Source organism: uncultured Dysosmobacter sp., assembly GCF_947631635.1.
Lineage (GTDB): Bacteria > Bacillota > Clostridia > Oscillospirales > Oscillospiraceae > Oscillibacter.
Genome location: NZ_CANRMB010000021.1, coordinates 1 through 55823, shown reverse-complemented (window position 1 = coordinate 55823; position 55823 = coordinate 1). Strand labels below are relative to the sequence as shown.

Annotated in this window: 52 protein-coding genes, 1 tRNA gene and 2 pseudogenes; 38 read left to right on the top strand and 17 right to left on the bottom strand. The window is 56.9% G+C overall.

The window, feature by feature from the left end:
* The 4 genes and pseudogenes from Q0Z71_RS11315 to Q0Z71_RS11300 form a co-directional block, all read right to left on the bottom strand.
* A pseudogene (locus tag Q0Z71_RS11315) lies at nucleotides 1–1001 on the bottom strand (collagen-like protein); the annotation flags it as partial.
* 1427 nt (nucleotides 1002–2428) lie between these two features.
* Nucleotides 2429–2962, bottom strand: coding sequence for a DUF308 domain-containing protein (locus Q0Z71_RS11310; RefSeq protein ID WP_298022538.1), 534 nt, complete (start codon nucleotides 2960–2962; stop codon nucleotides 2429–2431).
* Between the two features lie 47 nt (nucleotides 2963–3009).
* Nucleotides 3010–3882, bottom strand: coding sequence for a DegV family protein (locus Q0Z71_RS11305; RefSeq protein WP_298022535.1), 873 nt, complete (start codon nucleotides 3880–3882; stop codon nucleotides 3010–3012).
* Nucleotides 3883–3885: 3 nt separating this feature from the next.
* Entirely contained in the window at nucleotides 3886–5250 is a 1365-nt protein-coding gene (locus tag Q0Z71_RS11300) for a radical SAM protein (RefSeq protein WP_298022531.1), read from the bottom strand.
* 401 nt (nucleotides 5251–5651) lie between these two features.
* Here Q0Z71_RS11300 and Q0Z71_RS11295 point away from each other — a divergent pair, with 401 nt between their 5' ends.
* The 3 genes from Q0Z71_RS11295 (at nucleotide 5652) to Q0Z71_RS11285 (ending at nucleotide 8595) form a co-directional block, all read left to right on the top strand.
* Nucleotides 5652–6515, top strand: coding sequence for a hypothetical protein (locus Q0Z71_RS11295; RefSeq protein ID WP_298022528.1), 864 nt, complete (start codon nucleotides 5652–5654; stop codon nucleotides 6513–6515).
* Nucleotides 6512–7363: a patatin family protein gene (locus tag Q0Z71_RS11290; RefSeq protein WP_298022525.1), complete on the top strand. Its 852-nt coding sequence runs from the start codon at nucleotides 6512–6514 to the stop codon at nucleotides 7361–7363. Before Q0Z71_RS11295 ends, Q0Z71_RS11290 begins: the two co-directional genes overlap by 4 nt.
* Before the next feature lie 71 nt (nucleotides 7364–7434).
* A complete protein-coding gene (locus Q0Z71_RS11285; RefSeq protein ID WP_298022520.1) occupies nucleotides 7435–8595 on the top strand; it encodes an AI-2E family transporter in 1161 nt (386 codons plus the stop codon).
* Between the two features lie 83 nt (nucleotides 8596–8678).
* Here the strand turns inward: Q0Z71_RS11285 and Q0Z71_RS11280 are convergent, their stop codons facing one another.
* Genes Q0Z71_RS11280 through Q0Z71_RS11270 form a run of 3 tightly spaced genes read right to left on the bottom strand, consistent with a single transcriptional unit; the run spans nucleotide 8679 to nucleotide 11357 of the window.
* On the bottom strand, nucleotides 8679–10193 hold the full coding sequence (locus Q0Z71_RS11280) for a beta-glucuronidase (RefSeq protein WP_298022516.1): 1515 nt from the start codon (nucleotides 10191–10193) through the stop codon (nucleotides 8679–8681).
* An 18-nt stretch (nucleotides 10194–10211) separates the two neighbouring features.
* Nucleotides 10212–10781, bottom strand: a complete 570-nt coding sequence (locus tag Q0Z71_RS11275; RefSeq protein WP_298022513.1) for a TetR/AcrR family transcriptional regulator C-terminal domain-containing protein — start codon at nucleotides 10779–10781, stop codon at nucleotides 10212–10214.
* A gap of 18 nt (nucleotides 10782–10799) precedes the next feature.
* Nucleotides 10800–11357 (bottom strand): manganese efflux pump MntP family protein, encoded by a 558-nt coding sequence (locus Q0Z71_RS11270; protein WP_298022510.1) that lies wholly within the window; start codon nucleotides 11355–11357, stop codon nucleotides 10800–10802.
* Between the two features lie 344 nt (nucleotides 11358–11701).
* On the opposite strand from Q0Z71_RS11270, the gene Q0Z71_RS11265 reads away from it, so the two are divergent.
* A complete protein-coding gene (locus Q0Z71_RS11265; protein WP_298022507.1) occupies nucleotides 11702–14320 on the top strand; it encodes a calcium-translocating P-type ATPase, PMCA-type in 2619 nt (872 codons plus the stop codon).
* A 448-nt stretch (nucleotides 14321–14768) separates the two neighbouring features.
* Here the strand turns inward: Q0Z71_RS11265 and Q0Z71_RS11260 are convergent, their stop codons facing one another.
* Nucleotides 14769–15998 carry a hypothetical protein gene (locus Q0Z71_RS11260; protein ID WP_298022504.1) on the bottom strand — a complete coding sequence of 410 codons (1230 nt, stop codon included), beginning with the start codon at nucleotides 15996–15998 and terminating at the stop codon, nucleotides 14769–14771.
* A gap of 112 nt (nucleotides 15999–16110) precedes the next feature.
* On the opposite strand from Q0Z71_RS11260, the gene Q0Z71_RS11255 reads away from it, so the two are divergent.
* The 10 genes and pseudogenes from Q0Z71_RS11255 to Q0Z71_RS11210 all read left to right on the top strand — a co-directional run.
* A complete protein-coding gene (locus Q0Z71_RS11255; RefSeq protein ID WP_298022501.1) occupies nucleotides 16111–16326 on the top strand; it encodes an AlpA family transcriptional regulator in 216 nt (71 codons plus the stop codon).
* On the top strand, nucleotides 16323–17045 hold the full coding sequence (locus tag Q0Z71_RS11250) for a helix-turn-helix domain-containing protein (RefSeq protein ID WP_298022498.1): 723 nt from the start codon (nucleotides 16323–16325) through the stop codon (nucleotides 17043–17045). Before Q0Z71_RS11255 ends, Q0Z71_RS11250 begins: the two co-directional genes overlap by 4 nt.
* Before the next feature lie 327 nt (nucleotides 17046–17372).
* Nucleotides 17373–17780: a hypothetical protein gene (locus tag Q0Z71_RS11245; protein WP_298022495.1), complete on the top strand. Its 408-nt coding sequence runs from the start codon at nucleotides 17373–17375 to the stop codon at nucleotides 17778–17780.
* 143 nt (nucleotides 17781–17923) lie between these two features.
* A complete protein-coding gene (locus tag Q0Z71_RS11240; protein WP_298022492.1) occupies nucleotides 17924–18223 on the top strand; it encodes a DUF6809 family protein in 300 nt (99 codons plus the stop codon).
* Complete coding sequence (locus tag Q0Z71_RS11235) at nucleotides 18223–19416, top strand: site-specific integrase (protein WP_298022490.1); 1194 nt, start codon at nucleotides 18223–18225, stop codon at nucleotides 19414–19416. The genes Q0Z71_RS11240 and Q0Z71_RS11235 overlap by 1 nt, the downstream gene beginning before the upstream one ends.
* Entirely contained in the window at nucleotides 19374–20801 is a 1428-nt protein-coding gene (locus Q0Z71_RS11230) for a site-specific integrase (RefSeq protein WP_298022486.1), read from the top strand. Before Q0Z71_RS11235 ends, Q0Z71_RS11230 begins: the two co-directional genes overlap by 43 nt.
* A gap of 318 nt (nucleotides 20802–21119) precedes the next feature.
* On the top strand, nucleotides 21120–21419 hold the full coding sequence (locus tag Q0Z71_RS11225; RefSeq protein ID WP_298022483.1) for a DUF6809 family protein: 300 nt from the start codon (nucleotides 21120–21122) through the stop codon (nucleotides 21417–21419).
* A complete protein-coding gene (locus Q0Z71_RS11220; protein ID WP_298022480.1) occupies nucleotides 21419–21952 on the top strand; it encodes an N-terminal phage integrase SAM-like domain-containing protein in 534 nt (177 codons plus the stop codon). The genes Q0Z71_RS11225 and Q0Z71_RS11220 overlap by 1 nt, the downstream gene beginning before the upstream one ends.
* 27 nt (nucleotides 21953–21979) lie before the next feature.
* Nucleotides 21980–22222 (top strand): hypothetical protein, encoded by a 243-nt coding sequence (locus Q0Z71_RS11215; RefSeq protein WP_298022478.1) that lies wholly within the window; start codon nucleotides 21980–21982, stop codon nucleotides 22220–22222.
* Between the two features lie 78 nt (nucleotides 22223–22300).
* Nucleotides 22301–22477, top strand: a pseudogene (locus Q0Z71_RS11210) (site-specific integrase); the annotation flags it as partial.
* 173 nt (nucleotides 22478–22650) lie between these two features.
* Here the strand turns inward: Q0Z71_RS11210 and Q0Z71_RS11205 are convergent.
* Complete coding sequence (locus tag Q0Z71_RS11205; RefSeq protein WP_298022475.1) at nucleotides 22651–24036, bottom strand: PLP-dependent aminotransferase family protein; 1386 nt, start codon at nucleotides 24034–24036, stop codon at nucleotides 22651–22653.
* 304 nt (nucleotides 24037–24340) lie between these two features.
* On the opposite strand from Q0Z71_RS11205, the gene Q0Z71_RS11200 reads away from it, so the two are divergent.
* From Q0Z71_RS11200 to Q0Z71_RS11180, 5 genes are all read left to right on the top strand, one after another.
* Complete coding sequence (locus Q0Z71_RS11200) at nucleotides 24341–25030, top strand: aspartate/glutamate racemase family protein (protein ID WP_298022474.1); 690 nt, start codon at nucleotides 24341–24343, stop codon at nucleotides 25028–25030.
* A 43-nt stretch (nucleotides 25031–25073) separates the two neighbouring features.
* The gene (locus Q0Z71_RS11195; RefSeq protein ID WP_298022472.1) at nucleotides 25074–25823 is read left to right on the top strand and encodes a hypothetical protein; all 750 of its coding nucleotides are present in this window, start codon (nucleotides 25074–25076) and stop codon (nucleotides 25821–25823) included.
* Nucleotides 25820–26470: an AbgT family transporter gene (locus Q0Z71_RS11190; protein ID WP_298022470.1), complete on the top strand. Its 651-nt coding sequence runs from the start codon at nucleotides 25820–25822 to the stop codon at nucleotides 26468–26470. The genes Q0Z71_RS11195 and Q0Z71_RS11190 overlap by 4 nt, the downstream gene beginning before the upstream one ends.
* An 18-nt stretch (nucleotides 26471–26488) precedes the next feature.
* Nucleotides 26489–27679, top strand: a complete 1191-nt coding sequence (locus tag Q0Z71_RS11185; RefSeq protein WP_298022468.1) for a M20/M25/M40 family metallo-hydrolase — start codon at nucleotides 26489–26491, stop codon at nucleotides 27677–27679.
* Nucleotides 27680–27780: 101 nt separating this feature from the next.
* Entirely contained in the window at nucleotides 27781–28689 is a 909-nt protein-coding gene (locus Q0Z71_RS11180; protein WP_298022466.1) for an AEC family transporter, read from the top strand.
* Between the two features lie 307 nt (nucleotides 28690–28996).
* Here Q0Z71_RS11180 and Q0Z71_RS11175 read toward each other — a convergent pair.
* A tRNA-Arg gene (locus Q0Z71_RS11175) sits at nucleotides 28997–29073 on the bottom strand.
* Nucleotides 29074–29223: 150 nt separating this feature from the next.
* Here Q0Z71_RS11175 and Q0Z71_RS11170 point away from each other — a divergent pair.
* From Q0Z71_RS11170 to Q0Z71_RS11120, 11 genes are all read left to right on the top strand, one after another.
* A complete protein-coding gene (locus Q0Z71_RS11170; protein WP_298022463.1) occupies nucleotides 29224–29847 on the top strand; it encodes a hypothetical protein in 624 nt (207 codons plus the stop codon).
* 461 nt (nucleotides 29848–30308) lie between these two features.
* Nucleotides 30309–30623, top strand: coding sequence for a hypothetical protein (locus tag Q0Z71_RS11165; RefSeq protein WP_298022460.1), 315 nt, complete (start codon nucleotides 30309–30311; stop codon nucleotides 30621–30623).
* A gap of 16 nt (nucleotides 30624–30639) precedes the next feature.
* Entirely contained in the window at nucleotides 30640–32571 is a 1932-nt protein-coding gene (locus Q0Z71_RS11160) for a V-type ATP synthase subunit I (RefSeq protein ID WP_298022457.1), read from the top strand.
* Between the two features lie 16 nt (nucleotides 32572–32587).
* Entirely contained in the window at nucleotides 32588–33079 is a 492-nt protein-coding gene (locus tag Q0Z71_RS11155; protein WP_298022454.1) for a V-type ATP synthase subunit K, read from the top strand.
* Nucleotides 33080–33101: 22 nt separating this feature from the next.
* The gene (locus Q0Z71_RS11150) at nucleotides 33102–33692 is read left to right on the top strand and encodes a V-type ATP synthase subunit E (protein ID WP_298022451.1); all 591 of its coding nucleotides are present in this window, start codon (nucleotides 33102–33104) and stop codon (nucleotides 33690–33692) included.
* Between the two features lie 99 nt (nucleotides 33693–33791).
* Nucleotides 33792–34796, top strand: coding sequence for a V-type ATPase subunit (locus tag Q0Z71_RS11145; RefSeq protein ID WP_298022448.1), 1005 nt, complete (start codon nucleotides 33792–33794; stop codon nucleotides 34794–34796).
* A 12-nt stretch (nucleotides 34797–34808) separates the two neighbouring features.
* Nucleotides 34809–35126, top strand: coding sequence for a V-type ATP synthase subunit F (locus tag Q0Z71_RS11140; protein ID WP_298022445.1), 318 nt, complete (start codon nucleotides 34809–34811; stop codon nucleotides 35124–35126).
* A gap of 159 nt (nucleotides 35127–35285) precedes the next feature.
* A complete protein-coding gene (locus Q0Z71_RS11135; protein ID WP_298022442.1) occupies nucleotides 35286–37055 on the top strand; it encodes a V-type ATP synthase subunit A in 1770 nt (589 codons plus the stop codon).
* Nucleotides 37055–38440, top strand: coding sequence for a V-type ATP synthase subunit B (locus Q0Z71_RS11130; protein ID WP_298022440.1), 1386 nt, complete (start codon nucleotides 37055–37057; stop codon nucleotides 38438–38440). Before Q0Z71_RS11135 ends, Q0Z71_RS11130 begins: the two co-directional genes overlap by 1 nt.
* 13 nt (nucleotides 38441–38453) lie before the next feature.
* Entirely contained in the window at nucleotides 38454–39158 is a 705-nt protein-coding gene (locus tag Q0Z71_RS11125; protein WP_298022438.1) for a V-type ATP synthase subunit D, read from the top strand.
* 166 nt (nucleotides 39159–39324) lie between these two features.
* Nucleotides 39325–40530 (top strand): FprA family A-type flavoprotein, encoded by a 1206-nt coding sequence (locus Q0Z71_RS11120; protein WP_298022435.1) that lies wholly within the window; start codon nucleotides 39325–39327, stop codon nucleotides 40528–40530.
* Nucleotides 40531–40580: 50 nt separating this feature from the next.
* Here Q0Z71_RS11120 and Q0Z71_RS11115 read toward each other — a convergent pair whose 3' ends face one another.
* The 4 genes from Q0Z71_RS11115 to gltX form a co-directional block, all read right to left on the bottom strand.
* On the bottom strand, nucleotides 40581–41201 hold the full coding sequence (locus Q0Z71_RS11115; RefSeq protein ID WP_363316705.1) for a YcxB family protein: 621 nt from the start codon (nucleotides 41199–41201) through the stop codon (nucleotides 40581–40583).
* Between the two features lie 110 nt (nucleotides 41202–41311).
* Nucleotides 41312–42319, bottom strand: coding sequence for an aspartate--ammonia ligase (gene asnA / locus Q0Z71_RS11110; protein ID WP_298022432.1), 1008 nt, complete (start codon nucleotides 42317–42319; stop codon nucleotides 41312–41314).
* 66 nt (nucleotides 42320–42385) lie between these two features.
* Nucleotides 42386–43012, bottom strand: a complete 627-nt coding sequence (locus Q0Z71_RS11105) for a stage II sporulation protein M (protein ID WP_298022429.1) — start codon at nucleotides 43010–43012, stop codon at nucleotides 42386–42388.
* Nucleotides 43009–44499 carry a glutamate--tRNA ligase gene (gene gltX / locus Q0Z71_RS11100; RefSeq protein ID WP_298022426.1) on the bottom strand — a complete coding sequence of 497 codons (1491 nt, stop codon included), beginning with the start codon at nucleotides 44497–44499 and terminating at the stop codon, nucleotides 43009–43011. The genes Q0Z71_RS11105 and gltX overlap by 4 nt, the downstream gene beginning before the upstream one ends.
* A gap of 299 nt (nucleotides 44500–44798) precedes the next feature.
* On the opposite strand from gltX, the gene trpS reads away from it, so the two are divergent.
* The 4 genes from trpS to Q0Z71_RS11080 are packed head-to-tail and all read left to right on the top strand — an operon-like array spanning nucleotide 44799 to nucleotide 48876.
* Nucleotides 44799–45806, top strand: a complete 1008-nt coding sequence (trpS, locus tag Q0Z71_RS11095) for a tryptophan--tRNA ligase (RefSeq protein ID WP_298022423.1) — start codon at nucleotides 44799–44801, stop codon at nucleotides 45804–45806.
* A 12-nt stretch (nucleotides 45807–45818) separates the two neighbouring features.
* Nucleotides 45819–46958, top strand: coding sequence for an MraY family glycosyltransferase (locus Q0Z71_RS11090; RefSeq protein ID WP_298022420.1), 1140 nt, complete (start codon nucleotides 45819–45821; stop codon nucleotides 46956–46958).
* On the top strand, nucleotides 46959–48104 hold the full coding sequence (gene wecB, locus Q0Z71_RS11085) for a non-hydrolyzing UDP-N-acetylglucosamine 2-epimerase (RefSeq protein WP_298022417.1): 1146 nt from the start codon (nucleotides 46959–46961) through the stop codon (nucleotides 48102–48104).
* Between the two features lie 22 nt (nucleotides 48105–48126).
* Entirely contained in the window at nucleotides 48127–48876 is a 750-nt protein-coding gene (locus tag Q0Z71_RS11080) for a hypothetical protein (protein ID WP_298022414.1), read from the top strand.
* A gap of 352 nt (nucleotides 48877–49228) precedes the next feature.
* Here Q0Z71_RS11080 and Q0Z71_RS11075 read toward each other — a convergent pair whose 3' ends face one another.
* The 3 genes from Q0Z71_RS11075 to Q0Z71_RS11065 all read right to left on the bottom strand — a co-directional run bounded on the left by Q0Z71_RS11075 (nucleotide 49229) and on the right by Q0Z71_RS11065 (nucleotide 52354).
* The gene (locus Q0Z71_RS11075) at nucleotides 49229–50650 is read right to left on the bottom strand and encodes a hypothetical protein (protein WP_298022411.1); all 1422 of its coding nucleotides are present in this window, start codon (nucleotides 50648–50650) and stop codon (nucleotides 49229–49231) included.
* A complete protein-coding gene (locus tag Q0Z71_RS11070; protein WP_298022409.1) occupies nucleotides 50647–51180 on the bottom strand; it encodes an RNA polymerase sigma factor in 534 nt (177 codons plus the stop codon). Before Q0Z71_RS11070 ends, Q0Z71_RS11075 begins: the two co-directional genes overlap by 4 nt.
* Nucleotides 51181–51325: 145 nt before the next feature.
* Complete coding sequence (locus Q0Z71_RS11065) at nucleotides 51326–52354, bottom strand: low specificity L-threonine aldolase (RefSeq protein WP_298022541.1); 1029 nt, start codon at nucleotides 52352–52354, stop codon at nucleotides 51326–51328.
* A 231-nt stretch (nucleotides 52355–52585) separates the two neighbouring features.
* Between Q0Z71_RS11065 and Q0Z71_RS11060 the strand changes: the two genes are divergently transcribed.
* The 4 genes from Q0Z71_RS11060 (at nucleotide 52586) to Q0Z71_RS11045 (ending at nucleotide 55697) form a co-directional block, all read left to right on the top strand.
* On the top strand, nucleotides 52586–52714 hold the full coding sequence (locus tag Q0Z71_RS11060) for a hypothetical protein (protein ID WP_298022407.1): 129 nt from the start codon (nucleotides 52586–52588) through the stop codon (nucleotides 52712–52714).
* A 27-nt stretch (nucleotides 52715–52741) separates the two neighbouring features.
* Nucleotides 52742–53074: a DUF4358 domain-containing protein gene (locus Q0Z71_RS11055; protein ID WP_298022404.1), complete on the top strand. Its 333-nt coding sequence runs from the start codon at nucleotides 52742–52744 to the stop codon at nucleotides 53072–53074.
* A 72-nt stretch (nucleotides 53075–53146) separates the two neighbouring features.
* The gene (locus Q0Z71_RS11050) at nucleotides 53147–54574 is read left to right on the top strand and encodes an MBOAT family protein (protein WP_298022402.1); all 1428 of its coding nucleotides are present in this window, start codon (nucleotides 53147–53149) and stop codon (nucleotides 54572–54574) included.
* A 13-nt stretch (nucleotides 54575–54587) separates the two neighbouring features.
* Nucleotides 54588–55697, top strand: coding sequence for a DHHW family protein (locus Q0Z71_RS11045; RefSeq protein WP_298022399.1), 1110 nt, complete (start codon nucleotides 54588–54590; stop codon nucleotides 55695–55697).
* Nucleotides 55698–55823: the final 126 nt, after the last annotated feature.

The following is a 55823-nucleotide window of genomic DNA, read 5'->3' as shown; positions in this document are numbered from 1 at the left end:
CCAGTTGCGCCCGTAGGCCCGGTTACACCGTCGGCACCTGTCGCACCGGTTACTCCGGTGGGACCGGTGGGGCCGGTTACTCCATTCGCGCCAGTCGCGCCGGTTGCGCCCGTAGGCCCGGTTACACCGTCGGCACCTGTCGCGCCGGTTACTCCGGTGGGGCCAGTGGGGCCGGTCACTCCATCCGCGCCTGTCGCACCAGTTGCGCCCGTAGGCCCGGTTACACCGTCGGCACCTGTCGCACCGGTTACTCCGGTGGGACCGGTGGGGCCGGTCACTCCATTCGCGCCTGTCGCGCCGGTTGCACCCGTAGGCCCGGTTACACCGTCGGCACCCGCTGCACCGGTTACTCCGGTGGGACCAGTGGGGCCGGTTACTCCATTCGCGCCTGTCGCGCCGGTTGCGCCCGTAGACCCGGTTACACCATTGGCACCTGTCGCACCGGTTACTCCGGTGGGACCGGTCACTCCATCCGCGCCTGTCGCGCCGGTTGCACCCGTAGGCCCGGTTACACCGTCGGCACCCGCTGCACCAGCCGCACCCGTCGGGCCAGTAGGACCGGTTGCACCATCAGCACCAGTGGCCCCAGTCGGACCGGTGGGACCTGTCGCGCCATTGGCACCAGTCGGGCCAACAGCGCCGGTCGGGCCGGTGCCGCCATAGGCACCAGTTGGACCGGTAGGTCCTATAGACCCGGTTGCCCCGGTCGGGCCAGTGGGGCCGGTTGCGCCAGTCGCGCCCGCAGGCCCGGTTACACCATCGGCACCTGTTGCACCGGTTACCCCAGTCGCGCCGGTCGGCCCAGTTGCGCCATCTGCTCCTGCTGCACCAGTCGGTCCGGTTACACCATTAGCACCAGTGGCCCCGGTCGGGCCAACAGCACCGGTCGCACCAGTTGGGCCGGTGGGACCGGTTATCCCCGTGGGACACGGCCTTGGCATACAACACTGGTGCTGCGGCGGAGCAGGCGGACAGCTGTTCTGCAAATAAAACGCTCCCATACCTGTAGGGGTTTCGGAGCCTGAATATCTTTTCAAGCTTACATTCCTCCAAAAAGATATTGCCTCCAGCCTCCTGCCGGGAGACACAGAGGCCTGCTACAGTATATGTCAATGCGGATCGAACGTGTGTCCGGGGTGAAGAATCGCTGTGACAGGAACCGGCGGACTGCACCACCTTTGCCAAAGCCCCCTGAAACCGATGGCTTTTGGTGTACTCGTATATCGTCTTCTGCTCAAATCTCCGCTGGCTGATGCCCCATAGATATAGCCTGCTTCAAGATCAGCGGAGAACCGCGGTTCCCGCATCCGGCTCAACAATGAACTCTCATGAGATAGAGGTCCCATGCTGCATGGGAGCGGACTTGCGCCGCACGGATAAAAGAAGGGAACCTCTGTCTGCGGGGAAAGTATATCACCGCCGTACTCGGCGAGGATACCAAATCGGTTCAACCAGCCGGTGCATAACAGGTGGATATTCTTGCGGGGAATTTCGTTAGGTGGTCGGTTTTGGCCTGCTGTGGCCGTGGCAGGTGGCCGGGATAAGACAAAACAGAGAAAAAACTGCACTGTTGACGGATTCTACAGGTGGCTGTAGAAGGTGGTTTCAGTGAAATTCAGCGGGGGTCAGCGTGGGGGTCTATTTTCGCCCCTTGGGGTCAGGTCGGGGGTCTGCATTTGCTCAAGTGCCCGCCGCCTAAGGTTCCTGCTGGGGTCCATGCGGGGATATGAACCCATTACGGCAGGGATTTTGCCGCAGCCAGCTATACACTGCCTGCGGCAATAATAGAGGCTCTGGTGACCCACAAGAGTGCGGTTGGATTGCTGAGTGTCGAAAGGGATACGTAGCGGCAGAGATAATCCGTCTGCACTTCGGCCTGTGAGCCGCTGTGTGCGAAGTTGATAGGCTGGGTGGCATCCGTATCCCTGCTGAAGGATGAAGTGCCGTGTTGGGGCTTTGTGGGCCTTATTGGACAGAGGCAAAAATAGCGGAACCCCACCTCAAAATCTGCGCCGCAAAACAAAGAACAAGAGCCCATCCGCCTCCACTCCTGAAGTGATACGCCATATCAAAGAAAGCACCGGTTGCTGCGAAGCTGATTCGAACCAGCGTTTACAAAGAGGTCTACAAAGTTTTTTTAGACAATTTGTAATGGTTTATAGGCGCATCCGCTTCATTCCAGTTGCTTTCCGGCACTCTTTGAAAACAGTGTTTCCATATGTTCCACGTCTGTCTGTGGCTGATTATGTGGTCAAAAAACCGCCCTTCGCTTGTGAGTACTCACACAGGCAAAGGGCGGTGCTCTCTTTCTTACGAAATTGATACACCTTATCAAAGAAAAAGCCGCCGACTTTACAAAGAAAATCGGCGGTACGGTGTATGATGCTGAGAAGTTTTGCAGAGGGGGGTTGGCCCCTGAGCCCCTCCATTACTTTTTCCCAAAAATGAAGGTCAAAATATCCATGACAGCTTCCACGATCAGCGATACAGCAATAAAAGTCCACAGGAAGCCGACAGAGGCAAAGGGATTCGCCAGAATGATAATGGCAAAGAGGACAGACAGAGCGGCTCCAATGAGAGCCACGAACCAATATTTTTGCTTGAGACGCAGCAGATCAACTGCCCACTGCAATTTGCTGATGCCGGTGATCAGGATGATGACCCCGTAAAAGACTGTGATCAGTGGGAAGGCCGCAATCAGCCACTCGGTTTTGAACAGGCAGACAAAAGCACCGCCCACAAGGAGCAGTCCCTTCATAAGACCGCTGGACTGCGCGGCATCCTCCGGTTCTGCCCGGAAGTATCCTACAACGCTGGAAACGCCCATAACCGCAAGGACAACTCCAAGGGTCATAATAATTCCGGCGGTAAAGCCCACCGGGTTGATGAGCAGCAAAATACCAATGATGATTTCCGCAAAACAGGACAAAATGTTTCCCATGTTTCTGCTGACTTTACTCATAACGGTCTCCTTTCAAACTTTGCGATATTATGTTGGTATAAGAGCATTTAGCGGTTGTTTCCCCAGTAAATAAGGGCCAGCATCCCCGGTCCGGTATGTGCGCCGATGATGGGTCCGATCTCCGCAACATGGATCTCCGCAGAGGGAAATCGCGCCTGGACGTTTTCCCGAAGCCGCGCGGCGGCTTCAGGTGTGTCGCCGTGTCCAATCACCACCAGTCTGCCGGTTTCGGGGGTCCAGCCCTGTTCCATTCTGGACAGTTGAGCCTCCATCGCTTTCTTTCGTCCCCTGGGTTTTCCTATGACTTGCAAACAGCCCCGCTCGTCCACATGGAGCAGAGGCTTGATCTGCAGGGCTGTCCCCATCACAGCCGCTGCGGAGGAGACCCTGCCACCGTGGCAAAGATGGTCAAAGGTATCAACAGTGAACCAATGGCAGACCTGCAAGCGATGATTCATGACCCAATCCGCCAATTCGGTAATGGACAGCCCTTCGGCCTGTTTCCTGACCGCCTCCCGCACAAGAAAACCTTCACCGACCGACGCGCACAGCGTGTCCAGACAGAGGATCACCCGCTCTGGGTACTCCTGCTGTAGCTCCTCCGCTGCCAGCTGTGCCGACTGGAAGGTGCCGGACATTCCGGAGGAAAAGCAGAGATAGAGGATATCTGTGCCATCTCGGAGAAACGGCTCAAAATACTGAAAATAGACGGACGGGTTGATCTGAGAGGTAGCCGCGAAGCTGCCCTCCCGCTGTAAGCGGTAAAACAGCTCCACGGTCATATTTCCTCTGGGGCCATAGGTATATTCATGCCCGCCAATCTCCACCTGCATAGGGATGACCTCTACAGATGGAAGCCCCTCCATCATACTTCCGCACAGGTCGGCTGTGGCGTCTGTGAAAATTTGATAGCCCGCCACTGATCAGATCTCCCTGCCGCAGCCCGCGCACGTCCCGCACTCCTGCCAGAGCCTGTCGGCGGTGACCTTCCAGTCCTCGGCATAGGGGGTGGTCTTGCCGCACAGGTGATCGGCGCTCTCCGGACTCTGATAGTCGGTACTCTCCGCACCGGTGTCCGCCACCATCTGCCGCAGCTTTTCCGGGTTTTCCAGCATGGGGCAGGGGCGGAGCATATTGTCATTGAAGGGCTGTCCATCGTGGTAGGCCATAAACAGCGGTCCCCGCAGGGCGTCCAGCAGGGAGACCTCGTGGATGTTAGCGTCGGAGTAGTGGATGAACGCGCAGGGCTCCACGTCGCCCTTGGCGTTGATGTGCAGATAGTTCCGCCCGCCAGCGATGCAGCCGCCCACATACTCGGCGTCGTTCTGGAAGTCGATGCTGAAAATCGCCTTGCTGTTTCGATACTCCCGGATGCGGCGATACATCTTCTCCCGCTGTTCCGGGGTGGGAAGCAACTCCAGCGCGGCGCCGCTGCCCACCGGCATATAGTGGAAGAACCAGACAAAAAACGCACCGCTGTCGATCATCAGGTCGAAGTATTTCTCGCTGCTCACATCCTCCACGTTCCGGCTGGTGTAGCAGGTGGAGACGCCGAAGGGCAGCTTGTGGGCTTTCAAAAGCGCCATGGCACTTTGTATCTTCTGATAGACGCCCTGGCCCCGGCGGGAGTCGTTGGCATCCTCAAAGCCCTCCAGGGAGATAGCGGGGACGAAGTTCTTCACCCGCAGCATCTCCTGGCAGAATTCCTCGTCGATGAGGGTGCCGTTGGTGAAGGACAGGAACTCGCAGTCCGGGTGCATCTCGCAGATCTTGATCAGGTCTTTCTTCCGCACCAGCGGCTCGCCGCCGGTATACAGGTACATATAGGTGCCCAGTTCCTTGCCCTGGCGGATGATGGAGTCGATGTCCTCCAGGCTCAGGTTCAGCCTGTTCCCATACTCCGCCGCCCAGCAGCCGGTACAGTGGAGGTTGCAGGCGGAGGTGGGGTCCAGGAGGATGCCCCAAGGGATGTTGCAGCCGTACTTCTCTTTCATCTCCTCCTGGGTGGCGCCGCCCTTCAGGCTGGCGTTGAACAGGAAGTTCTGGAAGAACGCCCTGCGGACGCCGGGGTCCAGCTCGTACAGCCGCAGGATCAGTTGGTACCAGTTGTTCTTTTCCTCGATGACCTTGCGGATGGCGTCCCGCTGGGCGGCATACCAGCCCTCTGGCGTGAACTTGTCCACCAGTTCCATCAGCTTGGGGATGTTCTCCTCTGGGTTGCCCTCAATGTAGTTCAGGGCTTGATTGACCGCAAAATTCTGCATACTGGCTTTGATCGAGTTACTCATAATATGTTTCCTTTCTCCTTTTATACTTCCGTTTTGGTTGGGGGCTTTGGGTCAATTATAGGGGAACTTGGGAAGAAAGTCACAGGACAAAATCCTGCCCGCGTCCGAAAATACGACACTTCGCCGTTATTGTTACCTTTTGGGACAAAAATCGAAAAGTGTCCCTTGCGGGATCGTGATGATCCATATACTCTTAATCATAAACGCGGGAAAATATTGTGCAGGAAGGAGCGGGAGAAATGGAAAACTCAATGTCTCGCATTTTAATTGAGACAGTGGTAAAAAGTACCTTAAAAGGATTGAGGGATGATCCGGAGCGGAATATCCGGAACCTTGTGGATATGGCTCTGCATTTTTCCGGCGGCCGGTTTCAGCAACAATTTTTTGGAACGGCTCAGAGGATGCTGGAAAATGAGAACAGCCCCTATTATGGGCTGGTACGGGACCTGACCTCCTATGCGGACACGGAACATCTTCTCCGCTTTGGGATGAACCTGGGATACAACAGCTGCACCTACGGCGCCCGGCGGATCAGGCAGAATGAGGAACAGTTGGGGCACAATATCCCTTGGACGATCTTGTTTCAAATGGATGACCGGTCTTTGGATCACCTGACGCAGTATGACGCGGCGATTTCGGACGGCGAAAAGCTGGGCATCTACACTTGGATGCTGTTTGCCCCCAAGATTCCCAGCCAACTGTTGGGGTTGATTGAAAATCACCCTGACAGCGCGTTCTTCCTGTTTTGTGAACCGGAGGACATCACCGACGATTTTCTGGACAGCGTTTCAGAACTGAAAAATGTGATGCTGGCGCCGCACTATCAGGAAGGACAGGAGAGAATTTTCGACAAGCTGCGGGCGCTGGGGCTTCCTTACTCGGCCTGCTGCCCATACTCCGAGGATGATTTGGAAATGATTCTCAACGGAGATCTGTTCGCCAGCGTCCAGCAGGTACGTCCCATCTTTGCTGCGCTGCTCCCCCGGCCGGACTGCCCGGAGCAATTCCGCCGGCTGACGTATCAGGCCGTGGAGCGGTCCCGGAACGAGCAGCTGTTCCAGATGTTCCCTTGGGAATTGGAGCGGGATAATCAGAAAATCGATGAGATCATCTCGGACGACGCCTGCTCGGCATTCTTTGATCCGAATGGGTATCTTCTGGAGCCGGACGGCGAACGCTCCGGCCTGTGCCTGTTTGACGATGGACTGGAAGCTGTGCTGCAAAGCGCCTGTCCCAAGAAACGATCCGAGGTGTCCGCAAAATGAATTCTAAGATCGGTATCGTAGACGTTGGCGGCGGTTATCGGGGGATCTACGCCGCCGGGGTGCTGGACTACTGCATCGACTACAAGCTTCATTTTGACCTTGGGATCGGCGTTTCGGCGGGCAGCGCGAATCTCATTGCCTACAAAGCGGGTCAGGCCCGACGCAATTACCTGTTTTATACGGATTACGGCCTGCGAAGGCAATACGCCGGGATCGGGAACTTCCTCCTGAAACGGTCTTTCCTTGATTTGGACTATGTATACAGCACCTTGAGTAATTCGGATGGGGAGAATCCACTGGACTACGCCGCCGCGGTCAGAGACCCTATGGAGTTTCTGGCGGTGGCCACAGAGGCGGAGACCGGGCGGGTAAAATATTTTGATATGGGGGATATCCGGCAGGACAACTACAGCGTGATGAAGGCGTCCTGCGCGATTCCGTTTATCTGTCGTCCCTATGCGGTAGGCGATACCCTTTACTATGACGGCGCTCTGTCTGACCCGGTCCCCATCGGGAAAGCCTTTCAGATGGGCTGTGAGCGGGTGGTGCTGCTCCTGACTCTGCCGGAGAACACGGTCCGTTCATCGGATCAAGACCGGAAGCTGGCAGCCCGCATCCGAAAAAAATATCCGCTGGCGGCGGAGCAGTTGGCCCGCCGTGCGGAGCGTTATAACGCGGGCGTGGATTTGGCGAAGCGGTATGCGTCTCAGGGCAGAGTCATGATCATTGCCCCGGATGACACCTGCGGCGTCGATACGCTGTGCCGGGACGCAAAGGCAATGGACAGGTTATATCAAAAGGGATATTGGGACGGAATCCGGGTCTCCTCATTTTTGAAAGAAGCGTAGGGAGTTGAATATGCAGTGGAGTTCAAGCTCCCACGGAAAACGGCGGTATCAATATGAAAGAGGCGTCTGCAATGAAATGCGAAAATAGCAAGTATGTGAAGCTGGGCGTTACCGGCGCTGTCACCATGATCGTCAGTCTGTTGTGCTTTTTTCTCCTGTTCCGGCTCCCGGCGGTATTTCAGGCTGTTCAAAGCATTTTGAACATTCTGGCTCCCTTTCTCTATGGCGCGGTCATCGCTTACATCCTGGCCCCTGTCTGCAATCGCCTTGAACAGTGGATACGGAAGGCTTTGCCACGGAGCAGACAGCTTCCCGGCACGCTCTCCATCGTCCTTGCGATCCTGCTTGCCGTGGTTCTTGTGATCGCGCTGGTTGTGCTGGTATTCCCCCAGGTGTGGGAAAGCATCTTGGGGATCTGGGCTGTTCTGCCCGGTCAGTTGGAATCCGCGATCAGTTGGTTCCATGATTTTCTCAACAATCAGCCGGAGCTTCAAGCATGGTGGGACGGTTTTTCCAGTGAAATCATCTTAAAAATCGAGGCATGGGTGCAGACAGAGCTCTTGCCCGCGGCGCAAAATGTCTTGAGCGGTCTGGGCGTTCAGATAGCCGGGTTCATTGGAACGCTGAAAAATCTTTTCTTGGGCGTTCTGATCTCTGTCTATCTGCTCGCCAGCCGGAAAACCTTTGCCCGACAGGCAAAGCTGCTGCTCTGCGGCATATTTCCAAAGCGGTGGGCCGATTTGATCGAGGAAGAAGTTCATTACGCCGACAAAATGTTTAACGGCTTTCTTATGGGAAAGATCCTGGACTCAGCTATCATCGGCGTGATTTGTTTTGTGGTGACAAGCCTGCTGCACTTTGAGGCGGCCTTACTGATCAGCGTGATTGTAGGTGTTACCAATATCATCCCGTTCTTTGGCCCCTTTATCGGCGCCATACCATGCGCGCTCCTCCTGCTGCTGGAAAGCCCCGCGCAGTGCTTGATGTTCTTAGTTTTCATCGTGATTTTGCAGCAGCTCGATGGAAACATCATCGGCCCCAGGATTCTGGGGAATACCACGGGTCTGTCCAGCTTCTGGGTGCTGTTCGCGATCTTGCTGTTCGGCGGACTTTGGGGTATAACCGGAATGATCGTAGGCGTCCCGCTCTTTGCGGTCATTTATGATATTGTCCGCCGTCTGACCAATTGGGGCCTGAAGCGGCACGACCGAAATGATTTGCTGGGAACATAAATAAGTCCAAAAGCGAATTGTAGGCAAAATGAAAAATGCGGCAGAGTTTATCACCCTGCCGCATTGATTTTTTATAAGGACTATTAGAGGACGAGAAATGTGCAGGTTCCGGGGTCCAGGGTTACGCTCCCGGCTTCCACCGCTTGCGGAGAAAGGTCGGGCAGTTCTGCCGGGCCAGAGAGGATAAGGGGCCTCCCATTCAGCCGCATGATTGTGGAGCGCATCGTATCGGCGTTCAATGTGTACCGCTCTGCCGGTCTGGGGAGTTGTACAGTCAGGGTGTCGGTCAGCGAGTTGTTGAGGATGAGGTACACGACCCCCGCCTTGCCGTCCCTGCGGGAATGGCAGTAGATATGCTGCTCCCGTCCTTGCAGAGCACCGCAATCATAAACGGTAGTCCCCATCAGGCGGTTCCAGAGCAGAACAGCAAAATAGTTGGGCCGGGGCTTAAAGCTGCCGTGCTCCAGGAAGCCATAGTCCGAGGAGGCCAGCGTATTGTGGAAGATCACGCCGTCCGTGATGGCCGAAAAACTCCCCAACTCGTTTAGAGTACGAAGCACGTCCAGATAGGTGGACGCCCAGGTGTCGCCGCCTCCGCCGGCATCCCCCGATTCCGTCACCCACATCGGCTTGCCGGGCGCGTACCGATCCCGCAGGGGAATGTGATCCTTTGCGCAATCGGGCGCGACAGCCAGATATTCATCGCTGTGCGCCAGTTCCGCAGGCCAGTGGGCATCCGGCATCATGGAGGCGATACGCTCTGAAACGCCGTTATAGTAGTGGTAGCTGAACACATCCAGCGGGACCTTCGTGCCAGCCAGCAGCTCATGGGTCGTACAGCTCTTCGCGATGCTGCCGATCCCCGCGCCAAGGCTCCGCTGGCCCGCGCGGGCAACCGAGGGGTCACCGGTGGTGCAGGGGCCGACAATCAGACAGCCCGGATAGTTTTCCCGCACCCAGGTATTCAAGATATCCTGATCTCTGGCGTAATCGGCGGGAGTATAGCCTGCCGGAGCGCCGGACAGCTCCAGCATATTGGGTTCGTTCATGAACTCCACAGCATCAATCTCTACGCCATAGGCATGGCTGAAATCAAAGATCTTCTTTGCCTGTGACAAGTCCAGCGGCCCGCCGCCGGGGTGGTCTCCTGTGCAGTTGCTGACAGAGATCAGCAGTTTGCCGTTAACTGCCTTGACAAAATTCAAAACGCCGAGCCATTGCTCTTTTGTCAGAACACTTTGGTAACCATCCGGGGCTTTGCCGCCCGTTGTTCCCTCAAAGTCATAGTAAGTCTTGGTGGCCCATGTTCCGGAGATACGAATCCATGCGGGTCCCAGTTCCCTGGTAAGTTTTTTCAGCCGCTCATTGGAAAGATCGATTGGCGGATAGTATTGCATCAGCTCCGCCATGGCAGTAATATCCTGCAAATTGGTGACAGGCGGGAACGCCTCTGTTCCGCTGATCTGCCCCGGTGTATAGGCTTTCCAAAATGTGCCTCCGGTGATCTCGGTCATCTCGATGTTGTAGGACGCCAACCGTTTATCCACCGTGCGGAGGATGGGAAACCCACTGGAGGGTAATTGGATCGTTCGTGACATTGCCGCAGCTCCTCTCTGTTAATTGTCCGTTGTTTCCTGATTGATTTCCTGATAGATCGCGACAGCCCCATTTTGCACCAGCCGCTTTAATCTTGCGGCAAATTCCTCCGGAGGCATACAGTCCTTTGTCATCAGCCACCGCTTCATGGCGCAGAGGACGGCGTCGGTAAAGAAATCAATCGAAAATTCATCGACCTGCTCACTGCCCAGCAGGCAGACAAGATGGGTCTTCAGGATGGGCTGGATATATTCCGTAAAGTGATCGGAAAAAGAATTTTGACCTTTGATTTGGAGCGCACTGCAATAAAAATTACGATTCTCGTAAAAATAGCAGCAAGCCTTTTCGATAAGATCCCACCTCTCGCGGTATGCGCTGGAGGTGTTGTCGGAGGCCAGCGAAATAAACTCTGTGTCAAATATCCAGTTGACAAGATCATATTTATCCTTGAAGTGATAGTAGAAGCTCTTTCGGTTCATCCCGCACCGCTCGCAGATATGGGCTACATTGATCTTGTCGAAGGGGATCTCCTCCATTAGTTCCCGCAGGGATGCTGCCAGCGCCTGCTTTGTGATATTGGCGTCCGCCATGCTGATGCCCCCCTTTCTTTACAGGATGCCGGTATGGTCCAGCACAATCAGAAGTCCCATCAAAATCAGAATGATCCCGCCGGCAAGTTCCGCTTTTGCCTTATACTTCGCGCCAAAGCGATTTCCAATTTTCACACCGGCGGCGGAAAACAGGAACGTGGTAACGCCGATCAGAAGTACCGCCGGAATGATGTTCACCTCCAAAAACGCGAAGGTCACGCCAACGGCCAGGGCGTCAATGCTGTCTGCGATGGCAAGGGGAAACATCGCCTTGGCTGAAAAGGAGGCATCCAATTTTTCGATTTCCCCGCGCGCCTCACGGATCATGTTGATGCCAATGAGGGCCAGCAGCGCGAAAGACAGCCAGTGGTCGAAACTCTCAATGGCGCTTCGGAAACTGCTGCCCAGCAGATAACCGATGAGCGGCATGACCGCCTGTCCACCGCCAAACCACAGTCCGGCGGATATCAAATGCTTGTTTTCTACCTTCTCCACCGACAGGCCCTTACAAATCGCAATGGCAAAAGCGTCCATTGAAAGGCCAACCGCAACCACGAATAATTCCGCAAATCCCATGTCTCTATCCTCCATTGTTTATGGCGGATAAAGAAAATGACGACACTCACCCGCCAAGCAGATAAGTCTCGTCATTTCAGATGATACCAGGAGCAACTCCAGTCTGTTGGCATCACCGCACACATTGTGCCGACTACTCCCTTATTGAGACACAGTTTACCAGAAAATTTCGTTTTTTTCAATGCCGCCCATCAAAAAGTTTTTGGACAAAAAAGGCGAAGTGTCCCAAAATGTAACAATTTCTGCTTTTCGGTAAAAAATAGGACGCGGAGAGTTTTTTGCCCCATGATATTTTGTCAGGGCCTTGTTATAATGCTATGCAAATGATATCAGGAGGACGAACAATGAACGCTTACAACCGTGACATTCTGAGCCTGATAGAAGAACTTGGCTCCAATGCCGCAAACGGCTTGCGGGAAAGTCAGGTGCAGGAGAAACTGCGCCGGTACGGCGAAAACAGACTGCGGGAAAAGAAACGGAAGACCAATTTGCAGCGATTTGCCGAGCAGTTCAAGGACGCCATGATTCTGATCCTGCTTGCGGCCGCGGTGGTCTCTTTCGTGATCGCCTGCATTGAGAAAGACCCTGCGGAATTCTTTGAGCCGGTACTGATTCTGCTGATCGTCATCCTCAACGCCGTCATGGGCGTCATGCAGGAGAGCAAGGCGGAAAAGGCCCTGGAAGCCTTGAAGACGCTCTCCGCTCCCCACGCCCGCGTGATCCGGGATGGGCAGGAGTGCGTCATTGATGCGGCGGGGCTGGTCCCTGGCGACGTGATCCGCCTGGAGGCCGGTGATTTCGTCCCTGCCGACGCCCGCCTTTTGCGCAGCGTCAGTCTGAAAAGCGAGGAGTCGGCGCTTACCGGCGAATCGGTCCCCTCGGAAAAGGATGCCCAGGCGGCAGTGGCCGAGGACGCACCCCTGGGGGACCGGAGCAACATGGTGTTCTCCGGCTGTGCCATTACCTACGGCACGGCCACCGCCATGGTGACCGCCACGGGAATGGATACCGAGATGGGCAAGATCGCCAATCTGCTGGACAGCGAGGTCGAGACCCAGACCCCCTTGCAGAAAAAGCTGGCCCAGCTCGGCAAGTACTTGGGCGTCCTGGCGCTGGCAGCCTGCGCCATTATCTTCGTGGTGGGCCTCGCCAATGAGATGCCGGCGCTGGAAATTTTTATGACGGCGGTCTCCCTGGCCGTGTCCGCCATTCCGGAGGGCCTGCCCGCCATTGTGACCATCGTGCTGTCCATCGGTGTCCAGCGCATGGTCAAGAAAAACGCCATCATCCGCAGCCTGCCTGCAGTAGAAACCCTGGGCAGCGCCTCTGTCATCTGCTCGGATAAGACCGGCACCCTGACACAGAACCGCATGACGCTGGTAAAAGCGTATCGGGACGGCGCGTTTATGCTGGAGGACATCGGCTCGAATAATTCTTCCGAGGTCAAGCAATTACTGCAATACGCCGCCCTTTGCTGTGACGGCAGTGTTGTATTTGACGGCGGGGAGGAGCGGCATATCGGAGATCCCACAGAGACCGCCATCGTCCTGGCGGCCCACAAGAACGGAATGCCCAAGGACTCCTTGAACGAGCTGTTCCCCCGGCTGGGGGAGCTGCCCTTTGACTCCGACCGGAAGCTAATGACCACGATCAACCGCATTGACGGAAAGAAAATCGTCATTGTAAAAGGCGCTCTTGACGTGATGGTTTCCCGCTGCATCGCTGGCGATTTGGAAACGGCAAGGCAGATCAACGAGGCCATGAGCCGGGAGGCCCTGCGGGTACTGGCGGTGGCCTGCAAGGAGATCGACCGGGTCCCCGATGTGCTGACCTCGGAGGAGTTGGAAAACGGTCTGACCTTCCTGGGACTGGTGGGTATGATCGACCCGCCCCGCCCGGAGGCCAAGGAGGCCGTCGCCGTCTGCCGCAGGGCAGGGATCAAGCCGGTAATGATCACCGGCGACCATGTGGTTACCGCCTCCGCCATCGCGAAAGAACTGGATATCCTCCAGCCGGGAGACAAGGCCATCACCGGCGCGGAGCTGGACGCCATGAAGGACACCGAGCTGGACGCCCAAGTGGAGCAGATCTCCGTCTATGCCCGCGTCTCCCCCGAAAATAAGATCCGCATTGTCAGGGCGTGGCAGCGCAAGGGGCAGGTGGTGTCCATGACCGGCGACGGCGTGAACGACGCCCCAGCCCTCAAGGCGGCGGATATCGGCTGCGCCATGGGCATTACCGGCACCGACGTGGCCAAAGGCGCCGCCGACATGACCCTGACGGATGACAACTTCGCCACCATCGTGGACGCTGTTCGGGAAGGTCGGGGCATCTATGCCAACATCAAAAAGGTGGTGGGCTTCCTGTTGGGTACTAACATCGGAGAGGTGATTGTCGTGTTCCTCTCCATGCTGATGTGGCACAAAACGCCGCTGCTGTCTATGCAGCTATTGTGGATCAATCTGGTCACCGACAGCCTGCCCGCCATCGCTCTGGGTATGGAGCCGGTGGAGAACGACATCATGGAGCGGAAACCGAAGCCGAAGAAGGAGGGCCTGTTCGCCCACGGGTTCGGCGTCCGTATCGTTTTACAGGGCTTCATGTTTGGCGCGTTGGCTCTTGCCGCGTTTTATATTGGCGAGGCGGAGACCGGGCTTTTGGCCGGAGGGCAGACGCTGGCGTTTATGGTGCTTGCCCTGTCCCAAGTCGTGCAGGCGTTCAATATGCGGTCTGACCATTCCATCTTTCAGATCGGGCCCTTTGGGAACCGCAGTCTGAACGGAGCGGCTCTTGTCTCCGTGGCGCTGGTCCTGCTGGTGCTGTTCACTCCGCTCTCCATTCCCTTTGGTTTGATTGCACTGCCGGTCAAGCTGTATGGGATCGGCGCGGCCCTGATCTTCGTCCCCATTCTTGTGATGGAGCTCTCCAAGGTGTGCGGTCTGATCAAACACCAACACACATAACCTATTTGCCATATAAACGGGGATGTCGGAATCCCGGCATCCCCATTGAGGGAGCTTGCAATGGAAAGCGGATGTGCTTGTGCCCACAGAGACCGTCTTGGGGAACGCCGGTCGCCTCATTCCTATTCAGGCCCGTGACTTGAAACTGGATCATGCCCCTACTACAGCAAGGTATCCGAAAAAGATATATTACCGCATTTTGCCGCCCGATATCTCCCGGATACGCTGTGCCGTTTGGTATGCTGCTTGGTGTTCCCGCAGTTTCATCTGCCTACGCGCTCATAAAGGAAGCGACAGGGCTCCGGGAGCAGAGGATGCGTACAGCAAGGCGTGCGGAGTGAAAAGAGCTTTTCCGCTGGCGGTAAAGCGGCCCGCCAATCAAAAGTCTGCTACGCCATGGCAAAGATAAGACCAAGAGCAATTCAGCTGAACTGCCCTTGGTCTTATTTTATGCCTTTCCATATTTCTCCCGCAAACTCTGGTGGCCCCTCTGGTCGTGCCGGCGGAGGCCGTCTCTCGTCACAAGCTCCCATGTGCCCTTTGCCCGAGGGGATAGATCAAGACACATCGTTTCTTTTGGATAGCAGCTCTCCGGGTCAAAGGTCAAATCAGAAGCCACCCGCCTCTGCCAGACGGTCTCTTCCGCCAGCTCTGCTTTGCCTGTCTCGTAGCTCTTTAACTCATGGGTAGTGTCGATTTTTCGCAAAAATTCCTCAGCGGTGAGTTCGTCGCGCAGATACTCCATCCGAGCTAACCGGGCATTCTCGCTCCAGGAATCGTATTGCGAATAGTCCATGGGGACCAGCCGTGAATGCTCTTCTGGGAGGGCATCCTTATAACGCAGGAAACGGGCGTACATACGGTCACGAAGCTGTTTACAGACGAGGAGCGCCTCGTCTTTTTCTCTGCCCTCGTTGCGCTGGAACCGGGAGCCCCTCTGCTTGCAGGGGAAGCCGTCTATGACTCGGTCGCAGTAGCGGGTGGCCTTTTTCGTCTTTGGGATGAAGTAGCCCCAGCAGTATTCGCACCGGGTGATGCGCTGTTTATCCTGGTGGAAGTAAAGCGCCAACTCCAGAAGGTACAGGCCGAGAAGGTTGTGTGCGGAGAAGACGCGCCCGCTCTCTGGGACGCCGTCCAACAATGCCGGGTCGCAGAGCCGAGCCACATCGGGATAGACAGAGCGCAGTTTCTCAAACCGCTCCCGCTGGCTGGTCCGCTCCATGCCGTCGAAGGTCATCTCAAAGATATTTCGCAGATAGATCTGCGTCCGAATTGGCTCCTCTAAAATACGAAGAATCTGCTGTCCTGCCTTCAGAAGAAAAGACGCGCTCCCGTCATCCTCCATCTGCAAGCTCTGGTGTAGGAACTCGCCTAACACGAAGAAGCCCACTGGGTCTTTAACGTGGAGCAAGGATGGCAACAACAGGGCCTCCGCAACAAAGTCCTCTAAATCGGCGGTTGGGATGTCCAGATGCTCCTCAAAGAGTGGGTATTCCGTCCACAGCCGTTTGATCTCCCGGCGGTAGTCCGAGTAGTCGGTCTCGACAGCGGTGATCAGAGCCTCTGCAGGCGTGGCTGCGGGCAAGTGTTCCTCGGTTCCGTCCGCATAGTGAAGGATGACAGAAAAACAACCATTGTCCTCCTCTTCCAAAAGAAGCCCCGCACCGATAGTTGTCATGTCCGTCACCTCCTCCGCAAAGATCACTTCCTGATGTAATCTTCCGCAAAATTATTCTATCATAAAACCATCGGGGATGGTAGAACCGAAAAATAATTTCAGGAGGTACAATATGAAGCAATCGCAGTACAAGTCCTATGACGACCTGCCCCTGTTCCTCAACGCTGAATTGGTAGCGAAGCTGCTCGGGGTGTCGCCAAGCAGCGGTTATGAGCTGATGCATGAACCGGGCTTCCCGGTGCTGAAGGTGGGTAGCCGCATGGTGGTGCCCAAGAAGAAATTCGTCCAGTGGGTGGAAGAACACACAGCGGGAGGTGATGGAACATGAGAAAACACCGTGTCCCTCTGGGCTGGCCTCGCCGTGATCCAAGGTGCTATCGGTTCCCGGTGTCGAATGAGGTGTGGGAGTACAAACTCCAGCCCACAGAGTTCGTGATCCTCTCCTACATCTGCTACCAGCAGACTCATGGCAGAGAAGAAAAGAAAGTCAGTGCGCAAGCGGTGGCGGACAGTCTCCGGTTGACCGCCGCCACGGCGGAGAAGCACCTTGCCACTCTGGTAAGCAAGGGCCTCATTACTGAAAACGGTACCCTCTCATCCAAGCGTGAGACCGGAAAATTTTTCTCTCTTCCTAACGAGGTCTTCCTGCTGGCCCTGCCGTCCACTGCCTTCTTGGTCTACGCCTACCTCCTCTACTGCGAGGACCGCCGCACCCACCAGTGTCATCCCAGCTACCGCACTATCGCCAGGGCAACTGGTCTATCTCTAAACACGGTGGTGAAGTCGGTGGGCGTTCTTGCAGAGAGAACTCTCATCACCATGGAGGGAAGCTGCTGGTTCAACGAGGTAGGAATGAAGCGAAACGGCAACAACGTCTACACCATCCGTCCCATCCGGGAAGCAGTCGATCACTACAACGAGCAGCAGCTCCATCGGCTGGACGCCGAAGTTGAGCGGCAGAGAGTGCAGGCACGGCTGTCGCGGCTGTGTGCGCCACAGGAGCCGCTCTCGACAGCAGGACGGCCACGGACACCACCGACAACGTGAAGCAGTGTGTCGGGTCTGTGTGGCCGCTGTGCGGCATGGACGGTTTCGGCAATATGCCAAACAGCAGGATAAAGGCGTGACGCCTTGAGGGCACCACGCCGGGTTACACCGGCCCGCAGTGCGGGCCGGGAAACGGAATAATCCAAGGTTTAAAGCCGATTGCAGTACATTTTGAAGGAGGTTGTGCAAAACGTAGAATGGCATCAATTTTTCCCGTGTGGCATTGGATTTGGCATTGGCTAAGGGGGAAACCTTAGCGCCGCAAGGGTTTTCCCGACATTACAGGTGGCAAAAACCCCGATTTATACGATTTTGGAGGATAACATCATGGCAGAAGAAAAAGTGAGATTTCAGATGCGGATCGCCCCCGATACAGACCGGAAGGTCAAAGCGGCGATGCCGTTGGCGAATTGCCGGAGTCAAAATGAGTTTGTAGAAAGCGCGCTCCTGTTCTACTGCGACTACCTGACGGCCAGCGACTGCACCACCATACTCCCGCCTATGTACCTGTCCGCTCTGCGCGGTACGGTACAGGATACGGAAAACCGGATCTGCCGTCTGCTGTTCAAACTGGCGGTGGAGCAGGACATGGTGATGAATGTGCTGGCGGCAGGAATGGAGATCCCGGATGAGCAGCTCCACGCACTCCGTGGCCGCTGTGTCCAGAACGTGAAAAAGACCAACGGCAGCGTCACGCTGGATGATGCGGTCCACTATCAAAACGGTGTGGACTGATTCCAACCACTCAAATATTGAGAGACCTAAACAAAGAATAAGGAGCTGGCAAAAATATGTCTGTTCTGATAACTCTGCCCCTGACCTCTGGCTATTCGCCAGCACTGCTGGTATGTTGTGTGGTTGGAAAGGAGGGCAGTACGATGCGAAAAATTTTGGAAGACCTGTACTTCGGTAATATCGCGCCCTATGAAAAGCGGATGGCCGCAAGCTCGGAGCTCCGGCGTTTGGCAAAGCGGGCGTCTGACTGCGAGAGCCAGTTGACAGAACGGCTCAATGAAGAGGAGCAGAAGCTGCTGAACGTACTGATTAACGCACAGCAGGAGATTGACCGCATCACGATCATGGAAAATTTCATCTTGGGATTCCGCCTCGGCGTTCGTCTGATGGCGGAGTGTATGGATGAGGACGACGGAGATCTGGCGAACGGAGGCGGGCACTGATGGCGAAGCGAAGGCCGTCCGGTGACGGCATGGTACGCCGGCGTGATGATGGCCGCTGGGAGGGCCGCATCGTAGTGGGTCACAAGGCAAACGGCGACTCCATCTTCCGCTACGTCTACGCGCCCACACAAAAAGAACTGTCTGCGAAGCTCCGACAGCGCATCGACACCTACCAGGGCGTAGACCTGACGGAACAAAGTCGCATGACGCTCTCAGAGTGGCTGGATCAATGGCTGGTCAGTGTGGAGGGAACGGTTCGTCCTACCACCTTCACCCGGTATCGCGGCACAGTGGAAAACCACCTCAAACCATATCTGGGCAATAGAAAGCTCTCCCAGCTGACGGCGAAAGATATCCAGCGGCTGTATGAAACTCTGGCGAAGGAGGGCCGTCAGGATGGACAAGGTGGTCTCTCCAGCGGAACCATACGCGGCATCCACGCTGTGTTCCACGGGGCGTTGAAAGCGGCGCGGCAGGCCAACCTCATTGCCAAGAACCCCATAGAGGAATTGGAGCCACCCAAGTTTCGCTACAGAGACAAGCAGGTCCTGACGGATGAACAGTTGGATGTGTTTATGAAGATCATCACAGAGGATGAAATCTGGCACGATTTCTTCTACACCGAGCTAACAACAGGTATGCGCCGGGGCGAGATCTGCGGACTCAAGTGGGAGGACTTCGACGAGGTCAATGGAACGCTGAATGTCCGCCGCACTGTCCACGTTGAAAAAGGCGGCAAGCGTACCACATGGGATACCAAAACGAGTGCTGGCTCTCGAACGATTACCCTGCCCTCCAGTACAGTGGAGCTCCTTCGGGACCGCAGACAGTCTGCTCCGTCCGATTGGATATTCCCCGATCCGTTGAAACCGGAAGAGCCTACAAGCCCCGGCTCCGCATATAGTCGCCTCAAAACGCTGCTGCGAAAAGCCGGGCTACCCTCTATTCCGTTCCACGCGCTCAGGCACACCTTCGCCACCCACGCCCTGTCCTCCGGTGTGGATGCCAAGACCCTCTCAGGTATCCTGGGTCACACACGGGCTGGATTTACTCTGGATACCTACACTCACACCACAGGCGATATGCAGAAGCGGGCCGCTGAAATTGTGGAGGAATTTATGACGGATATTTTTGGAAAGGAGCTGCGCCCATGGGAAGAAAACGCAAAAACGGCGAGGGCACCGTCCGACTGAGGAAGGACGGTCGCTGGGAAGGCCGAGTGGTCATCGGCTATGATGACAAGGGCCTGCCCAAGACAAAAAATGTGCTGGCAAAAACCAAGGGCGAGTGTGTTGAGAAGCTGAAAGCACTGAGAGACAGCATAGATAGGCCAGCGCCAAGAACTACAAGAGCGGATATGCCCTTCGGGGAGTGGCTCACCTTCTGGTATGAGAAATACAGCAAGCCCAACGTCCGCCCCAATACCCAGCGTGGGTATGAGCGGCTGATGGAGACGTACATCCGCCCGAAGCTGGGGCAAGTCCCGCTCAACAAGCTGACCGCCGGCGATATTCAGCAGCTGTGTGTCTGGATGAAGACGGATGGCCGGATCATGAAACGAGAAACACGTGGGGCCGGTATCTCAGACAGTCAAATCCACAACTGCTATAGTCTGTGCCGCAGGGCATTGGATCAGGCGGTGGAGGAATGCCTCATTCCCAAGAATCCGGCGCTGGACTGCAAAGCTCCAACTTGTAAGCGACAGGAGATGAACATCCTCTCCAAAGAAGAAATGCGAAAACTCTTGATTCAGGCCAATCAGGAAGGCTACTATGAGGTGTTCCTCATGGAGTTTGCTACTGGACTCCGGCTGGGTGAGCTGATGGCGCTCCAGTGGGATGATTTGAATATGACCACCGGGGAATTGCGGATCAACAAGCAGATCTATCCGATAGATGGGAAGTTGACCATATCCGAGCCGAAAACCGATGCAGGAATCCGAACACTCATCCTTCCACCCTCTGTATTGAATGTCATGCGGGAATACAGGAAAACGGTAGACTCCCGGTGGATGTTCCCTTCCCCAAAAGTGGAGGACGCTCCCATCGGTCCCAGCGTGATCCGCCACCGATTGAACAAGCTCCTCGACCATGCCGGGTGCCGGCAGGTACGGTTCCATGATTTGAGACACGGATTCGCCACAAATGCGCTAGCCCATGGAATGGATGTGAAGACCCTGTCCACGATTTTGGGCCACACCTCCGGTAACACGACGCTGAACATCTACACACACGCTACAGATACCATGAGGAAATCAGCGGCAGAGAAAATCGACCGTGGAATCGCAAAAGCGGAGCCGAAACAGGAACTCGAGCGTGCTACAGAGCAACTCCCCGCCTTTCAGCCTACAAAAGGCAGAAAGCGCAAATGGGGAACCGGGAGCGTAACCCAATGCAACACCAACCGCTGGCGTGGATACTTCTCCAGAGTATGGCCAGACGGGACAACACATTTTAAGGATGTCTATGCTCCCACCAAGGAAGAATGTGAGGCCCTGCTGAGGGAGGCTATCTCGGAGATGAAAAAGGCGATCACCGCTGAAAGAGAAAGGATGGAGAACGAAGTCAGAGCAAGCTGAATAAGCAACTGTCCCCGCTGGGTTTTTCCCAGCGGGGACGCTTTTCTGTCTGTGGGCAAATATGTGGTCAAAGCCTGCGCTGTAAAAAATAGACAGCCGAATAAATGCTGAAAAAACAAGGTGTCCCGATAAAGTCGGGAACATTCAGAGAAAATAGTGAGGGGTATGTTTCTGCTGTCTGATTGCCACAATGCCTACAAAGAGTAGGGCCAACCTTCGTGGAACTCATTTCTGAACAAACTGATAACTCTGCCCTTAGCCACTGGCTATTCCCCGCCGTTGCTGGTATGTTGTGTGGCTGGAAAGGAGGTCAGACCGATGCGAAAGATTTTGGAGGATCTGTACTTCGGCAATATCGTACCCTACGATAAGCAAATGGTCGCAAACTCAGAGCTAAGGCGTTTGGTGAAACGTGCCGCTGACTGTGAGAGCCAGTTAACAGAACGGCTCAATGAAGAAGAACGCAAACTACTCAATGTGCTTACCAACGCACAGCACGAAATCGACCGTATCACGGCTCTGGAAGATTTTATCTTGGGGTTCCGCCTCGGCATTCGGCTGATGATGGAGTGCATGGATGAGAACGACGGTAATTTGGCGGACGGAGGTAGACGCTGATGGCAAAGCGCAGAGCCAACGGAGAAGGTAGCATCCGTAAGCGAAAGGATGGCCGCTGGGAGGGCCGCTACACGGCAGGGCGCGATCCAGTAACCGGGAAGGCCATCTACAAAAACGTTCTCGGCAGGACACAGGCAGAGGTCAAGAAAAAGCTCAAGACGGCGATTGAGAAAAACGGCAATCTGGACACAAAATCAGGGCAGTACACTGTAGGAAAATGGCTGGATGTTTGGATGGAGAACTACGCAAAGCTGCAAGTCCGGCCCTCGTCCCACAAGACCTACCAAGGCTTCATCGAGAACCACATCAAGCCCGCTCTCGGGGATATTCCCCTGGAAAAACTGACGGCGATGGACCTCCAGCGGCTGTATAAGCAACTGCTGGAAAATGGCAGGGTAGAATGCACAGAGTCCAGAAACAAACCGAAGGGACTCAGCGTTGAAACGGTGCGGAATATCAACCAGATGATCTCCTCTGCACTGAACTGCGCCGTGGAGCAGCGGCTAATTCCCAGCAATCCAACGAGAGGCTGAGTCCTCCCGAAGCTGGAGAAAAAAGAGATGAAGATCCTGCCGCCGGAAAGCGTCGTCACCTTCTTCGAAGAAGCAAGGCGCAGCGGTGTGTTCGATCTCTACTACATCGACCTGGCAACTGGCCTCCGGCGAGGGGAGTTGCTGGGGCTGAAATGGAGCGAATACGCTTCCACGATCTCAGACACACCTATGCGACAAATTTCGACAGAGACTTTCTTGCTTCGACATGATATAATAAAAATTTTTGCCGAAACTCTGTGCCGCTTTTAGGTCAAAAATTACTAAGGACTGGTCGGAAAAGCCCTGATTTATGGGGAATTCCGTTGTGTCCTTATTATACCCTATGGGCACACCTTCTCGGTCCTGGCTCTCCAAAACGGTGTGGATGTGAAAACCCTGTCCGCCATGCTGGGCCACTACTCGGCGGGCTTCACACTGGACACCTACGCCCACGTCACGACCTCGATGCAGAAACAGGCGACGAATGCAGTAGGCAGCTTCTTCTCCGGCGCGCTCCAGCCCTGACCGCTCCGATATCCCGTATGAGTCACGGCTTGGATGAAACGGGAACCGCAAAAATAAACGCCCAGGAAAAGTACAGAAGACAAAAGCAAAGCCGCTGAAATTCGATGAATTTCAGCGGCTTTGGTACGCCCTGAGGGATTCGAAAAATAAGACCCAAATTTTTGTAACTTTTTTCAGTGTAAAAGAGTAGCCAAAATATCCAATCCGCGTTCTAACAAGGCTACATTTCTGGGAGAACTAATGGCTATTCTGGCTGCAGGAAAAACTGATGCATTTCCCACAACAAAACGCTGGCTTCCAAATATTTGCACCCCTCGTTCCTTTGCTGCGCGCTCAAAATTCGCGCTACTCCACTTTCGTGGAAGATGCAACCAACGAAATTGGGAATTCGAATCCCCCAACATATAGTATTTTGACAAATAAAGATCAATTAGAGTGTTTCGCTTAATCAACTCTTCACGTTTTTCCTCGATAATCTGTTCCGCCATTCCCGAATTGATCAATTGTGAAACCAGCTCTGCTTCCAGCGGCGGTGCCATAACGTTAACGTTGGCATGGGTCGTAAACATTATCTCTATATATGCTGTCGGCACATATACGAACGCAATTCGAAAACCTGGAGAAAGCGAATTAGAAACGGAAGAAATATAAATACTCCTTTCGGGTATCAGTGCGGTGATGGGCATATGAGGCTCAGGGCTCAGGAACGAAAATGAGCTGTCTTCGATGCAAATCAGGTTAAACTTCCTTGCAATGTCTGCAACCGCAGCCCGCTCCTCATAGCTCATATAAATAGTAGTTGGATTATGGTGATCGGGAATCAAATAAATACCCTTAATCGTATCATTCACACAAATCCGTTTTAAACTTGAGACATCGAGATTCTGATCCACATAGGGGATCGGAACCAAGCGAATTCCTAATGTATTTGCGATGTTTTTAAATCCGGGATAGATTACAGCATTTGTTGCGATTTTATCGCCGTAGCGAAAAAGCGCCGCCAAAGTCACAGACAGAGCATTTTGCAAGCCTGCAGTAATCAAAATATTATCTTCTTTAACATTTAGTTTATATCTGGACAACCACTTTACACCGCATTTTTTGTAGGTATCTACGCCATATGTTCCCGGATAAGCAAAAATATCTCCGATTATGTTGGCCTTTTTTAAGAGCTGCTTCAACACATGTGAAGTGTACTTATCTTGCTCCGGAATCGGAAGCGACGCGCCTAAATTAATGCAATGGTTCAAGCCGTCTTCGGCCAACATGGGAAGGTTGGAAATAACGTCTGATGAAACATAAGTCCCCCGTCCAGCCTCTCCGCAAATCAAGCCTTTAGATGCGCAAAGCTTAAACGCTTTGGCAATCGTACTCAAATTTACATCTAAAAAATCTGCCAGTTCCCGCTGAGGGGGAAGTTTTGTATTTGGACGAAGCAAACCATCGCGAATGTCATGTTCCAACTTTTCTGCAATTTCAATATGTAAAGGTACCTGTCCTTCTTTTAAGATACTGGGTTTCCATGTTAGGGGATAGTCATCAAATGAATTAAATGGCATAAAACACCTCTGTTGCTGTCAAGAAGAAATATTTGTGGAACTTGTTCGGCGAAGACGGACAAATTGTTTGCCACACATTTTTTTGTTGTTTGGCAAACAAAACAATATTGTTCGCCAAACAATTTTAACATTTACACCACACAATTTCAAGCGTATTTTATAGGCAGAAGAAGATATATGGAGTGTTTTTTAGCAAAAATATCTATGCGCTTGATAACCTCTGTAATCAATGGTAAGGTGCACCAGCCAGTGATAATCTTTTTTAATCACAACCAGATAAAATGGTGGAGAAAGGATGATGTATATGAAAAAGAAAAAAATTGGCCTGCTGGGTGGGTTCAGTTATGAATCTACCCTGCAGTATTACGACAATCTGATGCGGCTGTACTATGACCAGTATCACGATTATTACTATCCTGAACTGGTGATCTACAGCATGGATTTTCAGAAATTCACTGATATGGAAAATGAAAATCGAATGGATGATTATCGGGAATACATTCTGAACGCTATCAACGACTTGGCGGCGGCCGGTGTGGATTTTGTCGCTATGACCGCAAACTCTCCCCACTCCGTGTATGATGATGTCGCTCCCAAAGCCCCAGTCCCGATGATCAGCATCGTGGAGTCCGTTGCTCAGTACGCACTGGCACATCATATGAAAAAAATCCTTTTGACCGGTATCAAATACACCATGAATTCCGAGTTTTATCCCAAGGGGCTGGCAAAACACGGAATTGAAGTGGTCATTCCCAGCGATGCAGACAAGGATGAAATTAACAATATTATCTTTGACGAACTGTGCATCGGCGTATTTAAGGATAGCACCCGTGAGCGCTTCAAGGAAATCATCGGCAGTTATGAAGCTGACGGTGTGATCCTGGGCTGCACCGAGCTGCCTCTGCTGCTGCACCAGGAGGATACTGATATTCCTGTCATCAGTTCTGTTGATGTACATTGTAAGTCAATCATGGAGTATACGTTGGCACCGTGAGGTGTGATAATGGGAGCCTAAAAATATTGAAGGAGGCAATCTTATGAAAGAGAAAAAAGGTTTTCAGATGCCCCATACAATGGCAATCCTATTTTGCTGTCTGATTTTTATCGCAATCTTAACGTACATTATCCCAGCTGGTTCTTATGAACGGATCGTAAACTCCACAGGACGATCTGTTGTTGATCCGGAAAGTTTTCAGTACATTGAATCTGCACCGGTTTCCCCCATGGGCGTATTACGCTCTATCAGTTCGGGCTTTTCTGGAGCCGCATCGATTTTGGCGATGACTTTCTTTTCCGGTGGTGCAATTATGATTTTGCGCCGTATTAATGTGATCGATGCAGCAATGTCTGCACTTGCCCGCAAATTCGAAGGCCGGGGATTGCTGGTGATTCCTGTTTTGATGACGGTCTTTGCACTGATTGATAACTTTATTGGTACGCCTGAGCTATGCATGGTGTATATTCCTATCGTCATGCCGCTGATGTTTAGATTAGGCTTTGACTCCATTACAACGATGGCAACCGTGGTTCTCGGTTCTGCGGTTGGATTCTCCGCTGCATTTGCCAATCCATTCACGGTCATTATTGGTCAGCAAATCTGTGAGTTGCCGCTTTATTCCGGGTGGCAGCTGCGTGTTATTGGCATGATTGTCATGCTGGCTATTGGTATTTTGTACGTGACCCGCTATGCAAAGAAAGTTTTGGCAGATCCGACAGTTTCCAGCGTGTATGCGGAGGATATGGCCAAAAGATCCGAGTATCTGGCTAAGCAAAATGATATTCAATGACTCCCCGGCAGAAAATCGCAGGTATCTACGCAGTTGTGGTATTTATTTCTGCCATTCTGGCCGTTCTGATCATGAAATGGGATCTTCCCGAATTGACCGGTATGTTCCTGGTCATGGGTGTTGGCGCAGGTCTCATCGCGGGGATGTCTGTTCGTAATATCTGCGTTGCAATTGCAGATGGTTGTAAAGATGTCATGCTGGGTGCGATTTATATCTGCCTGGCAAGAGCCGCCTATGTTCTTATGACTGAGGGCAAAATCATCGACACAATCGTCCACGGACTCTCCAATGTACTAAGCGGTTTACCCAGTGGACTGACAGTCATCGGAATTTTAATTATTGTTACAGTTCTGAACTTCTTTGTGTCTTCTGGCAGCGGCAAAGCGGTTATGCTTTTCCCTATACTGGCTCCTTTGGCCGACCTCTGTGGGATTACAAGACAAACCGTGGTTTGGGCATATCAGTTTGGTGACGGTCTGAGCAACATGTTCTGGCCCACAAACGGTACGCAGGGCGCCTGCCTGGGCATTGCCGGTATTCCCTGGAACAAATGGGCGAAGTTTTATTTCCCGCTGTTGTCCATCTGGTGTGTTGTTGCTGCGGCATTCCTGGTATTTGCTCAGGCTATCCACTTTGGTCCATTCTAAGACGGGGAGGATCGGGAAATGAATATTCATCGAGAGAAAATTGTCAGTTTTATTGATGCGCATCGCGATGAAATGATTGACAAGTGGAAGACTTTTGTTAATCTTGAAGGCCACTATGAAGAAAAAGAAGCGGTCGAAAGGGCACAGGCATGGCTGAGAAATGAGTTGGAGCAAGAGGGATTTGAATGTTACATAAGGGAATCTCGACCTGATCGTGCAGGCGTCCTTGTTGGTATTCTGGGAAAAAACCGACCTGGGAAACCAATCATCTTTTCAGGACATGTAGATACGGTTCACCGCACGGGCGCATTTGGAAAACCCGAACCGTTTGAGATTCGGGATGGCAAAGCATACGGCCCGGGTGTTCTAGACATGAAGGGGGGCATCATTGTTTCGTTGTATGTTGTAAAAGCACTGCGCGAGATTGGATATGATGCACATCCCATAAAAATGATGTATGCCGGAGAAGAGGAAGGCGATCATCTGGAAACAGATATCGATGAATTCTTTACCAAGGAAGCATCCGGAGCGCTCTGCGCATTTAACATGGAGACCGGGCATATCTCCAACAGCTTGTGCATCGGACGAAAGTCGGTGTATACATTACATGCAACGGTTCGTGGTTTGGGCGGACATGCTGGCAACGAGTTCACTACCGCAAAAAACGCAGTACATGAAGCAATTTATAAATGTGCAGAACTGATGAAGTTAACTGATTTAGACAAGGGCACGACCATTACAATCAGTATCTTTGATAGTGGTGGAAACACCGGAACTTCGGCGATTCCCGATTGTAGTAACTTTGCGGCGGATATGCGGATATCATCGAGTGAAGAAGGTCAGAAACTGCTAAGCAAAGTAAATGAGATTATGCAGACGAACTTTATCGAAGGAACAACCACGGAGTACGAAATTGACATTGCTAAAATTCACCCGTTCAAAACGAATGACCAAGTTCTCAAACTGTTTGACTTTATCAATAAAGTTGCGATAGAAAACGAGTTTACTCCGTTCGGGTCAATTCAATTAGGCGGCGGATCTGATGCCGGTGCTATCGGGATGGCGGGAATCCCGGTGTTGTGTTCCTGTGGCGTAATCGGTCAATATAACCATAACATACGCGAATATGCTGTGGTGGAATCACTATTTAATCGTGCAAAGATTTATGCCGTTGTTATCGATGAAATGAAAAATTCACCTCAATGGTAGAAATATCTATTGCCATATTTAAAGATCTGACTCGCAAATTGAGCGGTGCCTCACAGAAAATTTGAAGATAGATTTTGCCGAAAATCTAAAGGAACTGCAGTATGTTAGTGTTTATTTTGCTAAGACAAATTTGCATTATGGCCCTGCTGGTTGCTGTTGGTGTATTTCTGAGCCGAAAAGGTTTTTTGTCGGCCCAAGGTTCCAAGGATCTGGGAAGCATTCTGTTGCGAATGATCATTCCCTGTGTCATCCTAAAATCCTATCTGATCCAATATTCCCGGAAGCGCCTGGAGGAATTAGCGCTGTCCGCAGGGCTGGCACTCGCAGGGTTTGTGCTTGCGATGCTCATCGCCTACGCAGTATATGGCAAGCGCCGCCGCATTGAAAATTTTGCCGCAGCTTTCTGCAACGCTGGATTTATTGGTATACCTCTGGCACAGGCTGTTATTGGCGAAGAGGGAGTATTCTATGTTGCCACCTCAATTGCTTTGCTGAATCTGTTTCAGTGGACCTATGGCGTGTACATCATGACAGACCGGAGGGATGCAGTTTCTGCAAAGGCCATTGTTAAAAATCCGGTAGTTATTTCCATTGTTATCGGTGTGGTGTTATTTGTTTCGCGTATCTCGGTACCCGACGTCATTACCAGCACTCTGGGATATATCGCCGGCATGAATACGCCAGTAGCTATGATTCTGATGGGTACATATATGGCAAAACTGACACCCAAACAGATGTTTAATAGGCGGGCTTATGGCTGCGTTCTGTTCCGGCTTATCTTTATTCCGGCGGTTATCCTGCTTTTATTCTGGATCGTTCCTATCCAGAATAAAAGCGTAGCACTGGCTGTCTATTTGGCGGCGGCCACACCAGTGGGAGCAAATATCTGCGTGTTCGCGCAGCAGTACAATTGCGATTATGAGTTTAGTGTTGTTACAGTATGCCTCAGCACGGTCCTGTCGATCATCACGGTTCCCGTTATGGTGACACTGGCACAAATTGCAATTTAGGCTTCATCAAAACTTGAAAAGATGAACAGCAAACCCGATGGCAGACTCAAAAGATTTGCCATCGGGTTTGCTTACGGTCTGGATGTTTTTTAAATCAATCACAGAAGGTGCGAATGACTTCCATGGAAAGCCATCCCCGTTATCTATGCTGGATGATATTCGTGTACCACACCTGTACCACATGAAAGCATTTAAAATCGTATAAGAATGAATATAATTATACAAATTGGATGAATAAAAATTGATATTGTAAAAAACAAAAATCCCGCGGAGCCTTTGTTTTCAATGGCTTGCGGGATTTTCAATTTGGTACGCCGTGAGGGATTCGAACCCCCGGCCTTCTGGTCCGTAGCCAGACGCTCTATCCAGCTGAGCTAACGGCGCATGTCTCACAGACAGCTTAATTATAATAGCACACCTGTTTTTGGAATGCAAGAGTTTTTTTGCTTTTTTTCCACTTTTTTTCGAGGCCTTGTAAATCGGAAGATTTTATGATATAGTAACATCCAATATACAGAAGAAAGTGGTGGGTATATGGATAACTACTCCATCAAAAGCGTGACATTCGGTGGATTCGACAAGCAGGATGTCATTCAATATATTGAACGGACGGCGAAAGAGGCCGCTGAAAACCAGAAAAAGCTTCTGGAGGAGAACGACGGCCTGCGGGAAAAGATGGCGGCCGCGGAACAGGAGATCTCCGCCCTGCGGATGCAGGTGGAGGAGTTGTCCGCCCAGCGGGACACTTTGCAGGCAAAACTGCAGCAGGAGGCATTTGCACGGCAGGCGCTGGAGCCCCTGAAGCCCCTGGAGGCGGAAGTCGCCCGGCTGTCCGCTGAGGCAGATGCCCTGCGCCCTGACGCTGAGGCTTATGCCCAGTTCCGGGAGCGGATCGGAGCCATTGAGTGCGAGGCCCGCAAGCGGGCCGCGGACTTGGAGGCCGCCACCGCTGTTCAATTGCAGCGGACCTTAGATCTGTTCCGCGGGCAGTATCAGGTACTGATGGATACATTTGAATCCACCGCCGCCCATGTGAATGGCGAACTGAGAAAGGTCGAGGTGAACCTCACCCAGCTCCCGCGGGCCATGGACCAGGCCGGGGCGGAGCTGAATCAGCTGTCAGCCGTGCTGGAGCGGACTGCAGGCGGCGAGAATTAAATGGACATGGGCAGGGAGACGGGGGCCTGTGATGTCTCCCTGCCTTATTATATATTACAGTATATAGCGCCTGCTCTGATCTGTTATGCGGAAAATACAGAAAACGGGGGAACGGCAGAGACAGGTCCTGTTAAAAATAAAACAAGAAATTGTTATTTTTTAGATAAGCGTACACGTTTGCGATAATTTTCGTACACGTTTGCGCTTCATTTTGTATAAAAATATGCTGCAACTTTGTGCAAAAGGAAGAAAGCACCATTTTTGTGCAAAATTCCCTTGCATTGAAAAGCCTGGTAGCCTATACTTGGTAACATAAAGTGCGGTCGGATTCTATACAAAATCTTAACGGCGTATGGAGTTGTGACATTCGGGAATATTTGTCTATGGAAGGAATGGCGCGTTGACCGCATAATGGAGTAAACGTGGAATCATTGCAGAGCAGGAGAGAAGGTGAAAAACGGATGTCCCTGGAAGCAATCGAAAAGGTCACACAGGTGGAAAACCTGGGCCGTGAGCGCAAGACGGCCGCTGAAGCGGAGGCGCGACAGATCGTCGCTGACGCGGAGCGGGATGGTCTTGCGCTCTTACAGCAAGTGCGCGCGGATGCGGCTGAGAGCGGCAGAGAGCTTCTGCGGCAGGCGGAAGCGAAAGCGGCGGAGCGTTCGGCGCAGATCAGCCAGACGGCGGAGACGGCCGGCGCCGCGCTGCGGGAGACGGCTGGCAAGCACTTGGAAGAGGCCGCAGAGTTTATTGTCGGAAGGGTTGTGAATCACTGAGATGGCCATTGTAAAAATGAAAAAACTCCGCGTTGTGGCGATGGCCGACCACCGGGATGAACTGCTGAAGGGCCTTTTGCATCTGGGCTGTGTGGAGATCAGCGAGCCGGACGGCAAGCTGGCGGACCCGGCCTGGGCCGCCCTTCTCAAACGCGGAAGCTCTTGCCTGACTGAGACGCGGGGCGAGATCACGGACGTGAACACGGCTCTGGCCGCCATCAAGCGCTATGCGCAGACAAAGGATGGGATGTTTATCCAGCGGCATCCGATCTCTGAGGCAGAATTTCTGAGCGCCGGCACGGTAGAGCGGGCCCGGGCGGTCAGCAAGGATGTGGGAGAAAAGCTGCAGGACCTGACCCGTCTGCAAAGTGAGGAGGCGCGGCTGCTGTCCCGAAAGGCGAGCCTGCAGCCCTGGGCCTCGTTGGACATGCCGCTGGAACAGGCGGGAACGGCCCATACGGTGTTCCAGCTTGGCGTCTGCCCCGGGGCAACGGACACCGGCGCGGTCAAGACCGCGCTGGCGGCGGCTGACACGGCGACGGAGCTGTACGAGGTCAGCGCGGACAAACAGCAGAAATATTATCTGGTGATCTGCCACAAGGCGGATGCGGAAACGGTCCAGGAGACCCTTCGCCCCTTTAATTTCAGCGTGACGGCGTTCCAGAACGTCACCGGAACGGCGGCGGAGAACATCCAGGCGCTGGACCGGCAGGTCGCGGAGAACCGCAGCGCGCAGGAGGCGGCCGTTACCGCCATCGTCCAGAGCGCCGAGGCGCGGGACGCCCTGCGGGTATACGCGGACCGGCTGAACGCCGAGGCGGCGAAGGACGCCAATGCGGAACGGATGCTGACCGACGGCACCATCCTCTTTTTCGAGGGATGGGTCCCGGCGGAACAGGCCAAAGAGGTGGAGGACTTCCTGGCGCGGAGCGGCTGCGCCTGGGAGACGGCGGACCCCACGGAGGAGGAGATCTCCGACGTGCCGGTCCAGCTGAAGAACAACTGGTTCACCAAGCCGCTGAACATGGTGACGGATATGTACTCTCTCCCCGCCTATAACGGGGTGGACCCCAATCCTCTGATGGCTCCGTTCTTCATCCTGTTCTACGGCATGATGATGGCGGACATGGGCTACGGCCTGCTGATGATAGCGGCTTCGCTGTTCATCATGAAAAAGGCCAGGCCCAACGGCCCCACCATGCGGCATATGATCCCGCTGCTGGGGCTTGGCGGCGTGAGCACCTTTATTTGGGGCGCGCTGACCGGCGGATTCTTCGGTGACTTTTTGACCCAGATCGTCAAGCTGACCACCGGAGGGGATTTCGCCCTGCCGGCGCTGTTCTCACCGCTGGACGACGCGGTCCCGGTCCTCATCGGATCCCTGATCCTGGGCGTGCTCCAGGTTTTCACCGGCATGGCTGTCAGCGTGTATAAGCAGGTCAAGCGGGGAGAGGCCATGGCCGCCCTGTGCAACGAGGGCGCGTGGTACTTGGTGTTCCTGCTGGGTGGTTTGGCCGCGCTGGGTGTTCTGCCGATGAAGGTTGCTTTGATCGCAATCGTTGTGGTGCTGGTCATTGGACTGAGCTATGGCAAGAAGGGCGTCTTCGGCAAGCTCATCGGCATTTTCGGCGGCATCTACAACGGCGTCACCGGGTATTTCAGCGACATTTTGTCCTATTCCCGGCTGATGGCCCTGATGCTGGCCGGTGCGGTGGTGGCCCAGGTGTTTAACCAGCTGGGCGCGATGACGGGAAATGTCATCACCTTCGTCATCATCGCCATGATCGGCAACGCGCTGAACTTCGCGCTGAACCTGCTGGGATGCTATGTCCATGACATGCGGCTCCAGTGCCTGGAGTTCTTCGGCCGGTTCTATGAGGACGGCGGCAAAGCCTTTACTCCGTTGGATACCACGACAAAGTATGTGGACATTGTAAAAAACAAATAAACAGGAGGAGTTTCTTATGAGTTTCGTTGATTCTTTTGGTGGACTGGCTCTGGCGCTGCTGGGCGCGGGCCTCGCTGTGGGATTGAGCTGCGTTGGTTCTGCGAAGGGCACCGGCATCGCCGGTGAGGCGGGCACCGGCCTGCTGTGCCAGGACCCCTCGAAATCCGGTAAGGTCATGGTTTTGCAGCTGCTGCCCGGCACCCAGGGCCTGTACGGCATGGTGGTGTTCTTCTTCGCCATCGCCCGGATGGGCCTGATGGGCGGCGATTTCAGCGCCCTGGTGAATATGTCCACCGCAGAGGGCATGGCGTATTTCGCCGCCTGCCTGCCCATGGCGCTGGGCGGACTGCTGTCCGCTATCGCCCAGGGCCGCGTGGCCGCCGGTTCCATCAACATTCTGGCGAAGAAGCCCGACGACTGGTCCAAGGGCCTGCTGCTGTGCGGCATCGTGGAGTTCTACGCCATCCTGTCCCTGCTGGCTTCCATGCTGATGCTGCTGCAGTTCTGATCCCACGGAAAGGGGATTCGACATGAACGGAATCGAAAAGATCACGCAGAGGATCGAAGCCGACGCACAGGCGGAGATCGACCGCATCCTGAATAAGGCCAAAGCGGAGGCCGCGCAGATCACGGCCCGGTATCAGGCCCAGGCGGACACAGAGGCCGCCGAGCTGGCGGCCAGGAACGAAAAAGCCGCCGCTGAACGGGAGGAGCGCCTGGTGAGCGTGGCCCAGATGGAGGCCCGCAAGGTCCAGCTGGCCGCCAAGCAGGAGATGGTGGAAAAGACCTATGTCCGGGCGCTGGAGAAGCTGTGCGCCATGCCGGACGAGCAATACGTAACGGTCCTGGCCGGTCTGCTGGTCCAGGCGTCCTCCAGCGGACGGGAAGAGGCCATCTTCTCCGCCGGAGACCGGGAGCGGGTCGGAAAGGCCGCTGTGGCGAAAGCCAACGAGACCTCCGGCAAAAAGCTGGTCCTGTCGGAGGAGACCCGGCCCATCCAGGGCGGTTTCATCCTGAAGGACCGGAACGTGGAGGTCAACTGCACCTTCGATACCCTGGTGCGCCTGCAGAAAGCGGAGACCGCGGGGGCGGTGGCAAAGAAGCTGTTCCCGGAGGGATGACACCATATCTTCGCCCGTATCACGGGCGCCGGGGCGTGAAGCCGCGGCCATGGGACCGGGAGACGGTCTTATGGAAGAGCAGTACAAGGAGGAAGTGTCTTGGCTAAAAAAATCAAAGACACCGATTACCTGGCGATCTCCACCCGGATCCGGGCCATGGAGAATGGGCTGCTGACCCGGGAGCGGATGGAGCAGGTCCTGGATGCCCGCACGGACGACGAGGCGGTCAAGATCCTCCAGGAGTGCGGCTATCCTGAATTGGACCCCACACATCCGGAGGCTATGGACGCGGCGCTGGCCGCCGCCCGGGAGGCGACGCTGGCCGATCTGGCGGACAGTGCCCCGGACCCCAGGTATATCGATATTTTCAAGCTGAAATATGACTATCACAATGCAAAGGCCATCCTCAAGGCGGACGCCATGGGCATAGACCCGGACCGTCTGCTGATGGATATGGGCCGGGTCCCCGCGGCGGAGCTGAAGGAGGCCGTTCGGACCGGCAGCTTTGAGGAGCTGCCCGCCTGTCTGGCCGCCGCTGTGGCGGAGGCCAAGGAGGTGCTGGACACCACCCGGGATCCCCAGCTGGGCGACATCGTGCTGGACCGCTGGTGCTACAGGGATTTGGGCAGCGTGGCGGAGGAGACCGGCAGCGCGTTCCTCCGTGGCTATGTGCAGGTCCAGATCGACGCCGCCAACCTGCGCACCCTGGTCCGGACCATCCGGATGGGCAAGAACGCGGACTTCCTGCGGGGCGTCCTGTTCGAGGGGGGAGAGATCTCTCCCGGCGCGATCCTGAGCGTCAGCACTGCCGGCGGCAGCGGCATGGCGGAGCTGTACGCCCCCACCCGGTTCCAGGCGGCGGCGGAGGCCGGCGCCGAGGCGCTGCGGGGCGGCGCCATGACGGAGTTTGAAAAGCTCTGCGACGACGCGGTGGGCGATTACCTGTCCGGGGCGCAGTTCGTGCCCTTTGGAGAGGCCCCGCTGCTGGGCTATCTGGCGGCCCGGGAGACCGAGTATACCAACCTGCGGATCCTGCTGCTGGGACGCAGCACGGGCCTGAGCGCCGACGTTATCCGCGCCCGGCTCCGCGCAAGCTATGTGTAAGGCGGTGAAATGATGGCTGCAACGTATCAGATCGCCGTCATCGGCGACTGGGAATCCGTCATGGGTTTCCGTGCTCTGGGCCTGGATACCTATCCCGTCACCTCCCCGGAGGAGGCCAAGGAGAAGGTCCGGGAACTGGCAAAGACAGACTGCGCGGTGATCTATCTCACCGAACAGCTGGCAAAGGATATGGGGGACGTGATCGCCCGCTACAAGGACGAGCTTCGCCCCGCCATCATCCTGATCCCCGGCCGGGAGGGCTCCCTGGGGATCGGCAGGAACAGCATCCAGCGCGCCATTGAGCGAGCGGTGGGTGCGGATATCCTCTAAATGTCCCCTCAGACAAAATGAGTGGGATTTCCGGACCTGCCGGCGGCAGGTCCGCCGGAAAAGCCGCAGGCTTTTCCAGGCCCCTTTCCCGGTTGCCCGCGGGCACAGGGGAGAGGGCTGCCTTTCCAAGCAAATCTACCTGAAAGAAGGTTATACGATTTGAGCGGTAAAGTTGTTAAAGTTTCCGGACCGCTGGTTGTGGCCAAGGGCCTGTCGGACGCCAACATGTCCGACGTGGTCCGCGTTGGCCCACAGCGTCTGATCGGCGAGATCCTGACCATGAAGGGCGACACCGCGTCCATTCAGGTCTATGAGGAGACCTCCGGCCTGGGACCCGGCGCCGTGGTGGAGACCACCGGCGCGCCCATGAGCGTGGAGCTTGGCCCCGGCATGATCGAGGGCATCTACGACGGCATCCAGCGCCCGCTGGAGAAGATCGTGGAGAAGGTGGGTGCCTGCATCACCCGCGGTGTGGAGGTCCCCGCTGTGGATCATGAGAAGAAGTGGGAGTTCACCGCCACCGCCAAGGTGGGCGACCAGGTCACCGGCGGCGACATCCTCGGCACGGTCCCCGAGACCACCGCGGTGCTCCACAAGATCATGGTGCCCCCCAGACTGCGGGGCACCATCACCGACATCAGGAGCGGCTCCTTCAACGTGACGGAGACCATCGCCACCCTGAAGACCGACGACGGCAGGGAAGTCCCCCTGACCATGACACAGAAGTGGCCTGTCCGTGTGGGCCGCCCCTACACCAAGAAATATCCGCCTAAGCGTCCCCTGTGCTCCGGCCAGCGGATCATCGACACCATGTTCCCCATCGCCAAGGGCGGCACCGCCGCCGTCCCCGGCCCCTTCGGCTCCGGCAAGACCGTGGTCCAGCACCAGCTGGCCAAGTGGTCCGATGTGGACATCGTGGTCTACATCGGCTGCGGCGAGCGCGGCAACGAGATGACCGACGTTCTGCGGGAGTTCCCCGAGCTGAAGGACCCCCGCACCGGCGAGTCCCTGATGAAGCGGACTGTGCTGATCGCCAACACCTCCGATATGCCCGTGGCCGCCCGTGAGGCCTCCGTGTACACCGGCATCACCATCGCGGAGTACTTCCGCGACATGGGCTACGACGTGGCCGTTATCGCCGACTCCACCTCCCGCTGGGCCGAGGCACTCCGCGAGATGTCCGGCCGTCTGGAGGAGATGCCCGGCGAAGAGGGCTATCCCGCGTACCTGGCCTCCCGTCTGGCCCAGTTCTACGAGCGCGCCGGCTCCGTGGAGTGCATCGGCTCCGACGAGCGCCGGGGCAGCCTGACCGCCGTCGGCGCGGTCTCCCCTCCGGGCGGCGACCTGTCCGAGCCTGTCTCCCAGGCCACCATGCGGATCGTGAAGGTGTTCTGGGCGCTGGATTCCTCTCTGGCCTATAAGCGCCATTTCCCGGCCATCAACTGGCTGAACTCCTATTCCCTGTACTTGGATACCCTGAAGCCCTGGTTCGATGAGAACTTCGGACCGGAGTTCATGCAGAACCGCGGTAAGGCCATGAGCCTCCTGCAGAACGAGTCCAGTCTGAACGAGATCGTCCAGCTGGTCGGTAAGGACGCCCTGTCTCCCAATGACCAGCTGACGCTGGAGGTCGCCCGCATGATCCGCGAGGACTTCCTGCAGCAGAACGCCTTTACCGATATCGACGGCTATTCCAACTATGACCGGCAGGAGAAGCTGCTGGCCCTCATCCTCAGCTATGACAAGCTGTGCCGCGACGCCATCGGCAAGGGCGCGCAGGTCATGAAGCTCTTTGATATCCCCGCCCGTGAGAAGATCGGCCGTGCCAAGAGCGTGCCTGTGGAGGAATATGTGCAGGCATATGGCCAGATCCAGGCTGAGATGGAGCAGCAGATCGAAGCTGTTGCCGCCCAGGGAGGTGAGCTGTAATGATTCGTGAATACAGAACCGTAGAAGAGATCGTCAGCCCGCTGATGATGGTCCGCATGGTGGAGAACGTCACCTATGACGAGCTGGTGGAGGTGGAGCTGCATGACGGCTCCGTCCGCCGCGGCAAGGTGCTGGAGGTCAACGGCGACACCGCCGTGGTCCAGCTGTTCGAGTCCGCCGCAGGCATCAACCTGGCCGACGCCAAGGTCCGCTTCCTGGGCTACCCCCTGCAGCTGGGCGTGTCCGGCGACATGCTGGGCCGCGTGTTCAACGGCATGGGCCAGCCCATCGACGGCGGCCCCGACATCCTGCCGGAGGAGTACCGGGACATCAACGGCCTGCCCATGAACCCCGCCGCCCGCGATTACCCCAACGAATTCATCCAGACCGGCGTCTCTACCATCGACGGCCTGAATACCCTGGTCCGCGGCCAGAAGCTGCCGATTTTCTCCGGCTCCGGCCTGCCCCACGCCAACCTGGCGGCCCAGATCGCCCGTCAGGCCAAGGTGCTGGGCGACGAGGCGGCAAACTTCGCCGTCGTGTTCGCCGCCATCGGCATCACCTTCGAGGAGTCTGAGTTCTTCGTCAGTGAGTTCCGCCGCACCGGTGCCATCGACCGCACCGTGCTGTTCAGCAACCTGGCCAACGACCCGGCTGTCGAGCGTATCTCCACCCCCCGTATGGCCCTGACCGCCGCCGAGTATCTGGCCTTTGAGAAGGGCATGCACGTGCTGGTCATCATGACCGATATCACCAACTACGCCGAGGCCCTGCGTGAGGTCTCCGCCGCCAAGAAGGAGGTCCCCGGCCGCCGCGGCTTCCCCGGCTACCTGTACACCGACCTGGCGACCCTGTACGAGCGCGCCGGCCGCCGCCTGGGCAATCCCGGCTCCATCACCCTGATCCCCATCCTGACCATGCCCGAGGACGACAAGACCCACCCCATCCCCGACCTGACCGGCTATATCACCGAGGGCCAGATCATTCTGAGCCGTGCGCTGTACCGCCAGGGCATCCATCCCCCCGTGGACGTGCTGCCCTCTCTGTCCCGTTTGAAGGATAAGGGCGTGGGCAAGGGCAAGACCCGTGAGGACCACGCGGACACCATGAACCAGCTGTTCGCCGCGTACTCCACCGGTAAGGACAACAAGGAGCTGATGTCCATCCTGGGCGAGGCGGCTCTGACCCCCACGGACCTGCTGTATGCCAAATTCGCCGACGAATTTGAAAAGCGGTATGTGAACCAGGGCTATGAGGAGAACCGCTCCATCGAGGAGACCCTGAACCTGGGCTGGGAGCTGCTGAGCATCCTGCCCAAGGCGGAGCTGAAACGTATCAAACCGGAGCTGATCGAGAAGTACTGGCCGAAGAAAGACCAGGAATGAGGAGGGGTGAGCCATGGCGAACATCACGGTAAGCCCTACCCGTATGGAGCTCACCCGTTTGAAGGGCAAGCTGCGTACCGCCCAGCGGGGCCACAAGCTGCTGAAAGACAAGCGGGATGAGCTGATGAAGCAGTTCCTGGACACGGTGCGGGAGGTCCGCGCGCTCCGCGCCGAGGTGGAGGAGGAGTTGATGACGGTCCACAAGTCCTTCACCGTCGCCTCCGCCCTGATGAGCTCCGAGGCGCTGGAACAGGCGCTGCTGTATCCCAAGCAGAGCGTGGAACTGACCCAGACCAGTCAGAACATCATGTCCGTCAACGTCCCTGTCTATCACTTCCAGACCAAGACCAAGTCCGATTCCGATATCTATCCCTATGGCTTCGCGGCCACCTCCGGTGAGCTGGATACCGCCGTGGATGCCCTGGGGCGCGTATTTCGGAAGATGCTGAAGCTGGCGGAGATCGAAAAGTCCGCCCAACTGATGGCGGAGGAGATCGAAAAGACCCGCCGCCGCGTCAACGCCCTGGAGTATGTGGTGATCCCCGACACCCAGGAGTCGATCCGCTATATCACCATGAAGCTGGATGAGAACGACCGCGCCACCACCACCCGGCTGATGAAGGTGAAGGATATGATCCTGAAGGAGTCTCTGGAGGAGAAGCGGGCCGAGACCGCAAAAGCCATTGAGACGTTTGGGGCAGAGGAGAAGCCTGTGTAAATCGGAAAAGAAACTGTTCCTGACACGATGAAAACAGGGCGGCCCTAAAGGGCCGCCCTGTTTTATGGACAAAATCAAGGTTAGCTGGATAAAACCTTGACAAACCGCGTGGAATGGAATAGATTATGATTTGGAAAAAATTCTTACAAAAAGGGAGAATCAAATCATGCATTGCACACAGTCTGTCACATCGGACATCCTGTTCATCGGAGCCTCCGACCGCCGGCTGGCCCTGTTTGAAAACGTGTTTCCCATTCCCCGGGGCGTGTCCTATAACGCCTATCTGGTCCTGGACGAAAAGACGGTCCTGCTGGACACCGTGGACAAGGCGGTGGGAGAGCGTTTTTTAGAAAACCTGGAATACGGTCTGAACGGCCGCAAGCTGGACTACATCGTGGTGGACCATATGGAGCCGGACCACTGCGCCACGCTGGGCGAGGTCCTGCGGCGCTACCCGGACGCCCAGGTGGTGGGCAACGCCAAGACCATCACCATGATCGGCCAGTTCTTTGAAAGCGACCTGTCCGGGCGCACTGTGACCGTGAAGGAAGGGGACACCCTGAACACGGGCCGCCATACCTTTACCTTCGCCATGGCGCCCATGGTCCACTGGCCGGAGGTCATGGTGACCTATGATGCCACGGATAAGGTCCTGTTTTCCGCTGACGCCTTCGGCACCTTCGGCGCTCTGAACGGCAATATTTTCGCCGATCAGGTGAATTTTGAGCGGGATTGGCTGGACGATGCCCGGCGCTACTACACCAATATCGTGGGCAAGTACGGCGTCCAGGTCCAGGCCTTGCTGAAAAAGGCCGCCGGGCTGGAAATCGCCTGCATCTGTCCCCTGCACGGCCCTATCTGGCGGGAGAACATCAACTGGTTCATTGATAAATATCAGAAGTGGAGCACCTATACGCCGGAGGACCGGGGCGTGGCGATCTTCTGCGGCTCCATCTACGGCAACACGGAGAACGCGGCGGAGATCCTGGCAAACCGCCTGGCGGAGAAGGGCGTTCAGAATATCGCCTTGTATGACGTGTCCCACACGGATGTGTCCCAGTTGGTGGGCGAGGCTTTCCGGTGCAGCCATCTGGTATTCGCCGCCGCTACATATAACGGGGGCATCTTCACGCCCATGGAGAACCTGCTGCTGGACCTGAAGGCCCACAGCCTGCAAAACCGCACCGCGGCGCTCATTGATAACGGCACCTGGGCGGCCACGGCGGGAAAGCAGATGGCCGAGATCCTGGGGACAATGAAGCATATGACGGTGCTGGAGAGCACGGTCAGCCTGAAATCCTCTGTCAAGGCGGACAAGCGGGAGGCCCTGGAGGCGCTGGCGGATACGCTGGCGGCGGATCTCCTGGGATAAACCAGACGATCAAAAGAGCGGGAGCACGGATGCTCCCGCTCTTGTTTCATTTATGGGATCTGTGAGAATGCGGCGGACGGTGCATGGCCTGTCAAAAAAGCCGAAAAGTCCGCTGGTTCACCAAGAACCATATCCCGTTTCTGCAAAACGATGATCCGCTCCGCCCAGGTGAGTACAAAGAGGTCCTGCGTCTCGACAATGTGGTCCAGAGCGGAATAGGGAACGGTTTCCGCTTCAGCGGCTGTCATTCCATCCGCTGTAAACCGCACCCGCGCAGATGGTGCGTCATCGAAATGCACCAGCAGCTTATGGGCGGCCCTGTCAAAGCCGGAGGGACGTTTCCGGCTGCGCCATAGACAGGCGATGCCGGCTCCGGTGGAAAACACACCGGCCAACAGCGGTACAAACAGCTCCTGCGGTTCCATCAGCCCCGGCACCAGCAGAAAGATCCCCAACAGCAGCAACGCGATGCCGTATATCCGGCACCGGACACGGCGCTTGCGCAGGGCCTGGACGGGCGCCTTTTCCCGGTTGTTGAGACGGTCGGTGTACGTCCACAGCTTTGGAAGCGCTTTCCTTGAGCGCAGCTCGGTGTGCTTCTCCAGCGCCTGGCTCACCTGGGGAACAAGGTCTGGTTTGTCGTAGGGAGAGATCTGAAACACAAATTCCAACCATTTCACCTCTTTCTGCTGCGGTCGCGCTGAATCACACAGACAGTATAGCAGGCAAAATGGTTGGAATTTGTGAACAATCCCTTAAATCTGGAAAGGAAAACAGCGGCTCACAGCAGCGTGATCCCGGCCTTTTCGCAGGCCTCCACGGTGTCCTTGTCCCACAGGCTGGCCTGGACCTCGCCGATGTGGCAGGTGCCCAGCAGCAGCATGCACAGCCGGGACTGGCCGATGCCGCCGCCGATGGACTGGGGCAGCTCGCCGTTCAGCAGCATCTGGTGGAAGGGGAGCTGGCGGCGGTAGTCACAGCCGGCAGCAGTCAACTGACGGTCCAGGGCGGCGGCGTCCACCCGGATGCCCATGGAGGAGACCTCAAACCGGCGCTCCAGAACGGGGTTCCACATCAGGATGTCGCCGTTCAGATCCCAGTCGTCATAGTCGGGAGCGCGGCCGTCGTGCTTGATGCCGGACTTCAGCGTCTTGCCGATCTGCATGAGGAACACGGTGTGGTGCTCCCGGCAGATCGCGGTCTCCCGCTCGTTGGGGGTCAGGTCCGGGAAGCGGTCCTCCAGCTCCTGGGTGGTGAGGAAGTACACCTCCCGGTCAGGCTTGAAGGTCAGGACGGGGAAGGCGTTCCGCAGGGCGGTGGCGGTGTCGCAGATGCAGCCCACGATGTCCTGCACGGTGTCTTTCAGATACTGGACATTGCGGTTCTGGGGATCGATGTGCTTCTCCCAGTCCCACTGGTCCACATAGATGGAGTGGAGATTGTCCACCTCCTCATCCCGGCGGATGGCGTTCATGTCGGTATACAGGCCGGTGCCCAGCTTGAATTCATAGCGCTTCAGCGCCAGACGCTTCCACTTGGCCAGGGAGTGGACCACCTGCCCGTCGGTCCCCACGTCGGGAATGTCGAAGGACACGGGGCGCTCCACGCCGTTCAGGTCGTCGTTCAGGCCGGTGCGGCCGTCCACGAACAGGGGGGCGGAGACCCGGTGGAGGTTCAGGCGGACCGTCAGGTTGTGCTGGAAGTCCGCGTGGATCAGTTCGATGGCGCGCTGGAGCTCGTTGTTGGTCAGCGGCATACGGTAGCCGGCGGGGATCGTCAATTTGCTCATGCTTCAAAACAGTCCTTTATTTAAATTTTTCGGCAAGACCGCGGAAAAGCGGCGCTGCCGGAAGCGCTAGAAAAGCAGGGAGAGAACAGCAGGGGTGACATAGGCCTCCACCACGGCGGAGACGGCCAGCAGGGGGATCAGCACCAACAGCAGCATCCGGGAGATCAGCACCAGGCAGTCCCAGACATGGAGAGCGGAGGAATCCCTGCGGCAGCGGCGGGTGAGCTGTCCGCAGACATACAGGCCCATGGCAAAGGCCAGGACCAGAGCCGGAAGCTCAAAAATGCCGTGGGGCACGATGGCGGCCAGATAGCCCAGCATGGAGACGCCCTCGGACAGATACCAGGCCGCCAGGATGCCAAGGAGCATGGCATTGATGCCCAGCGCCATGGCGGAAAGGTAGAGGAAGGGGATCAGTCCGTAGACCATGGTGAAGGCACAGGCCCGCAAATTGTTGGAGAACAGTCCCAGGGCGGAGAGCGAGCCGTCCTCTTCCACGACATGCAGGCCGTCCATGGCGTCCAGCACCAGCTTTACCAGCTGCGTCCGGAGGTCCGGCAGGAACATGCAGAGGGCAAAGGCCAGAACAGCCAGCAGGGGAAAGGCGATGGCGGTGCGCTTGACCTCGCCGTTCAGACCGTTGTGCCAGGCGTTTTTCAAACCGTCAAATTGGTATTGGAGGAAATCCCTCATGCCTTCAGCTTCTCCATACCCAGCCGCAGGCGGCGGAGGGTCTCATCCTTACCAAGGATGTGGCACAGCTCCACGGCGCCGCCGGGGGTCACCAGCTTGCCGGCCACGGCGATGCGGACAGGCCACATCAATGTGGCGTTCTTCACGCCCAGCTTCTCAGCGAGGCCGATCAGCGTGTCGTGCACCTGGTCCATGGTCCAGTCAGAGATGCCCTCCAGGGCGGGAACGGCCTCTTCCAGCATATGCAGGGAGACCTCGGAATTGGTCTTGGATTTTTTGTTGGTGAAGAATTCCACATCGTAGTCCGGCACAGCGTCGAAGAAGTCCACCTTTTCGGGGATGTCTGTCAGCTTCTCGCACCGGGCCTGGAGCAGGGCGGCGATGGCGGCGGGATCGATGGCGGGATTCTTCACGGTCTCGCGGATATAGGGCTCCGCCGCTTGGGCGAATTCCCCGGCGGGCAGCGCCCGGAGATAGGTGGCGTTGAAGTAGGTCAGCTTGTCGATGTCGAAGATGGCGGGGGATTTGGAGATGCCCGCGATATCGAAGGCATCCACCAGCTCTTCCAGGGAGAAGATCTCCTGCTCGCTGCGTTCGCCCTTGGGAGCCCAGCCCAGCAGGGCCACATAGTTCAAAATGGCGTCCGTCAGATAGCCCTGGGCCTTCAGATCCTCGTAGGAGGGGTCCCCGTGGCGCTTGCTCATCTTGTTGTGCTGGTCCCGCATGACGGGGGAGCAGTGGACATAGGTGGGGATCTCCCAGCCGAAGGCCTCATACAGCAGGTTGTACTTGGGGGCGGAGGAGAGATACTCGCTGCCCCGGACCACATGGGTGATGCCCATCAGATGGTCGTCCACCACATTGGCGAAGTTGTAGGTGGGCAGGCCGTCCCGCTTCAGCAGCACCTGGTCGTCCAGGGTCTTGTTCTCCACGGTGATGTCGCCGAAGCTGACGTCGTGGAAGGTGGTGGTGCCCTCATGGGGGATGCGCTGCCGGATGACGTAGGGCTTTCCGGCGGCCAGATTGGCGGCGACCTCCTCGGCACTCAAATCCCGGCAGGGGTCGTCGGCCCGGTCAAAATTCCCGGAGTCCTCCTCGGATTCCGTTTTTTCACAGAAGCAGTAGTACGCCGCGCCCTTCTCCACCAGCAGTTCGGCGTATTTGCCGTACAGCCCCCGGCGCTCGGACTGAATATAGGGACCGGTGGGCCCGCCCACATCGGGACCCTCGTCGTGGGTGAGGCCGCATTCGGCCATGGTGCGGTAGATGACGTCGGTGGCGCCCTCCACCAGGCGGCCCTGGTCGGTGTCCTCGATGCGGAGGATAAAGGTGCCGTCCGCGTGGCGGGCGATCAGCCAGGTATACAGCGCGGTGCGCAGGTTGCCCACGTGCATATAGCCGGTGGGGGAGGGGGCGAACCGCGTGCGGACCTTCCCCTTGGGGATGCGGGCCTCCATCTCCTGGAAAAATTTCATATCAAGTGCCATGAAAGTACCTCCATGAGAGAATTTTTACACAATATAACAAATTACATTATCGCTTTTCAAAGGCGGATTGTCAAGGCGTTTTTCAGGCCAAAGCAGAGAGCGGCTGTCTGCGGTCAGAGGACAGACCGACGGGGCTTGGGCTGTCAGACGTGCTTTGAAAAGCGGTGCTTCCCGCTTGCCGGAGGGATATATTCACAGGAAAGTGATTGCACTTTTCAGAGTACCGTGATACAATATAAAAGTTAAATTGCCGCCTGATACCTTTGGCGCCGGCGGCGTTGAATATTGAGGTGCGAATCATGGAAAACGTAGTACAGAAAAAGAGAATCCTCAGCGGGATCCAGCCCTCCGGCGACCTGACGCTGGGCTCCTATTTGGGCGCTATTAAGAACTGGGCGGCTCTGGCCGATGAATATGACTGCTATTACATGCTGGCGGATATGCATACCATCACCGTGCGGCAGGTGCCGGCGGACCTGCGCCGCCATACCCTGACCCAGGTGGCGGCCTACATCGCCAGCGGCCTGGACCCGGAGAAGAACGTGCTGTTCGTCCAGTCCCACGTTCCCGCCCATGCCCAACTGGGCTGGGTGCTGGACTGCTACACCATGTTTGGTGAGCTGTCCCGCATGACCCAGTTCAAGGACAAGTCCGCCAAGAACGCGGACAACATTAACGCGGGCCTCTTCACCTATCCGGCCCTGATGGCCGCCGATATCCTGCTGTACCAGGCGGACCTGGTGCCCGTGGGCCACGACCAGAAGCAGCATGTGGAGATCTGCCGGGATATCGCCAACCGCTTCAATGGCATCTACGGCGATGTGTTCAAGATCCCCGAACCCTATATTCCCCAGGTGGGCGCCCGGGTCATGAGCCTGACCTCACCGGAGAACAAGATGTCCAAGTCCGACAGGGACCAGAACGGCTGCGTTTACATGCTGGAAAAGCCGGAGGACATCATGCGGAAGTTTAAGAAGGCCGTCACGGACTCCGACGCCTGCGTCCGCTTCGACCCCGCCGGAAAGCCCGGCGTGTCCAACCTGATGCAGATCTACTCCGTGGCCACCGGCAAGAGCTTTGAGACCATTGAGGCGGAATTCGACGGCCGGGGCTACGGCGATTTCAAAAAGGCCGTGGGAGAGTCCGTGGTGGAACTGCTGCGCCCCATCCGGGAGGAGACCGAACGCCTGCTGGCGGACAAGGCCTACCTGGAGAGCGTATACCGCGCCGGTGCGGAGAAGGCGTCCTATGTCGCCAACCGCACGGTGAGCAAGGTCTATAAAAAAGTCGGGTTCCTGGCGCGCTGACGGAGGAGAAGCATGTTGGTATTTGAAAGTCAGCTGATCGCCTATGTGCTTCTGGCGCTGCTGGTGGCGCTGGTGGTCAGCTTCCTGATGACGCCGGTGGTCAAGACCTTTGCCTATAAGGTCGGCGCCATCGATGTGCCCAAGGACGCCCGGCGGATGCACAAGGTGCCCATCCCGCGGCTGGGCGGTCTGGCGATCTTCATCGGCTTTATGGTCAGCATCCTGCTGTTCGTGCGTGTCACGCCGGAGATGAAGAGCATCCTCCTGGGGGCTGTGATCATCGTGGTGCTGGGCGTGGTGGACGATATCATGGCCCTGCCCGCCATGTTCAAATTCGTGGTGCAGATCGTGGCGGCGGCCATTCCAGCCACCCACGGCGTGGTCATCCAGGCGTTCTCCAATCCCAATATCTTCTCGGAGAACCTCTACTGGGTGCTGGGCTGGCTGTCGATCCCCGTTACCATTTTGTGGATCGTGGCCATCACCAACGCGGTGAACCTGATCGACGGTCTGGACGGCCTTGCCAACGGCGTCTCCGCCATCTCCGCCACCACGATGCTGGTCATCGCCCTGATGGCGTCCGAGGCGCAGGTGGCCATCGTCCTGGCGGCGCTGGTAGGGGCCTGCGTGGGCTTCATGCCCTATAACCTGAACCCCGCCAAGATGTTCATGGGGGACACCGGCGCCACCTTCCTGGGCTATATCCTGGCCACCATGTCCATCCAGGGCCTGTTCAAGTACTATGCGGTCATCTCCTTCGTGGTGCCCTTCCTGATCCTTGGCCTGCCTATTTTCGACACGGCGTTCGCGTTCATCCGCCGCATCGCCCACGGGCAAAGCCCCATGCACGCCGACCGGAGCCACATCCATCACCGGCTCATCGACATGGGCCTGAACCAGAAGCAGGCGGTGGCGACGCTGTATGTGATCTCCGCCATCCTGGGCCTTTCCGCCGTGGTGCTGACCACCGGCGGCGAGCAGAAGGCCATGCTGTTTTTTGCGGCGCTGTGCATCGTGGCGGTGGTGGCCGCCCGGGTGGTGTTTCCCAAGGAGGTCCGGGAGGAGCTCCATGAGGAGCTGGAGGAGCTGAAGGAGCTGGGCCATCATGAGCCGCCGGAGGAAGAGCCGCCGGAGAAAGGTGAGGAACCGTAAATGGACAAGCTGCGTATCATGAGCGTCTTCGGCACCCGGCCGGAGGCCATCAAAATGTGTCCGTTGGTGCGGGAGCTCTCCACCCGGCCGGAGATCGAGAGCCTCTGCTGCGTCACGGCGCAGCACCGCCAGATGCTGGACTCTGTACTGGAGGTCTTTGATCTCAAGCCGGATTGGGACCTGGACATCATGACCCCCCGGCAGACCCTGTCCACCATCACCAGCAAATGCCTGCTGGGGATGGACGGGGCCATCGACGCGCTGAAGCCGGATATGATCCTGGTCCACGGCGACACCTCCACCACCTTTGCCGGAGCGCTGTCCGCCTTTTACCATCAGGTGCCGGTGGGACACGTGGAGGCCGGATTGAGAACGTATGACAAGTATTCTCCCTTTCCAGAGGAGATGAACCGCAAGCTGGTCTCCACCATTGCGGACCTGTATTTCTGCCCCACAGTGAACAACCGGGACAACCTCCTGCGGGAGGGGATCAGCCAGGGGGTGTTCGTCACCGGAAACACGGTGATCGACGCCTTAAAGACCACGGTGCGGGAGGATTACCATTTTGCCACGGAGGAGCTGAACCACCTGCCCTACGGGGAGAGGAAGATCATCCTGGTCACCTGCCACCGGCGGGAGAACTATGGGAAGCCGATGAAGCACATCATGCTGGCCCTGCGGCAGATCGCGGAGCAGCACACGGATGTGGAGCTGGTGTATCCCGTCCACTTGAGCCCGGTGGTCCGGGAGGCGGTAGACGCCTATCTGCGGGGGGCGCCCCGGGTCCACCTCATCGACCCGCTGCCGGCCGACGAGATGCACAACCTGATGGCCCGCTGCTATATGGTCATGACGGACTCCGGCGGATTGCAGGAGGAGGCGCCCGCCCTGGGCAAGCCGGTCCTGGTCCTGCGGCGGGAGACGGAGCGGCCCGAGGCTGTGGAGGCCGGTACAGTGAAGCTGGCCGGTGTGGTGCAGGACGATATCGTCACCATGGCGGAACGGCTGATCTGCGACCGAGAGGCCTATGCCAGAATGGCCCACGCCGTGAACCCCTACGGCGACGGCAATGCCTGCCGCCGGATCGCGGACGCCATCCTGTGGCACTTCGGCAGGGGAGAGAAGCCCGCGGATTATCAGGCGTAAACAGCCGGGAGAGGAGGCAGGCATGGACAAGCGGAGATTGAACCGGATCACCTTGGCCCTTGTGGCGCTGATGGTGCTGGCCGCCGCCCTGATGCTGTGGAGCAGTCTGCGCCGCTCCTCCCATATCACGCTGCCGGAGCCGGGGCCGGACCCGGACCAGCTGACGGAGGGCGACGCCCCCGGCGGCGACCTGCCGACGGTGGTGGCCGTGACGCCGGAGACGGTCCAGGCGGCGGTGGAGACACTGACCCGGCCGGAGTCATACAGCCGCGCCGTGACGGTGGAGCAGTTTTGGAATGGCGGCAGCGGTACTTACGAGGTCACGGTGGCTGTCAGAGACGGCTGGACTCGAACGGACCGCACCCTGCCGGACGGACGGATACGCCACGCGGTCACCAACGGGGAGACGACACATATCTGGTATAACGACGAGAAAAGCGTCTATACCGTGCCCGCTGGGGATATTTCAGCGGACAATGAGCAGACCATTCCAACCTATGAGGATATCCTCCGTTTGCAGACGGCGGATATCACGGAGGCGGATTACCGCACGGTCTCAAATGTAAACTGCATCTATGTGGAGGCAGGAGAGCTGCCGGAGGGGTATGTGTTTCGGTACTGGGTCAGTGTGGACACCGGCCTTCTGGTCGCGGCGGAAAAGCTGCTGGAAGGGGAGACCGTCTACCGGATGGGGGCGCTGACTGTGGATCAGGAGGCGCCTGACGCGTCGAATTTTACACTGCCGGACGGAACAGCCCTGCTGAATGGATAAGGGGGCGCCACCGCCCTTTGTATAATCAAATAACTTGAAAAGTGGTAAACCCACTTTTCAAGTGTCACAGCGCATATGCGCTGTGACAGGCCGCGAAAGCGGCCTTGATTTAGATTTCATAGTCATTAACTGTGCGCTTCGCGCACAGCGGGCATTGCCCGCTTGAAAAACAGCTTTGCTATTTTTCAAGTTCATTGACTATATCAGGACATGCGGAAGGGACAGATCTTTCGATCTGTCCCTTCTTTCTCTGTCTATTCGAGGGCTGCTGAAAAAGCGCTCCCCATGTGCACGGAGACCGGCGGGGCACACAAATAGGGCCGTGATTTGGATTCCCGTGGGACTGTCTCAACTAATCAGCGGGGGTCCCGCTGTCCGAGAGCTGAAATTCAAAAAACTGACAGTACTGGGCCAGATCCCGGGATCTGCCGCTGCCGGCAAAGGGCTGATAGGGATAGCGGAGGGGAGAGCGGTCCCGGTAGAAGTTCACAATGCAGTTGTGGTTGTAATAAGCATCCGGGGCGCTTAAATCCAGCTCCGAGAGCTGAAGGGAACAGACAAACAGACAGGTCCGCTCCTTGGCCCCGGCAGGAAAGCTGTACCTGGCCCGGATTCTGGTCTCCTCAAAGGGACCGGTGAAGTAGTTGTCCAGGGTCTCCATCTGTTCTGTTACGGGAACCGTCGTCCGGTGCGTAACGCCGCCCTTTTGATAGGTCAGGTAGCAGGCGCCGTCCCAGCGGGTGACGCCGGAGTCCCGGAATTCCGCCAGGTTCTGCCAGTAGAGGCTGATGGCGTCGTCATATTCCGCCAGCACATAGAACCGGGCCGTGCCGTCCCCCAGATAGACCATGGTGCCGGAGGCGGTGAAGGGATGGCCGTCCATCTCCATGTCATGCCTTTGGTCAGAATCATTGGGCCGGAAGACACAGGCGGAGGCTCCCGCCAGCTTTTCCAGCTCTTCCGGAGGCAGGTAGTCCAGCATTTCCCGGGGAAAACCCAGGTCCAGCAGGCGGTCCCTTGTGGAAGCGGCCTCCGGGGAATCGAGGGTTTGCCGGATCGGCGTTCCCGAAAGCCGGATGTGGCCGAAAAAGAAACTGCAAAGCAAAATCACAACCAGCAGGGAGCTGTAGAGCAGTCCCTGAAACCGGGCGGAGCTGATCTTCACAGGAGCCGCGTGCACAGCGTATCCCCAGTCATCCAGCTCCGCGGCAGCCTTGGTCAGGGAGCGGATGATGCGGACAAAGGCGATCATCACCGCGCCCCACACGAGCCATCCCGGCTCCGGCCAGGCCAGCCCCAAAAAGAGGATGACCAGATACCATACCATCGCCCACAGGGCGGGGTCCCTTCTGGAGGTCCGGCCCAGCTCCGCGGCGGCTCTCCGCAGGGCCTCCCGGAGGGAGAGGAACAGCAAAAAGGTGGCGGCGGCCTGCAAAATCGTGCGGGAGACAGGGAAAATATCAGCATAGGGCGTGGCGTTCAGCACCAGATTGATAGAAAGTAAAATAACTTTACAGATACTGCAAATAAACCCGAATTGGAACCACCGATTGTTGTTCCGCAGCGCCCGGAAGCCCAGATAGAGGTTGACGGTGCCAATGGCAGGCAGGATATATTGCAGGCAGGCGAAATTCAGCGTGAAGCAGGTCAGGCAGAGGCCCAGAACGATGCGGTCAATGGCCGTCCGCCAGGGCGTCACCGCCCGGACGGCCTCCGGGGGGAGTTCCGTCATGGATTCCGCCAGCTCCTGGTCAAAAGCGTCCCATTCCCTCATGCGTCGTCACCTCCCAGTTCCTGCCGGAGCCGCTGGCGCAGCCGGTAAAGGCGGCCCTCCGCGGCCCGCTCCGTCATGCCCATCTCCGCCGCGATCTGGGCGGTGGATTGCAGGTAGTAGTATTTTCGGTAGAACAGCTGCTTGTCCCGTTCGCCCAGGCGGGCGATGGCGGCTTTCAGCTGTTCGGCCCGCTCCCGGCGCAGGACCGCCTGCTCCGGGGTGTCGGGAGCAGATGCCTCAGCCTCAGAAGTATGGGTGTCCCGCCGGTGGAGGGCTTTCCAGTGATTCAGCGCGGTGTTCCGCGCCACGGCGGTGAGCCAGGCGGAGAGACCGCCCTTGGACGGGTCATAGCTGTCCAGCTTCTGCCACAGCGCCAGGGACACCTCGGAGAGGCAGTCCTCCGCGTCCGGGCCGTCCCGGAGGACGCCGCCGATGACATACCGCAGAAGGGGACCGTACTGCCGCAGCAGCGCCTCCATCCCGTCTGCGCGGTCGGACGACAGACGGGCCAGCAGGTCCGCGTCGGTCATGGGCATCGCCTCCTCTCGAAAAATCTGATTTCTATCCTATTATACAACCAAAACCGGAAAAACCCACAAAAAAGATCCAGGCGGCAGTTCTGCCGCCTGGGTCCATAATGCTCGCGTCTGTGTGGAATTTTGAAATGCGCTGCACTTACCGGCAGTCCGCCAGATCCTTCAGGAAGGCGTCGATGGCGCTCTCCGGCGTGGCCCAGCTGGTGACGAACCGGACGCAGGTGTGGTCCGCGTCCACGGCATCCTGGGCCTCAAACGCATAGCCCCTGTCCTCCAGCCTGCGGATCACGGCATTGGGCAGAACGGGGAACTGCTGGTTGGTGGGGGAGGCCACCGGGAAGGGATAGCCCAGGGCGGCAACACCGTCCCGCAGGCGGAAGGCCATCTCGTTGGCGTGGCGGGCGATGTCAAAGTACAGACCGTCCTCCAGAATAGCCTGGAACTGGATGCCCAGCAGACGGCCTTTGGCCAGCATGGCGCCTCGCTGCTTCATGTGCCAGCGGAAATGGGCCTTGGGCATCTTGTTGGACAGCACCAGGGCCTCGCCGAAGAGGAGGCCGTTCTTGGTGCCGCCGATATAAAACACGTCGGTCAGCGCGGCGATATCCTCCAGCGTCAGATCGTTCTCCGGGGAGGTGAGGGCGGAGCCAAGCCGGGCGCCGTCCAGGAACAGGTACAGGCCGTGCTCGTCACAGCAGCGCCGCAGGGCGGTCAGCTCCGCCTTGGTGTAGATGGTGCCGATCTCGGTGCTGTCGGAGATATACACTATGCGGGGGAGGACCATGTGTTCGTCGGGATGGGCCTTCACCACGGACTCCACCAGGGCGGGAGTCAGTTTGCCGTCGGGGGCGAAGGCGGTGCAGACCTTGTGGCCGGTAGCCTCGATGGCGCCGGTCTCATGGACGTTGACGTGTCCGGTGTGGGCGGCGATGACCGCTTCATAGGACTGCAAAAACGCGTTGATGACCACCAGGTTGGCCTGGGTGCCGCCCACCAGGAAGTGGATATCGGCCTCCGGCGCCTTGCAGAGGTCCCGGATCAGCGCGGCAGCGGACTGGCAGCGGGGATCCCTGCCGTACCCCACGGTCTGCTCCAGGTTCGTGTCGGTCAGGGCTTGAAGGACCTTGGGATGGGTGCCTTCGCTGTAATCGTTGCGGAAGCTGTACATCATGTTTTACCTGCTTTCTAAAAATATTTTACCTGTTTTCCAAAAGTAACAAAATTAATTTCTAAAATGTAACAGTTTTGCTGTTGAAATCATACCGCATTTCCTGTATAAATGCAAGGAGAGGAAAAAGTTCTCGTAAAATTTCGGAGAACTGGAAATACTGATAGGGCAGCGGGAACCTTTGAGCGGCCCAGGCCGTCTGGATAGAAGAAACAAATAGGGGAGAGGACTATGAAAAAATGGATGACAATGGCGCTGACAGCTCTGCTGCTGACAGGCCTTTTGACCGCCTGCGGCGGCGAGAATGGGGAGAGCGCGGACGTAGACGTGGATCTGGAGAAATTCTACGCGGACGTGTAGGAGGCCTACGGCTGGGGCGACGGCTATATGACGGACATCGAGGGAGAGATGCTGGACAGCTATTACCCCGGCCTGAAGGATATCCCCACGGAGCAGTTCGTGGCAAAGATGCCGATGATGAGCTCCGTGGTGAATGAGATGGTGTTCATGCAGTGCGAGACCGAGGACGACGCGGCCCAGGCCGCCGCGATCCTGCAGGACCGCATCAATGTGCAGGCGGGAGGCGGAGCCTGGTATCCCGAGTCCATGGAGGCGTGGAGCCGCGGCATCGTCATCCAGCAGGGGACCTATGTGTGCATGGTGGCCTCCGCGGAGCACCAGGACGAGATTTCCGGGGGATTCAATCAGAAATTCCTCTGATCCCCACCGCAGGACAGCCGCAGCTTGGCTGCGGCTGTCTTTATGACTGATCCAAAACGGGAGGAAGCAGATTTGATCTTCAGCAGTTTGACATTTCTTTTCGCATATCTGCCGCTGACACTGGCGGTCTATTTTCTGGCGCCTCTGCGGTGGCGGAACCTGGTCCTGCTGCTGGTCAGCCTGTTCTTTTACGGCTGGGGCGAGCCGGTGTACATTCTCATCATGCTCCTCTCCATCGCCATCGACTATACCCATGGCCTGCTGGTGGAGAAATACCGGGCCGACGACAGAAAGGCCCGGTGGTTCGTGGGGCAGTCCGTGGTGTTCAACCTGCTGCTCCTGGGCTTTTTCAAATACTGGGACTTTCTGGCGGACAATTTGTTCCTGCTTGCGGGCATCAGCCTGCCGGAGTGCTTGACGCTGCTTGGCGTCACGGTGCCGCTGCGGAATATCCCGCTGCCCATCGGCATCTCCTTTTTCACCTTCCAGACCATGAGCTATACCATCGACGTCTACCGGAGGGACGCGCCGGTGCAGCGGAATATCGTCAACTTCGGCGCCTTTGTCACCATGTTTCCCCAGTTGATCGCCGGCCCCATCGTAAAATACAAAACGGTGGCAGCGGAGCTGGACCGCCGGACCAACACCGTGGAGTCCTTCGCGCTGGGCGCCCGCCGGTTCTGTGTGGGCCTTGCCAAAAAGGTCCTGCTGGCAAACTCCATCGGCGCGCTGTGGGAGACCTGTCTGGCGGCGCAGGAGGCCGGGACCCTGACCGCCGGCGGCGGCTGGATGGGCCTGCTGGCCTTTGGCTTCCAGATCTACTTTGATTTCTCCGGCTACTCCGATATGGCCATCGGCCTGGGACAGATCTTTGGCTTCCGCTTCCATGAGAATTTTGCCTACCCCTATCTCTCCGCCTCGGTGACGGAGTTCTGGCGGCGGTGGCACATGTCCCTGACCAGCTGGTTCCGGGAGTACCTGTATATCCCCCTGGGCGGCAACCGGGGCGGCACGGCCAGGACCCTGCGGAACATCCTGATCGTCTGGTTCTGCACGGGCTTTTGGCACGGCGCCAGCTGGAATTTCATCCTCTGGGGCCTGTACTTTGCTGTTTGGCTGATCCTGGAGAAGTATGTGTTCCACAGCGTGTTGGAAAGGACGCCTGCATGCATCAAGCATCTCTATACCCTGCTTGTGGTATTTGTGGGCTGGGGCATCTTCGCCATAGAGGACCTCGCCGTCTGCGGGAGCTACCTGGCGGCTTGCTTCGGCGCGGCTCCGGCCTGGAGCGCCGCCGACGGCTTCCGCCTCCGCAGCTACGCGGCCACCTTCCTGGCGCTGATCCTGGCGTCCACCACCCTTGGCAAGCGCTGCTGGCAGCGGCTGCCGGACCGGGCCCGGCAGGTCCTGACGCCTGTGCTGATGGCTTTGAGCCTGGTGGCCTGCACCGCCTATCTGGTGGACGGCAGCTATAATCCATTCCTGTATTTCCGGTTTTGAGGAGGGAAGCGGCATGACAAAAGCATACAGCCGGTTCCTGACGGCCTTTTTCTGCCTGTTTCTGGGAGGACTTTTGGTGTGGCACATCCTGCTGCCGGACCGGGAGAAATCTGAAACGGAGAACCGCACGCTGGCCCAGGCGCCGGAATTTTCCTGGGAAAGCCTGAAGAACGGCAGCTATACAGAGGCGGCGGAGGCGTATTTTGCCGACCAGTTTCCCCTGCGGGACAGCTGGACGGGCCTCAAGGCCCGGGCGGAGCAGCTGATCGGCAAGCGCGAATTCAACGGGGTCTATCTTTGCGGCGGCACGCTGATCTCGAAAGTGGAGACGCCGGACATGGAGCTGGTGGAAAAGAATCTGGACTATATCCGGCGCCTGGCGGAGAAAACGGATACCCCGGTATATCTGGGACTGATCCCCTCCGCGGCGGAGGTCTGGAAGGAAAAGCTCCCCGCTGGAGCGGAGAGCTGGGACCAGACAGGACTGCTGGAGAAAAGCGACATGGACTTCCGCACGGTGCTGGCGGCCCACGCCGAGGAACAGATCTTCTACCGCACCGACCACCACTGGACCACTCTGGGGGCCTATTACGGCTACACCGCCGTGATGGAGGCCCTGGGCAGGGGAGACGAGACGCTGGGTCCGGACGCGTTTGACCATCAGGCGCTTCCCTCCGTCGATGGATTTCAGGGGACGCTGTACTCCCAGTCCGGCATCCACTGGCTGGCGCCGGACACCATGGAGTTCTGGGTCCCGGAGGAGGGATTGACTGTCACCGCCTGGCGGAGCGGGGCCCCAGAGCCGGGGACCCTGTACGACCGCACCTATCTGGACAAAAAGGACAAATACTCCGCCTTCCTGGGCGGCAATCAGCCCCTGTGCGTTATCAGGAATGAAAACCGGCCGGACGGCGGCCGGCTCCTGCTGATCCGGGACTCCTATTCCGACGCATTGGCGCCCTTCCTGGCCCAGCATTTCTCGGAGGTCCATCTGCTGGACCTCCGGTACTACCGGGCGCCTGCCGCCCAATATGCCGCGGAGAACGGCATCGACGATATCTGTGTGCTGTACAGCGTCCAGAATTTCATCTCGGACCGGAATCTGGTCCTGCTGACACAGTGAAAGCGCAGGTGCAAAGCGGCGGCATCAGATCATGAAACAGGAGGTCAAGTGGGAGTGTCCAAAATAAAGATTTGATGATATAATAAGGGATATGAGGAAACAGACAAAAGAGGCATGGAAGAAATG

What these genes read in the sequence shown, in the direction of transcription:
- Q0Z71_RS11310 (WP_298022538.1), bottom strand. Translation starts at nt 2,962, where the DNA reads ATGAGTAAAGTCAGCAGAAACATGGGAAACATTTTGTCCTGTTTTGCG.
- Q0Z71_RS11300 (WP_298022531.1), bottom strand. Translation starts at nt 5,250, where the DNA reads ATGAGTAACTCGATCAAAGCCAGTATGCAGAATTTTGCGGTCAATCAA.
- Q0Z71_RS11295 (WP_298022528.1), top strand. Translation starts at nt 5,652, where the DNA reads ATGCTGGAAAATGAGAACAGCCCCTATTATGGGCTGGTACGGGACCTG.
- Q0Z71_RS11290 (WP_298022525.1), top strand. Translation starts at nt 6,512, where the DNA reads ATGAATTCTAAGATCGGTATCGTAGACGTTGGCGGCGGTTATCGGGGG.
- Q0Z71_RS11285 (WP_298022520.1), top strand. Translation starts at nt 7,435, where the DNA reads ATGAAATGCGAAAATAGCAAGTATGTGAAGCTGGGCGTTACCGGCGCT.
- Q0Z71_RS11280 (WP_298022516.1), bottom strand. Translation starts at nt 10,193, where the DNA reads ATGTCACGAACGATCCAATTACCCTCCAGTGGGTTTCCCATCCTCCGC.
- Q0Z71_RS11275 (WP_298022513.1), bottom strand. Translation starts at nt 10,781, where the DNA reads ATGGCGGACGCCAATATCACAAAGCAGGCGCTGGCAGCATCCCTGCGG.
- Q0Z71_RS11270 (WP_298022510.1), bottom strand. Translation starts at nt 11,357, where the DNA reads ATGGGATTTGCGGAATTATTCGTGGTTGCGGTTGGCCTTTCAATGGAC.
- Q0Z71_RS11265 (WP_298022507.1), top strand. Translation starts at nt 11,702, where the DNA reads ATGAACGCTTACAACCGTGACATTCTGAGCCTGATAGAAGAACTTGGC.
- Q0Z71_RS11260 (WP_298022504.1), bottom strand. Translation starts at nt 15,998, where the DNA reads ATGACAACTATCGGTGCGGGGCTTCTTTTGGAAGAGGAGGACAATGGT.
- Q0Z71_RS11255 (WP_298022501.1), top strand. Translation starts at nt 16,111, where the DNA reads ATGAAGCAATCGCAGTACAAGTCCTATGACGACCTGCCCCTGTTCCTC.
- Q0Z71_RS11250 (WP_298022498.1), top strand. Translation starts at nt 16,323, where the DNA reads ATGAGAAAACACCGTGTCCCTCTGGGCTGGCCTCGCCGTGATCCAAGG.
- Q0Z71_RS11245 (WP_298022495.1), top strand. Translation starts at nt 17,373, where the DNA reads ATGGCAGAAGAAAAAGTGAGATTTCAGATGCGGATCGCCCCCGATACA.
- Q0Z71_RS11240 (WP_298022492.1), top strand. Translation starts at nt 17,924, where the DNA reads ATGCGAAAAATTTTGGAAGACCTGTACTTCGGTAATATCGCGCCCTAT.
- Q0Z71_RS11235 (WP_298022490.1), top strand. Translation starts at nt 18,223, where the DNA reads ATGGCGAAGCGAAGGCCGTCCGGTGACGGCATGGTACGCCGGCGTGAT.
- Q0Z71_RS11230 (WP_298022486.1), top strand. Translation starts at nt 19,374, where the DNA reads ATGGGAAGAAAACGCAAAAACGGCGAGGGCACCGTCCGACTGAGGAAG.
- Q0Z71_RS11225 (WP_298022483.1), top strand. Translation starts at nt 21,120, where the DNA reads ATGCGAAAGATTTTGGAGGATCTGTACTTCGGCAATATCGTACCCTAC.
- Q0Z71_RS11220 (WP_298022480.1), top strand. Translation starts at nt 21,419, where the DNA reads ATGGCAAAGCGCAGAGCCAACGGAGAAGGTAGCATCCGTAAGCGAAAG.
- Q0Z71_RS11215 (WP_298022478.1), top strand. Translation starts at nt 21,980, where the DNA reads ATGAAGATCCTGCCGCCGGAAAGCGTCGTCACCTTCTTCGAAGAAGCA.
- Q0Z71_RS11205 (WP_298022475.1), bottom strand. Translation starts at nt 24,036, where the DNA reads ATGCCATTTAATTCATTTGATGACTATCCCCTAACATGGAAACCCAGT.
- Q0Z71_RS11200 (WP_298022474.1), top strand. Translation starts at nt 24,341, where the DNA reads ATGAAAAAGAAAAAAATTGGCCTGCTGGGTGGGTTCAGTTATGAATCT.
- Q0Z71_RS11195 (WP_298022472.1), top strand. Translation starts at nt 25,074, where the DNA reads ATGAAAGAGAAAAAAGGTTTTCAGATGCCCCATACAATGGCAATCCTA.
- Q0Z71_RS11190 (WP_298022470.1), top strand. Translation starts at nt 25,820, where the DNA reads ATGACTCCCCGGCAGAAAATCGCAGGTATCTACGCAGTTGTGGTATTT.
- Q0Z71_RS11185 (WP_298022468.1), top strand. Translation starts at nt 26,489, where the DNA reads ATGAATATTCATCGAGAGAAAATTGTCAGTTTTATTGATGCGCATCGC.
- Q0Z71_RS11180 (WP_298022466.1), top strand. Translation starts at nt 27,781, where the DNA reads ATGTTAGTGTTTATTTTGCTAAGACAAATTTGCATTATGGCCCTGCTG.
- Q0Z71_RS11170 (WP_298022463.1), top strand. Translation starts at nt 29,224, where the DNA reads ATGGATAACTACTCCATCAAAAGCGTGACATTCGGTGGATTCGACAAG.
- Q0Z71_RS11165 (WP_298022460.1), top strand. Translation starts at nt 30,309, where the DNA reads ATGTCCCTGGAAGCAATCGAAAAGGTCACACAGGTGGAAAACCTGGGC.
- Q0Z71_RS11160 (WP_298022457.1), top strand. Translation starts at nt 30,640, where the DNA reads ATGAAAAAACTCCGCGTTGTGGCGATGGCCGACCACCGGGATGAACTG.
- Q0Z71_RS11155 (WP_298022454.1), top strand. Translation starts at nt 32,588, where the DNA reads ATGAGTTTCGTTGATTCTTTTGGTGGACTGGCTCTGGCGCTGCTGGGC.
- Q0Z71_RS11150 (WP_298022451.1), top strand. Translation starts at nt 33,102, where the DNA reads ATGAACGGAATCGAAAAGATCACGCAGAGGATCGAAGCCGACGCACAG.
- Q0Z71_RS11140 (WP_298022445.1), top strand. Translation starts at nt 34,809, where the DNA reads ATGGCTGCAACGTATCAGATCGCCGTCATCGGCGACTGGGAATCCGTC.
- Q0Z71_RS11130 (WP_298022440.1), top strand. Translation starts at nt 37,055, where the DNA reads ATGATTCGTGAATACAGAACCGTAGAAGAGATCGTCAGCCCGCTGATG.
- Q0Z71_RS11125 (WP_298022438.1), top strand. Translation starts at nt 38,454, where the DNA reads ATGGCGAACATCACGGTAAGCCCTACCCGTATGGAGCTCACCCGTTTG.
- Q0Z71_RS11120 (WP_298022435.1), top strand. Translation starts at nt 39,325, where the DNA reads ATGCATTGCACACAGTCTGTCACATCGGACATCCTGTTCATCGGAGCC.
- asnA (WP_298022432.1), bottom strand. Translation starts at nt 42,319, where the DNA reads ATGAGCAAATTGACGATCCCCGCCGGCTACCGTATGCCGCTGACCAAC.
- Q0Z71_RS11105 (WP_298022429.1), bottom strand. Translation starts at nt 43,012, where the DNA reads ATGAGGGATTTCCTCCAATACCAATTTGACGGTTTGAAAAACGCCTGG.
- gltX (WP_298022426.1), bottom strand. Translation starts at nt 44,499, where the DNA reads ATGGCACTTGATATGAAATTTTTCCAGGAGATGGAGGCCCGCATCCCC.
- trpS (WP_298022423.1), top strand. Translation starts at nt 44,799, where the DNA reads ATGGAAAACGTAGTACAGAAAAAGAGAATCCTCAGCGGGATCCAGCCC.
- Q0Z71_RS11090 (WP_298022420.1), top strand. Translation starts at nt 45,819, where the DNA reads ATGTTGGTATTTGAAAGTCAGCTGATCGCCTATGTGCTTCTGGCGCTG.
- wecB (WP_298022417.1), top strand. Translation starts at nt 46,959, where the DNA reads ATGGACAAGCTGCGTATCATGAGCGTCTTCGGCACCCGGCCGGAGGCC.
- Q0Z71_RS11080 (WP_298022414.1), top strand. Translation starts at nt 48,127, where the DNA reads ATGGACAAGCGGAGATTGAACCGGATCACCTTGGCCCTTGTGGCGCTG.
- Q0Z71_RS11075 (WP_298022411.1), bottom strand. Translation starts at nt 50,650, where the DNA reads ATGAGGGAATGGGACGCTTTTGACCAGGAGCTGGCGGAATCCATGACG.
- Q0Z71_RS11070 (WP_298022409.1), bottom strand. Translation starts at nt 51,180, where the DNA reads ATGACCGACGCGGACCTGCTGGCCCGTCTGTCGTCCGACCGCGCAGAC.
- Q0Z71_RS11065 (WP_298022541.1), bottom strand. Translation starts at nt 52,354, where the DNA reads ATGTACAGCTTCCGCAACGATTACAGCGAAGGCACCCATCCCAAGGTC.
- Q0Z71_RS11060 (WP_298022407.1), top strand. Translation starts at nt 52,586, where the DNA reads ATGAAAAAATGGATGACAATGGCGCTGACAGCTCTGCTGCTGACAGGC.
- Q0Z71_RS11055 (WP_298022404.1), top strand. Translation starts at nt 52,742, where the DNA reads ATGACGGACATCGAGGGAGAGATGCTGGACAGCTATTACCCCGGCCTG.
- Q0Z71_RS11045 (WP_298022399.1), top strand. Translation starts at nt 54,588, where the DNA reads ATGACAAAAGCATACAGCCGGTTCCTGACGGCCTTTTTCTGCCTGTTT.